Source organism: Pseudomonas sp. EA_65y_Pfl1_P113, assembly GCF_963970525.1.
Taxonomy (GTDB): domain Bacteria; phylum Pseudomonadota; class Gammaproteobacteria; order Pseudomonadales; family Pseudomonadaceae; genus Aquipseudomonas; species Aquipseudomonas tritici.
On the sequence record NZ_CAXAQM010000002.1, the window covers coordinates 342,341 to 389,469 of the forward strand.

42 protein-coding genes and 2 pseudogenes (1 of these 44 cut by a window edge) are annotated in these 47,129 nt (G+C 59.5%); 18 read left to right on the forward strand and 26 right to left on the reverse strand.

Features of this window, described 5'->3' with window-relative positions; all coding sequences use genetic code 11:
- The 5 genes in view from xylB to AACY52_RS03660 are tightly spaced (at most 34 nt apart) and all read right to left on the reverse strand, a layout consistent with a single transcriptional unit that may run on beyond the window.
- Positions 1–675: the beginning of a xylulokinase gene (gene xylB / locus AACY52_RS03640; RefSeq protein ID WP_339560252.1), read on the reverse strand. It extends 786 nt beyond the left edge of the window; 675 of the gene's 1,461 nt are visible here — the first part of the coding sequence; its start codon is at positions 673–675; its stop codon lies beyond the left edge, outside the window.
- 14 nt (positions 676–689) lie between these two features.
- Entirely contained in the window at positions 690–1,682 is a 993-nt protein-coding gene (locus tag AACY52_RS03645; protein ID WP_339420215.1) for a LacI family DNA-binding transcriptional regulator, read from the reverse strand.
- A gap of 21 nt (positions 1,683–1,703) precedes the next feature.
- The gene (locus AACY52_RS03650; protein ID WP_339420214.1) at positions 1,704–2,636 is read right to left on the reverse strand and encodes an ABC transporter substrate-binding protein; all 933 of its coding nucleotides are present in this window, start codon (positions 2,634–2,636) and stop codon (positions 1,704–1,706) included.
- Between the two features lie 34 nt (positions 2,637–2,670).
- Positions 2,671–3,648, reverse strand: a complete 978-nt coding sequence (locus tag AACY52_RS03655; RefSeq protein WP_339420213.1) for a ribose ABC transporter permease — start codon at positions 3,646–3,648, stop codon at positions 2,671–2,673.
- On the reverse strand, positions 3,641–5,173 hold the full coding sequence (locus AACY52_RS03660; RefSeq protein ID WP_339420212.1) for a sugar ABC transporter ATP-binding protein: 1,533 nt from the start codon (positions 5,171–5,173) through the stop codon (positions 3,641–3,643). Before AACY52_RS03660 ends, AACY52_RS03655 begins: the two co-directional genes overlap by 8 nt.
- A 322-nt stretch (positions 5,174–5,495) precedes the next feature.
- Between AACY52_RS03660 and AACY52_RS03665 the strand changes: the two genes are divergently transcribed.
- From AACY52_RS03665 to AACY52_RS03675, 3 genes are read left to right on the forward strand one after another with little or no spacing between them, the layout of a single operon-like run.
- Positions 5,496–6,836 carry an ATP-binding protein gene (locus AACY52_RS03665; protein WP_339420211.1) on the forward strand — a complete coding sequence of 447 codons (1,341 nt, stop codon included), beginning with the start codon at positions 5,496–5,498 and terminating at the stop codon, positions 6,834–6,836.
- A complete protein-coding gene (locus AACY52_RS03670) occupies positions 6,821–7,204 on the forward strand; it encodes a response regulator (RefSeq protein WP_339420210.1) in 384 nt (127 codons plus the stop codon). Before AACY52_RS03665 ends, AACY52_RS03670 begins: the two co-directional genes overlap by 16 nt.
- Before the next feature lie 9 nt (positions 7,205–7,213).
- A complete protein-coding gene (locus tag AACY52_RS03675) occupies positions 7,214–8,431 on the forward strand; it encodes an EAL domain-containing response regulator (RefSeq protein WP_339437242.1) in 1,218 nt (405 codons plus the stop codon).
- Positions 8,432–8,511: 80 nt separating this feature from the next.
- Here the strand turns inward: AACY52_RS03675 and AACY52_RS03680 are convergent, their stop codons facing one another.
- The 3 genes from AACY52_RS03680 to AACY52_RS03690 all read right to left on the reverse strand — a co-directional run bounded on the left by AACY52_RS03680 (position 8,512) and on the right by AACY52_RS03690 (position 9,501).
- Positions 8,512–8,646 carry a hypothetical protein gene (locus AACY52_RS03680; RefSeq protein ID WP_339420206.1) on the reverse strand — a complete coding sequence of 45 codons (135 nt, stop codon included), beginning with the start codon at positions 8,644–8,646 and terminating at the stop codon, positions 8,512–8,514.
- Positions 8,647–8,657: 11 nt separating this feature from the next.
- Positions 8,658–8,870: a hypothetical protein gene (locus AACY52_RS03685; RefSeq protein WP_339420205.1), complete on the reverse strand. Its 213-nt coding sequence runs from the start codon at positions 8,868–8,870 to the stop codon at positions 8,658–8,660.
- 85 nt (positions 8,871–8,955) lie between these two features.
- The gene (locus tag AACY52_RS03690; RefSeq protein WP_339420203.1) at positions 8,956–9,501 is read right to left on the reverse strand and encodes a hypothetical protein; all 546 of its coding nucleotides are present in this window, start codon (positions 9,499–9,501) and stop codon (positions 8,956–8,958) included.
- A 404-nt stretch (positions 9,502–9,905) separates the two neighbouring features.
- On the opposite strand from AACY52_RS03690, the gene AACY52_RS03695 reads away from it, so the two are divergent.
- On the forward strand, positions 9,906–11,315 hold the full coding sequence (locus tag AACY52_RS03695) for a circularly permuted type 2 ATP-grasp protein (RefSeq protein ID WP_339428449.1): 1,410 nt from the start codon (positions 9,906–9,908) through the stop codon (positions 11,313–11,315).
- Positions 11,316–11,317: 2 nt separating this feature from the next.
- A complete protein-coding gene (locus tag AACY52_RS03700) occupies positions 11,318–12,268 on the forward strand; it encodes an alpha-E domain-containing protein (RefSeq protein ID WP_339428448.1) in 951 nt (316 codons plus the stop codon).
- Positions 12,269–12,376: 108 nt separating this feature from the next.
- On the opposite strand, the gene AACY52_RS03705 is transcribed toward AACY52_RS03700, so the two are convergent.
- Complete coding sequence (locus AACY52_RS03705) at positions 12,377–13,318, reverse strand: alpha/beta hydrolase (RefSeq protein WP_339560253.1); 942 nt, start codon at positions 13,316–13,318, stop codon at positions 12,377–12,379.
- Positions 13,275–14,237, reverse strand: a complete 963-nt coding sequence (locus AACY52_RS03710; protein WP_339428447.1) for an AraC family transcriptional regulator — start codon at positions 14,235–14,237, stop codon at positions 13,275–13,277. Before AACY52_RS03710 ends, AACY52_RS03705 begins: the two co-directional genes overlap by 44 nt.
- Positions 14,238–14,339: 102 nt before the next feature.
- Here AACY52_RS03710 and AACY52_RS03715 point away from each other — a divergent pair, with 102 nt between their 5' ends.
- Positions 14,340–15,299 (forward strand): oxidoreductase, encoded by a 960-nt coding sequence (locus AACY52_RS03715; RefSeq protein ID WP_339420195.1) that lies wholly within the window; start codon positions 14,340–14,342, stop codon positions 15,297–15,299.
- On the opposite strand, the gene AACY52_RS03720 is transcribed toward AACY52_RS03715, so the two are convergent.
- Complete coding sequence (locus AACY52_RS03720) at positions 15,289–17,553, reverse strand: ATP-dependent DNA helicase (RefSeq protein WP_339439230.1); 2,265 nt, start codon at positions 17,551–17,553, stop codon at positions 15,289–15,291. The two genes, AACY52_RS03715 and AACY52_RS03720, sit on opposite strands and share 11 nt — an antisense overlap.
- Positions 17,550–19,196 (reverse strand): VRR-NUC domain-containing protein, encoded by a 1,647-nt coding sequence (locus tag AACY52_RS03725; RefSeq protein WP_339420192.1) that lies wholly within the window; start codon positions 19,194–19,196, stop codon positions 17,550–17,552. Before AACY52_RS03725 ends, AACY52_RS03720 begins: the two co-directional genes overlap by 4 nt.
- Before the next feature lie 186 nt (positions 19,197–19,382).
- On the opposite strand from AACY52_RS03725, the gene AACY52_RS03730 reads away from it, so the two are divergent.
- The gene (locus AACY52_RS03730) at positions 19,383–19,607 is read left to right on the forward strand and encodes a YgdI/YgdR family lipoprotein (RefSeq protein ID WP_049708369.1); all 225 of its coding nucleotides are present in this window, start codon (positions 19,383–19,385) and stop codon (positions 19,605–19,607) included.
- 157 nt (positions 19,608–19,764) lie between these two features.
- Here the strand turns inward: AACY52_RS03730 and AACY52_RS03735 are convergent, their stop codons facing one another.
- The 9 genes and pseudogenes from AACY52_RS03735 to AACY52_RS03775 all read right to left on the reverse strand — a co-directional run bounded on the left by AACY52_RS03735 (position 19,765) and on the right by AACY52_RS03775 (position 29,145).
- Complete coding sequence (locus tag AACY52_RS03735; protein ID WP_339439229.1) at positions 19,765–21,099, reverse strand: TolC family outer membrane protein; 1,335 nt, start codon at positions 21,097–21,099, stop codon at positions 19,765–19,767.
- A gap of 2 nt (positions 21,100–21,101) precedes the next feature.
- Positions 21,102–22,415 (reverse strand): HlyD family type I secretion periplasmic adaptor subunit, encoded by a 1,314-nt coding sequence (locus AACY52_RS03740; protein WP_339494567.1) that lies wholly within the window; start codon positions 22,413–22,415, stop codon positions 21,102–21,104.
- Positions 22,412–24,163, reverse strand: a complete 1,752-nt coding sequence (locus AACY52_RS03745) for a type I secretion system permease/ATPase (RefSeq protein WP_339560254.1) — start codon at positions 24,161–24,163, stop codon at positions 22,412–22,414. The genes AACY52_RS03740 and AACY52_RS03745 overlap by 4 nt, the downstream gene beginning before the upstream one ends.
- A 103-nt stretch (positions 24,164–24,266) precedes the next feature.
- Positions 24,267–24,635 (reverse strand): protease inhibitor Inh/omp19 family protein, encoded by a 369-nt coding sequence (locus AACY52_RS03750; RefSeq protein ID WP_339437247.1) that lies wholly within the window; start codon positions 24,633–24,635, stop codon positions 24,267–24,269.
- A 49-nt stretch (positions 24,636–24,684) separates the two neighbouring features.
- Entirely contained in the window at positions 24,685–26,118 is a 1,434-nt protein-coding gene (locus AACY52_RS03755; RefSeq protein WP_339494568.1) for a serralysin family metalloprotease, read from the reverse strand.
- 363 nt (positions 26,119–26,481) lie between these two features.
- Positions 26,482–26,832 carry a P1 family peptidase gene (locus tag AACY52_RS03760; RefSeq protein ID WP_370467913.1) on the reverse strand — a complete coding sequence of 117 codons (351 nt, stop codon included), beginning with the start codon at positions 26,830–26,832 and terminating at the stop codon, positions 26,482–26,484.
- Between the two features lie 4 nt (positions 26,833–26,836).
- Positions 26,837–26,940: pseudogene (locus tag AACY52_RS03765) on the reverse strand (spermidine/putrescine ABC transporter substrate-binding protein PotF); the annotation flags it as partial.
- A gap of 44 nt (positions 26,941–26,984) precedes the next feature.
- Positions 26,985–28,391, reverse strand: coding sequence for an FAD-dependent oxidoreductase (locus tag AACY52_RS03770; RefSeq protein WP_339497714.1), 1,407 nt, complete (start codon positions 28,389–28,391; stop codon positions 26,985–26,987).
- A gap of 49 nt (positions 28,392–28,440) precedes the next feature.
- The gene (locus AACY52_RS03775) at positions 28,441–29,145 is read right to left on the reverse strand and encodes a helix-turn-helix domain-containing protein (RefSeq protein ID WP_370468005.1); all 705 of its coding nucleotides are present in this window, start codon (positions 29,143–29,145) and stop codon (positions 28,441–28,443) included.
- A gap of 362 nt (positions 29,146–29,507) precedes the next feature.
- On the opposite strand from AACY52_RS03775, the gene AACY52_RS03780 reads away from it, so the two are divergent.
- Positions 29,508–29,780 carry a DUF1652 domain-containing protein gene (locus AACY52_RS03780; RefSeq protein WP_339420174.1) on the forward strand — a complete coding sequence of 91 codons (273 nt, stop codon included), beginning with the start codon at positions 29,508–29,510 and terminating at the stop codon, positions 29,778–29,780.
- Positions 29,781–29,803: 23 nt separating this feature from the next.
- On the opposite strand, the gene AACY52_RS03785 is transcribed toward AACY52_RS03780, so the two are convergent.
- Positions 29,804–32,266 carry a UvrD-helicase domain-containing protein gene (locus AACY52_RS03785; RefSeq protein ID WP_339560255.1) on the reverse strand — a complete coding sequence of 821 codons (2,463 nt, stop codon included), beginning with the start codon at positions 32,264–32,266 and terminating at the stop codon, positions 29,804–29,806.
- Positions 32,267–32,485: 219 nt separating this feature from the next.
- Here AACY52_RS03785 and AACY52_RS03790 point away from each other — a divergent pair, with 219 nt between their 5' ends.
- Positions 32,486–33,181: a pirin family protein gene (locus AACY52_RS03790; RefSeq protein ID WP_339420170.1), complete on the forward strand. Its 696-nt coding sequence runs from the start codon at positions 32,486–32,488 to the stop codon at positions 33,179–33,181.
- Positions 33,182–33,236: 55 nt separating this feature from the next.
- Here AACY52_RS03790 and pgm read toward each other — a convergent pair whose 3' ends face one another.
- The 4 genes from pgm to AACY52_RS03810 form a co-directional block, all read right to left on the reverse strand.
- Positions 33,237–34,880 carry a phosphoglucomutase (alpha-D-glucose-1,6-bisphosphate-dependent) gene (gene pgm / locus AACY52_RS03795; RefSeq protein WP_339428336.1) on the reverse strand — a complete coding sequence of 548 codons (1,644 nt, stop codon included), beginning with the start codon at positions 34,878–34,880 and terminating at the stop codon, positions 33,237–33,239.
- A 105-nt stretch (positions 34,881–34,985) separates the two neighbouring features.
- Positions 34,986–36,392, reverse strand: coding sequence for a PLP-dependent aminotransferase family protein (locus AACY52_RS03800; RefSeq protein ID WP_339420166.1), 1,407 nt, complete (start codon positions 36,390–36,392; stop codon positions 34,986–34,988).
- Entirely contained in the window at positions 36,389–37,813 is a 1,425-nt protein-coding gene (locus tag AACY52_RS03805) for a hypothetical protein (RefSeq protein ID WP_339530103.1), read from the reverse strand. The genes AACY52_RS03800 and AACY52_RS03805 overlap by 4 nt, the downstream gene beginning before the upstream one ends.
- A 704-nt stretch (positions 37,814–38,517) precedes the next feature.
- Positions 38,518–39,540, reverse strand: coding sequence for a zinc-dependent alcohol dehydrogenase family protein (locus tag AACY52_RS03810; protein WP_339560256.1), 1,023 nt, complete (start codon positions 39,538–39,540; stop codon positions 38,518–38,520).
- A gap of 247 nt (positions 39,541–39,787) precedes the next feature.
- Between AACY52_RS03810 and AACY52_RS03815 the strand changes: the two genes are divergently transcribed.
- The 9 genes and pseudogenes from AACY52_RS03815 to AACY52_RS03855 form a co-directional block, all read left to right on the forward strand.
- Positions 39,788–40,702, forward strand: coding sequence for a LysR family transcriptional regulator (locus AACY52_RS03815; protein WP_038850482.1), 915 nt, complete (start codon positions 39,788–39,790; stop codon positions 40,700–40,702).
- 153 nt (positions 40,703–40,855) lie between these two features.
- Positions 40,856–42,124 carry an integrase arm-type DNA-binding domain-containing protein gene (locus AACY52_RS03820; protein ID WP_339420251.1) on the forward strand — a complete coding sequence of 423 codons (1,269 nt, stop codon included), beginning with the start codon at positions 40,856–40,858 and terminating at the stop codon, positions 42,122–42,124.
- Positions 42,125–42,417: 293 nt separating this feature from the next.
- Positions 42,418–42,795: a hypothetical protein gene (locus AACY52_RS03825; RefSeq protein WP_339420162.1), complete on the forward strand. Its 378-nt coding sequence runs from the start codon at positions 42,418–42,420 to the stop codon at positions 42,793–42,795.
- Positions 42,796–42,928: 133 nt separating this feature from the next.
- Positions 42,929–43,025, forward strand: a pseudogene (locus tag AACY52_RS32180) (transposase); the annotation flags it as partial.
- Between the two features lie 196 nt (positions 43,026–43,221).
- Positions 43,222–43,566, forward strand: a complete 345-nt coding sequence (gene tnpB, locus AACY52_RS03835) for an IS66 family insertion sequence element accessory protein TnpB (RefSeq protein ID WP_029571618.1) — start codon at positions 43,222–43,224, stop codon at positions 43,564–43,566.
- A 37-nt stretch (positions 43,567–43,603) separates the two neighbouring features.
- Positions 43,604–45,109: an IS66 family transposase gene (locus AACY52_RS03840; RefSeq protein WP_339457481.1), complete on the forward strand. Its 1,506-nt coding sequence runs from the start codon at positions 43,604–43,606 to the stop codon at positions 45,107–45,109.
- Positions 45,110–45,112: 3 nt separating this feature from the next.
- Positions 45,113–45,691 (forward strand): plasmid pRiA4b ORF-3 family protein, encoded by a 579-nt coding sequence (locus AACY52_RS03845; RefSeq protein WP_137211883.1) that lies wholly within the window; start codon positions 45,113–45,115, stop codon positions 45,689–45,691.
- A 31-nt stretch (positions 45,692–45,722) separates the two neighbouring features.
- A complete protein-coding gene (locus AACY52_RS03850; protein ID WP_339560257.1) occupies positions 45,723–45,860 on the forward strand; it encodes a hypothetical protein in 138 nt (45 codons plus the stop codon).
- A 1,081-nt stretch (positions 45,861–46,941) separates the two neighbouring features.
- On the forward strand, positions 46,942–47,129 hold a 188-nt coding region (locus AACY52_RS03855; RefSeq protein ID WP_339560258.1), incomplete at its 3' end, for a hypothetical protein.

Below are 47,129 nucleotides of genomic sequence, written 5' to 3' on the forward strand. Positions count from 1 at the left end.
CACTACGTCAGTCGACAGCCCCAGCTCGGTCGCCGTCAAACCCGCACTCGCGGCGCCGCCTTCGACCAACCTGGGCATCTGTTCCGGCACAAGGCCCGTAGCGCGCAGCATCGGGGCGAACCACTCACGCTGTGCCACATCCAGCCACAACGTCCCGGCAGCGTCGGACATCTCGCTGATACGCTCGCCACTCAGGCGCAAACGCAGGTAGTCCTTGGGTGACAGCACACAGTCGATGGCCTTGAATACCGCAGGCTCATGCTGTTGCAACCACAGCAATTTCGGCGCCGTGAGCCCGGCCATGGGCAGGCTGCCCGTGACGTCGGCAAACCCCGCCCCCAACTGTTCAGCTTCAGTGATCGCGCGGGAATCGTCCCACAGGATTGCGGGATACAACACGCGGTTGTCATCCCCCAACAACACAGCACCGTGCATTTGCCCGGACAGGCCGATACACGCCACACGCGCAAACGCCTCGTGCGCACGCAGTTGCCCCAACGCCTTAACACACGCCTGCCACCAATCTTCCGGCGCTTGCTCGGACCAGCCGCAGTGGCGCCGCGACACACTCAAACGCACGCCAGCGTGGGCCAGCACCCTACCGTCAAGGTCCATCAGGATGGCCTTGAGTTCAGAGGTGCCGAGGTCTATTCCGAGGGAAACAGGCAGGTTCATACGTAATTGTCCAATCAACTACCGCCACATGAGTCACGCAATTGCAGGGTTGGCGCCAGGCGCACGCGCTGGGGCGGTGCCGTGGGCGAAGCCATGCGCTGCAACAACAGGCCGACAGCGCGAGCGCCGAGTGCCTTGACCGGTTGAGCGATCAAGGTCAGGCGCGGCACAAAAAAGTCCGCCCAGTCAAAATCATCAAAGCCGACCAAGGCCATCTGCCCCGGCACGGCGATATGTGCGTCACGCAGCGCGTGCATGGCACCAAGGGTCATCAGGTTGTTGCCGGCCATGATTGCCGTGGGCGGCGCGGCCAGGCCCAGCAACTGCGCCGTGGCCAGGCGTGCCGGCTCGGTGTTGGAGCCGCCATTGACCAACAGTTGTGGATCAAACGCCAGCCCCGCCACGTGCAACGCTGCGCGGTAACCGGCCACTCGCTCATCGGTGGTGCTGAACCCCTCGCGCCCGGCGATAAAGCCAATGCGGCGGTGACCATGGGCGATCAAATGTTCAATAAGGGCCTGGGTGGGCTCGGCGTTGTCCACCCCGACCTGGTCAAACTGCTCGCTCATCATGCGGTCCACCAGCACCGCTGGAATCTCGTTGGCCCGCAGGTATTCCAGCGCTTTTGAGCCGCTCGAGGGGGCCAGCACAATCCCGTCGACCCGCCGATGATGCAGCGCCGTGACCACCCGCAGCTCCTGCTCCGGGTCGTCGTGGGTGTCGACAAACAGCATCATGTAACCGTGCTTGGCGCATTCGGTTTCAATCGCGTGCACCGTTTCACTGAAGTAATGGTTGGACAGCGCCGAGATCGCCACGCCAATCGTGCTGGTACTTGACCGGGCCAGCGAACGCGCCAGGGTGTTGGGGATGTACCCCAGCGCCTGGATAGCCTGCTGCACCGCCTGCACCGTGGCCGGGCTGACCTTGCGGGTACCGTTCAACACATGGGACACCGTTGATGTCGACACCCCCGCCCTGCTTGCGACGTCATCCATGGTGACCACGGCGCTGTTCCTCTCACTGATTCAACGTTTACTCGACCAACCGCTGTACGTACCGATGTTGTCACGGGTGATCAGTTTTGGCGTGAGCAGGGTAACCGCTTCGGCTGGGGCTTTGTCGTTGAGAATGTCATTGCCCACGTCCACCGCTGTCTGCGCCATGGCCCAAGGGTCCTGGCTGGCGGACGCCTGGATTTGCGTGTCGGTCTTCAGCGCATTTTCGATATCCGGCGCGCCGTCCACCGAGGTAATAACGATGCCGCTGCGCTTGAGCTGCTTGGCCGCCAGGTCGCTGCCGATGGCTTGCGGGTCGTTGATCGCGAACAGACCGTCGATTTTCGGGAAGCGTGTCAGGTAACCCTGCATGGCGTTCAAGCCGCCTTCACGGGAGCCCTTGGCGTCCTGGTCATCGGACAGCACCTTGATCTGCGGCGCGCTGGCGAGTGCCGCCTTGCACCCTTTGACGCGGTCGGTCACGGCAGTGACTTGCGGGCCGTTCTGGATGATCACATTGCCCTTGCCGCTGAGCTTATCCACCAGGTACTGGCAGGCCAGCTTGCCGGCCTCGACGTTGTCGGTCTGCACGGTGGCGTTCACGCCCTTGGCGTCGACATCCACGGCGACCACGACAATGCCCGCGTCGCGGGCTTTTTTGATGGCCGAGGCCATGGCGGACGGGTCTACCGCGTTGATCAGGATCAGGTCGACCTTGGACGAGATAAAGTTGTCGATCTGCGAAAACTGCTTGCTCAAGTCATAGTCGGCCGACACCGAGGTCACCTTGACGTTGGGGTTTAACGCCTTGGCCCGCGCGGTGGCGCCATCGGCCAGGGTCACGAAATACGGGTTGCCCAGCGAGCCCATGCTGATGCCGAGGGCTTTGAGTTCGCGCGCTTCGACGGCTTGGGACATCAAGGCAGCCAAGGCAATAACGGGAAAGATACGTTTGACGTTCATGCGGGTCTCTCTTGTGATTGTTGTATGAGTGAAATCAGGTCCGAGCACCGGACTGGCGATAACGATCCAGCGCGACTGCGCCAATGATCACGATGCCCTTGATGATGTACTGCCAGATATCCGACACGCCCAGCAGCACCAGGCCGTTGGTGAGTACCGCGATAATCAGCGCACCAATCAGCGTGCCGCCGATGGTGCCGACGCCGCCGGTAAAGCTGGTGCCACCGAGGATCACCGCGGCAATCGCGTCCAGCTCATAGGATTGTCCCAGTTGCAGGCCGTTGGCCGCGAACAGACGCGAAGCGCTCATCACCGCGCCCAGCCCGGCCAACGCACCGGACATGGCGTAGACGAATAGCAGCACCTTCCACACCTTGATCCCCGACAATCGCGCCGCTTCCGGGTTACCGCCCACCGAGTAGATCTGCACGCCCATCACCGTCCGGCGCAGGATGAACCACGACAGCGCTACCACCGCGACGGCAATGATCACCAGCCAGGGCACGCCGAGCACCGAGTCATTGCCGATAAACGCAAACGGCAGGTCGGGGTTGAAAACGGTCTTGTCATCGGCCAGCAGGCGCGCCAAACCGCGCATGGCGGTGAGTGCGCCGAGGGTGACGATAAACGGCGGCAGGCGCATAAAGGCGATCAATCCGCCGTTGACCAGGCCCAGCAACAGCCCGAAGCCAATACCGGCAGCAATCCCGAACATGCCGAACTGCGGCGACATCGACGCTTGCAACGCCACCACCGCCGACGCGGCCAGGATCGCGCCCACCGACAGGTCGATACCCGCCGTGAGGATCACAAAGGTCATGCCGGCCGCCAGCACCACGTTCACTGAGGCCTGCTGAGAGATGATCGACAGGTTCTGCACTGTCAGGAAGTTCTCGCTGGCCAGGGCAAAGCCCACCAACAACAGGATCAGTACCGGCAACATGCCGACGGTGCGCATCAACTCGCGTGCGCGTTCAGCTTTACCTATCGTTGCAACGTTCAATTCAGCCATGGGCAACCACCTGATCGCCACCGGTGGCGAGGTCAATAATACGTTCTTGGGAAATAACCTGGCCCGACGCCCCGCCGACTTCAGCCACCAACTGGCCTTCGCGCATGATCAGCACGCGGTCGCAGGTGCCGATGATTTCCGGCAACTCGCTGGAAATCACCACAATGCCGACACCGGCTTGCGCCAGTTGATTGATGATGCGGTAGATCTCGGACTTGGAACCGATGTCCACGCCGCGTGTGGGTTCGTCGAGGATCAGCACATGCGGCTTGACCTCCAACAGCCGCGCCAGCAGCACCTTTTGCTGATTGCCGCCGGACAGCGCACCGACATTGACCTTGCCCGACGCCACGCGAATCGACAGTGACTTGATCGCGTCCCTGGCGCGCTGCGCCGCGTGGCCACGATCGAGCACACCACCGGCATGGGCATCCGGTACGCAGGCGCAGACATTGATGTTGTCGGCCACGCTCATGTCCAGGAACAGGCCCTGAGCCTTGCGGTCTTCGGTGAGGTAAACGACACCGGCGCGGATCGCATCCGCCGGGGTGCGCAGTTGGGTGATGGTTTTGCCGACCACTTCCAAGGTACCGGAGGTGCGTGGGTCGGCGGCAAAGATCAGCCGTGCCAGTTCGGTGCGCCCTGCCCCGACCAGGCCGGCAATCCCGAGCACTTCGCCGGCATGCAGGTCGAAACTACAGTTGCGCACGCGTTTGCCATCAGCCATGTCGCGCACGCGCATCACCACGTTGCCGGGGTTATACGCGGCGTGTTCCTTCTTGTAGAACCCCGACAGGTCGCGGCCCACCATCATTTTCACGAGCACGTCGGCCGACAGCGCCTCGCGGGTCAGCTCGCCGATGTATTGGCCGTCACGCAGCACCGAGACGCGGTCCGACAGCTCGTAGATCTCGGCCATGCGGTGGCTGATATAGATGATCGCCAAACCTTGGCTGCGCAACTGTTTGATCAGCGCGAACAAACGATCGGTCTCGCGGGACGACAAGGGTGTGGTGGGTTCGTCCATCACCAGGATCTTGGCGTGGCCATGCAAGGCGCGGGCGATTTCCACCAGTTGGCGCTCGGCAATCGACAGGCTGCTGACCCGCGTTGACGGGGTGAACTCCGCGCCAAGGCGTTGCAGCACTTCGATGCACCCGGCCTCCATGCCTTTGCGGTCGATGGTCCAGCCACGCCGCAGCTCGCGACCCAGGTAGATGTTCTCGGCCACGCTCAGGTTCGGGCACAGGCTCAGTTCCTGATAGATCACGGCGATGCCGAGGGCTTTGGCGGTGGCGGGGTCGAAGGTGGGGATGGGCTGGCCGGCAATGCGGATTTCACCGCCGGGGTCGGCTTGATAGGCGCCGGAAAGGATTTTCATCAAGGTGGATTTGCCGGCGCCGTTCTCCCCCATCAAGGCGTGGATTTCGCCGGGGTAGACCTTCAGGCCGACATTCTTGAGCACGCGCAGACCATTGAAGGTTTTGCTGATGCCCTGCATCTCAAGCAAGGGTTCAAGGCTCATGAATGAGCTCCTGGGATTATTATTTTTGTAATCGAGTGGGTCGACTCTAATGCAGATACATTTTCTTACGCAAGCGCTTGCGTTGACCGTTTGTCGACAGGTGAAACGTTTCATCACGCTTAAGTTCAGAAAGCGTCGGCTTTGGTGCAGAGGTATCCATTCGAAGGTATTTCCTCCTCAATCAGCCATCAAAACGCCACAATTCTGCTATTGTCCAAGGACCTCATCTCCTCCTCGTCGCCGCCAAGCGATCTGCTGTGAGCATGCACTGCGCCATCGCCGATTGACGATGGCGGGCCTGGACACCACGGAACGCCCTGCGATGGACACACCGCTCCCCGAACAGCCGCAATCGCGCGCCGAAAAAATCGTCGAGTTCAAACGCCAGAAAACCCTGCTCAAGACCGGCGCACTGCAAGACGCCATCTTCAACAGCGCCTATTTCTCGAGCATCGCCACCGATGAGAAAGGCGTGATCCAAATCTTCAATGTAGGCGCCGAACGCATGCTCGGCTATGCCGCCGCCGATGTGGTCAACCGCATCACCCCCGCCGATATCTCCGACCCCATCGAACTGGTCACCCGCGCTGCCGCGCTCAGCCAGGAACTGGATACGCCGATCACGCCGGGGTTCGAAGCGCTGGTGTTCAAGGCCTCCCGGGGTATAGAAGACATCTACGAGCTGACCTATATCCGCAAGGATGGCAGTCGCCTGTCGGCCATGGTGTCGGTGACCGCCTTGCGTAACCGGCATGACACGATCATCGGTTACCTGCTGATCGGCACCGACAACACCGCGCGCAAGCAGGAAGAAGCCGAACGCAAAGGCTTCGAGCGTGCCCTGGAAGAGAAGAACCTGGAGCTGGAGCACGCCAGCCACATGAAGTCCGAGTTCCTCGCCACCATGTCCCACGAACTGCGCACGCCGCTGAATGCCGTGATCGGTTTTTCCGAGGCGCTCAAGGACGGGCTGGTCGGGGAAATGAGCGAGACCCAGCGCGAGTACATCGGTGATATCTTCACCAGCGGCCAGCATTTGCTGTCATTGATCAACGACATTCTCGACCTGTCCAAGGTCGAGGCCGGCATGATGGAGCTGGAACTGGAGAGCGCGGAGCTTTCCAGCTTGTTGGCCAACAGCCTGTTGATCGTGCGGGAAAAGGCCGCGCTGCAACGTATTCAACTGAAGCTGGAAAGCCCTGAAGACTTCGGCTGTCTGGAACTGGACCTGCGCAAGACCAAGCAGATCGTCTACAACCTCCTGGCCAATGCGGTGAAGTTCAGCGAGCACGGCAGCTCAGTGACGCTGATGGTGCGCCAGGTGGCCCGCGAGCAGGTCGGGCAGATTCCCGGCGAATGGCCGGTGTACCGCTTCGACTTGCCCGACAGTGCGCATCAACAGTTCCTCGAGTTGAGCGTCAGCGATACCGGGATTGGTATAGCTGAAGGCGACATGGGCAAGCTGTTCAAGGCGTTCAGCCAGATCGACAGCAGCCTGGCGCGCAAATTCGAAGGCACCGGCCTGGGGCTGGCGATGGTCAAGCAGCTGACGGATTTGCACGGCGGCAGTGTAGCCGTGGCCAGCCGTGAAGGCTGTGGCGCGCGGTTTGTCGCGTGGTTGCCGCTGCATCGCACGCCGGAGGCAGCATGGCCGAGATCCTGATCATTGAAGACAATGAAGCCAATATGCGCCTGGCGCGCCTGTTGTTAGTGAATGCCAGCCACACGGTGCTGTGGGCACCCGATGCCGAAACCGGCCTGACCCTGGCCCGCGAACAACAGCCGGCGTTGATCCTGATGGACATCCAACTGCCCGGCATGGACGGCCTGGCGGCCACTGCGCTGCTCAAGCAAGACCCGCTGACCGCACACATCCCGGTGATCGCCTTGACGGCCATGGCGATGAAAGAAGACCGCGAAAAGACCCGGCTCGCCGGTTGTGACGCCTACATCACCAAGCCGTTGCGTTACAAAGAGCTGTACCAAGTGATCGACACCTTGCTGCAAACGCCCAACAGCCCCCTCACATGAGTCCGCTCCATGGCCAGCCAACCCGCGACGTTGTTGATCGTTGATGATGAACCCCAGGTGCGCAAACTCCTGGAAACCCTGCTGCAACACGAGGGCTACCAGACCCTGAGTGCAAGCAGCGGTGAAGAAGCCTTGCAGTTGGTGGCGCGGCAGCCCCCGGACCTGATCCTGCTCGACGTGATGATGCCGGGCATGGACGGCTATGAAGTCGCCAGCCAATTAAAGGGTGATGAAACCACCGCGGGTATCCCGATCATCATGTTATCCGCCCTCAGTGAGCAGAGCGCCCGTGTCAGTGGGCTGGAGGCCGGTGCCGAGGAGTTCATCAGCAAGCCGGTAGAACGTGTCGAGTTGTGGTTGCGAGTGCGCAACCTGCTGCGGCTCAAAGAGCGTGGTGACCTGGCAAGCCATTCGCGCGAACTGGGGCCACTGCAAACGGGGATAAACGTGCATGACCTGGCCCTTCAGGACCTCGAAAATGCCTTGCGCCAAGCCGTCGAGCGCGAAGACTTCACCGTGCATTACCAGCCCAAGGTCGATATCGCCAGCGGCCGCCTCTGCGCCCTCGAAGCGTTACTGCGCTGGGAGAGGCCCGACTACGGCGCTGTGTCCCCGGCCGTGTTTGTGCCGATATTGGAGCGCCTTGGGCTGATTGTACCTGTGGGACGCTGGGTGATAGAGCAGGTTTGCCAACAAATTGCCGAGTGGCAACGTGGCGCCATTGGTGCGGTGGAGGTGTCGGTGAACGTCTCCGGCCATCAACTGATCGAAGGCGACCTGATTGCCGATATCGCGCGCACCCTGGCGCAAACAGGTGTCGAGCCGCATTGGCTCGAAGTGGAGCTGACCGAAGGCTCCTTGATGGAAAACACCCAGCACACCATCGCCAGCCTGCAGCGCCTGCACGCGATGGGCGTGAAGATTTCCATCGATGACTTCGGCACCGGCTATTCGAGCCTGGCGTATCTGCGGCGTTTTCCTATCCATACGTTGAAGATCGACATTGCGTTTATCCGCGAAGTCACCACCAACCCGCAAGACGCGGCGATCACCCGCACCATCATTGAACTGGCCCACAGCCTCAACCTGCGGGTGGTGGCTGAAGGCGTGGAAACCCAGGCGCAGTTGGCGTTCTTGAAGGAGGCCGGTTGTGATCAGATCCAAGGCTACCTGTTCAGCCGGCCGTTACCCGTGGAAACCTTGGAGCGCTTGTTGCTGGAGCGTTGAGAGGTCCCTCTGACTGCATGTGCATGGATGCCGGAGGACGCTACGGATCCGACACGCCGCCGCAAGCGCCAGGTGAGCACTCAGTCCAGATTCTCGGTATTGCCCACATCCGCCGCTTCATCCAGATCGTTGAGCGGCACTTCTGCGTCATCCATCAACGAGCCAGGGTCTTCATTGCCTGGGTCGTTGAGTTCGTCATCAAGTTCTTTTGACATCACCGTCTCCACTAGCCGCCTTGGGTATCGATATCGGCATCGGTTTCAGCCTTGGGCTCCGGCTCCGGCTCGAAGTCTGGACTGTAGTCGTTTTCTTCAGCCTTGGGTTCTTTGGCCGGTGCCGGATCTTTTGGCGCGTCGGCGCCAGTACCTGGCGCGGGTTCGCCGCCGTCGATGGCCGGGTCGTTGCGCCCGCTGACTTGGGGATCGTCGTGTGTGTTCATGGGTCACCTCTTCTGTTCGCAGTATTGGGAAAATGCAGCCTGCGTAAAGGTAAGGTCACGCCCTGGGCAATGAAGTTCAAATTGCCTAAGAGCCTGGGTTATCTACCTGAATGTAGAACGCATAAGCCGCGAGCAGCACCCAGAACACCATGAACAGCCACGGGGCGCGCATGGAGAACAACAACGACTTGCGATAGCCCTTGTGGGACGACTCCATTTCGGAAAACAGCGGCGACTCGTCGTAGGCCATGCCCATCACTGGCTCGCTGCGCAGCAGTTCGCTTTGCTTGAAGTGCCAGTGGTCAATGATGTCATACGCCGCGCGTATGCCGGGCCAGGCGTTGAGTGAGCTGAGAATGCCCAGGAGCGCCAGGAACAGCGGCACCAACAGTGTGAACAATTTTCCCCATTCCGGGTTGAGGTTGCCCATGCCAGAGACAAAGGCGATCACCAGGAACGACTGCGCCGTGAGGTAGGCGTCGGTGCGGTTGGCCAGGATCGAGGTTTCGTATTGTATCTCGCGCCGATAGAAGTCGAGGCGGTCTTTGGGTGAGCCGAAGATCTTGGCGTTGTGTTCACTGTGATCTGTCAGGGTCGATTCTGGGGATTGGGGGGAGATGATTCTGGGCACATGCGTGCTCCGTTTTGGATCGAGTCTGTTTAGAAGGAAGGGGCGCTGGCGAAGTTCAAGTTAGTTTGCGCACCAATCTGGCGCATTTTGTAGTGAGCGGGCTTGCCCCGCGCAGGCGTGCGTAGCGCTCCCGTTTTTTTTGGGCCGCTGCGCAGCCCAGCGCGGGGCAAGCCCGCTTACGGCAATAGGGTTATTGGTGGTTTCGGCACACGCATTGCTTAACCCTTTCATCACTCACCTGCCTTGCCCGCTTACAGGAGCATTCGTTACCCACCGACCCAGAGCCGACCCCATAAGAAAGTAAGGACCAGGCCGGTTGGCACCTTCAGCCACGGCCTTATAAAAATGCGTTTTTTGAAGCGGCAGTGCCACTTGGCTATCCTCGGCACTGACAAGGTACTGGAATGGCTCGATCTTTCTTCGATGAAATGAATGACGCAAACGGCGCGTGCCGTGCGCATTATCAAGACTTCTCCCGCTGGCTGGCGAATACGCCGCCGGAACTGCTGGCCCAGCGTCGCCGTGAAGCCGACTTGCTGTTCCACCGCGCCGGGATTACGTTCACGCTGTATGGCGACGAGCAAGACACCGAGCGCCTGATCCCCTTCGACATCATCCCCCGCAGCATCCCCGCCAGTGAATGGAGCCTGATCGAACGCGGTTGTATCCAGCGCGTCAACGCGCTGAACATGTTCCTTGCCGACATCTACCACGACCAGCGCATTATCAAGGCCGGGATCATTCCGGCGGAACAGGTGCTGGGCAACGAGGGTTATCAGAAGGCGATGGTCGGCCTGGACCTGCACCGCGACATCTACTCGCATATTTCCGGTGTCGACCTGGTGCGCGATGGCGACGGCACCTACTACGTGCTCGAAGACAACCTGCGCACCCCCAGCGGCGTGAGCTACATGCTCGAAGACCGCAAAATGATGATGCGCCTGTTCCCCGAGGTGTTCGCCAAGCAGCGTATCGCGCCGGTGGACCATTACCCCAACCTGCTGCTCAAGACCCTGAAAAGCGCCAGCCGCCTGGACAACCCCAACGTGGTGGTGCTAACGCCAGGGCGCTTTAACAGTGCATTCTTCGAACATGCGTTCCTGGCCCGGGAAATGGGCGTGGAACTGGTGGAAGGCGCCGACTTGTTCGTACAGGACCTCAAGGTGTTCATGCGCACCACCGACGGCCCCAAGCCGGTCGACGTGATTTACCGGCGTATCGACGACGCCTTCCTCGACCCCAAGGCCTTCAACCCCGATTCGATGCTTGGCGTGCCCGGCCTGGTGGCCGCCTATTGCGCCGGCAACGTGGTGCTGGCCAATGCCATCGGCACCGGCGTGGCTGATGACAAGTCGATCTACCCCTACGTGCCCGAGATGATCCGCTTCTACCTGGATGAAGAACCGGTGCTGCAAAACGTGCCGACCTTCCAGTGCCGCAAACCCGATGAACTGTCCCACGTTCTGGCCAACCTGCCGCAACTGGTGGTCAAGGAAACCCAAGGCTCCGGCGGCTACGGCATGCTGGTCGGCCCGGCCTCCAGCGCCGCCGAGATCGAAGACTTCCGTCAACGCATCAAGGCCCGACCCCACGCGTATATCGCCCAACCCACACTGAGCCTGTCCACCTGCCCCACCTTTGTCGAGAACGGCATTGCTCCGCGCCATATCGACCTGCGGCCCTTTGTGCTGTCGGGCAAGGAAACCCGCCTGGTACCGGGTGGTCTTACCCGTGTTGCGCTGAAGGAAGGCTCACTGATCGTCAACTCGTCGCAAGGCGGCGGAACCAAGGACACCTGGGTGGTGGAGGACTGAGTATGTTGAGTAGAACCGCCGCAGACCTGTACTGGATGTCCCGTTACCTGGAGCGCGCCGAGAACCTGGCGCGGATGCTCGAGGTCAGCTACTCCCTGTCGTTGATGCCCCAGGCCGGGCATAGTGATGGCCTGGATGAACTGGCCATGTCGCTGCTCAGCAGCGGCACCCTGGACAATTACCTTGAGCGGCATACACAGCTGGATGCCGAGCGCATGTTGCACTTCTTTGCCCTCGACGAAGAGAACCCCGCCAGCATCTATAACTGCCTGCGCGCGGCGCGTGGCAATGCCCATGCGGTACGCGGGCGGATCACCGCCGACATGTGGGAAAACCTCAACGCCACCTGGCTGGAAATGCGCAGCATCGCCGCGGGCGGCCTGGCGCGGCATGGCATCAACCACTTTTGTGATTGGGTCAAGCAGCGTTCGCACCTTTTCCGGGGGGCCACCTCCGGGACGATCATGCGCAATGACGCCTATCGGTTTATCCGCCTGGGCACCTTCGTAGAGCGTGCGGATAACACCTTGCGCCTGCTGGATGCACGCTATGAGATGTTTGGCGAGGAGTCGGAGGAAGTCAGTGACTTGTCGGCACGCGGTTATTACCAATGGAGCGCCCTGCTCCGCGCGTTGTCGTCGTTCGAGGCGTACACCGAGTTGTATCCGAATGCGTTGAATGCTCGCTCGGTCTCAGAGTTGCTGTTGTTGCGCAGCGATGTGCCGCGTTCGTTGCATGCATGTATCGAGGAGTTGAGTCATATCCTGGCGGACTTGCCCGGCAGTTACGGGCGCACGGCGCAGCGGTTGGCCGCGGAGTTTGAGGCGCGGCTCAGGTATACGGGGATTGATGAGATTCTTGAGGATGGGTTGCATAGCCGCTTGACGGAATTTATTGACACGGTTCGGGAGTTGGCACAGGCGATTCATAGTTCGTATTTGGAAGTTGTTTGAAGCGGTGGGAGCGCGATTGCTCGCGGTGCGGTGGGTCAGTCAACGGTTGAGTGGCTGACCCGACGCATTCGCGGGCAAGCCCGCTCCCACATTTGGAGGGGGTTGGGGTTACGGTTTTCGTAGGAACGCGAGCATCAGCGTGTTGACCTGCTGGCTTTGTTCGTTCTGGATCCAGTGGCCGCAGTTGGGCAGCACGTGTTGTTCAAGGTGAGGCACTGAATCGGGCATGCGTTTGAGTGTGTGCGCCTCGAACACACCGACCGGGTCTCGGTCACCGATCAGGAATAGCGTGGGTTGCAACACCTGCTGGCCAGCCAGGCACTCGGTGTGTTGCCAGTTGCGTTCAAAGTTGCGGTACCAGTTCAGCGGGCCACGAAAACCGTGGTTGGCGAAGGTGTTTACGTAGACGTCCAGGTCTGCCTGGGAACACCATTGCGGCAATGCGCCGGGCGCGGGAACGCCCTCAAGTAACCTGGCGCTCGGCGGTTTCTTTTGCAAAAACACATCCTGATCCTGCATGAACAGGCGCAACGTGCGCTCGATGTCAGCGTTCAGCTCCTGCTCGGCAACGCCAGGCTCCTGGAAATACAGGATGTAGTTGAAGCGATCCGCGTACAGCTCACGCATGATTTCGATCACCGGCCGCCGCGCGCGCCCAGCGAATGGCACGGACATCGTGATCAAGTGCGTGACACGCTCGGGTTCGAGCAGCGCCAGGTGCCAGGCCACCACTGCCCCCCAGTCATGGCCGACCATCACCACCTGCGCATGGCCAAAATGGTCCATGGCCTGCTGGATATCCCCGCACAGGGTCAGCAGATCATAATCGGCGATCGCAGCGGGCGAACTGGTCTGGCCGTAGCCGCGCATTTCCGGGGCGAACACTCGGTAACCCGCAGCCGCCAATGCGCGAATCTGCTCGCGCCAGGAGTGCCAGCATTCCGGGAAACCGTGGAGCAGCCAGATCGGCGGGCCTTCGTCTGCCCCCGTGACCTGCACACTTAACTCAATGCCGTTGACCTGGATCCTGTGCTGCCGGGTAGCGTTCATCAGAGGCGTCCTTGTGTAGTTTGCGCTCGCGGTACTCTCGCGGTGAGCAATTCATCAAACGTTTGAAAGCACTGCTGAATGCGCTGTCCGACTGATAACCCAATGCCTGGCCGATGCTGGACACACTGCTGCTGGAAGTGTTCAACGCCTGCACCGCCAAATGCATACGCCAGCGGGTCAGATATGCCTGAGGTGCCATGCCAACACGTTGCTTGAAATGCAGGGCGAAGGTCGAGCGAGACTGATTGGCCGTGCCTGCCATTTCGCTCAATGTCCAACGCCGTGCCGGTTCGGCGTGCACTTGCGCCAGCACCGGCGCCAACCTCGGATCGGTCAACGCCGCGAGCCAACCGGTGGTACTGGCGCCTAGGGAAGCTTGATAGAGGCGCAGGATTTGCACCAGCATCATTTGCGCCAAATGCTCGGTCATCAACGCCGCACCCAGCTTCGGGCTGGCGTATTCAAGAGACAAGCGCTCCAGGCACCAACGCAACACACTGGCCTGATCGGAGCGAGCGCTGATGCGCACCACCGGGGGCAATCCCTCCAGCAAGAGGCGGGCTTCATCACCGTAGTAAAACAGCCCGCCAATCAGAAACAGATCAGCCGTCTCACCCAGGCTGGCGATACCGCCCACGGCCTTGCTGTAGACCTCCCGAGCATCCACCCCCTCCAGTGCCAGGTGGCTGGATAATTTCCACGGTCGATTTTGCGTCAATAGAAAGCAATCACCTTCATACAGCCGGACGGGCACGATCATCCCTTCCACTTCCAGCCAACACTCCCCCTCCACCACCGCGTTGAACTTGATGCCACCCGGTGGTGGAAAATCCAGCGCCCAGTCGCCGCCCGCCTTCAAACCTGCAAAATACGAGTGGTGACTGCGTAACAACGCCACCACATCAGACAGGGTATCCATAAATAAAAAAGCTCCGGACGATCGCGACAGAAATACAGACTTTAGGCTATTCCGCGTCCGGCCCCAAAAAAACACTATAGGTCCTCCTGAGTGGAGAGCCTTATGACCAGCAAGCAAACCCCTATTAACAGCGGATTCGACGGTGCGACGACAGCCACACAAGCATTGGCGGGTAAAGATTTACACGGTATGACCGCTATCGTTACCGGTGGCTATTCCGGCATTGGCCTGGAGGCCGTGCGGACATTGGCAGGCGCAGGCGCGCAGGTGATCGTTCCTGCACGCGACGCGCTTAAAGCCGAGCGCAACCTACGCGGGATCCGCGGCGTTGAATTGGCCAGCCTGGATTTGCTCGACGCGGCCTCTATTGACCGCTTCGCCCAGGACTTCCTGGCGTCTGGAAGGGCGTTACATCTTCTGATCAACAGCGCGGGGATCATGGCTACCCCACTACAAAGAAACGCCAACGGCCTGGAAGCGCAGTTCGCCACCAACCACCTGGGGCACTTTCAGCTGACCGCCCGCCTGTGGCCGGCCTTGCGTAAAACAAGCGGAGCGCGGGTGGTGGCGGTGTCGTCCCTCGGGCATCGTTTGAGCCCCCTGCACTTCGAAGATGCCCAATTTGAACGCCGCGCCTATGACAAGTGGCTGGCGTACGGTCAGTCAAAAACCGCCAACGCGCTGTTCGCCGTGGCACTGGACCAGCGTGGCCAGGCATGCGATGTGCGCGCTTTTTCGGTACATCCCGGTGAAATCCTCACTGACCTGCTCCGTTACCTGGACAAAGACGACCTGGCATTCGTCGGCGCCCTGGATGAACACGGGAATATTCGCCCGGCCAGTCATTACAAGCACCCTGAACAAGGCGCCGCGACGATGGTGTGGTGTGGCGTCAGTCCCAAACTTGAGGGGCTCGGCGGCCTGTACTGCGAAGATTGCGATGTAGCCGCCCCCGCTCACGATGAAAGCAGGCGCTCCGGCGTCTATCCCTGGGCCGTCGACCCGGAGCACGCCGAGCGGTTATGGGCATTGAGCGAGCGACTGTGTGGCGTCACGCTCTGATCGTCGGTGCCCACCAGCGCGGCAACAATTGGCGCACCCGCGCCTCGCCGAACCGGTCATCGATCAACATCACCACGCCCCGGTCCTGCTGGCTACGGATCACCCTGCCCGCCGCCTGCACCACTTTCTGAATGCCGGGGTACAGGTAGGTGTAGTCGTAACCCGCGCCGAAGATCGCGCCCATGCGCAGTTTCATCTGTTCGTTGACCGGGTTCAGTTGGGGCAGCCCGAGGGTGGCAATAAAAGCACCGATCAAGCGCGCACCGGGCAAGTCAATGCCCTCGCCGAATGCGCCACCCAGTACGGCAAAACCGATGCCCTGGCTGTGCTCGGTGAACTGGTCAAGAAAGGCCTGGCGCTCGGCCTCCGCCATGCCGCGTGACTGCTGCCCGAGCGCGATCTGCGGGTGTCGCTCGCCGAGCAACTGCGCCACCTGCTGCAGGTAATCAAAGCTTGAGAAAAACGCCAGGTAGTTGCCAGGCTGCTGGGTGTACTGGTGGGCGATCAGCTCAACGATGGGTTCCAGCGAGGCGTTGCGATGCACGAAGCGTGTGGAGATTGCATCGACGATGCGCACCTGCAATTGCTCGGCCTTGAACGGTGACTCCACGTCGATCCACGCGGTATCCGCCGGCAGGCCCAGCAAGTCGGCGTAGTAATGACGAGGGCTGAGGGTGGCGGAAAACAGCACACTGCTGCGGGCCGCGGTCAATCGCGGGCGGATGAACTCGGCGGGCACCACGTTGCGCAGGCACAGGGTAGAGCTGCTGCGTTTGCCACTGAACTGGCGCTTGCTGATATCGAAAATAAAGTGCTCGTTGAACAGCTCGGCAACCTTGGCAAATTGCAGCACCTCGAAATAAAACGCTTGCAGGTCGCCACTGAGTGACTCGGGGTGCGCGTTGAAATAGTCGCCCATGGCGCTGGCACACAGGGTCAGGGCCTGTATCAGTTTTTCGGGTCGGGCGACATAAGCCTGGTACGGCGCGAGCTGGTCCTTGTGCAGCGCGTTCCACTCACGGTTGAGGCGCTGCAAGGGTTTCTTCAACGCTTCTGGCGCGGTGTCGCGCAGGGTCTTGAGGCTGTACTGGTCAAGGCTGGCGCTGTACATCGAACGGGCACGTTCGACCAGGTTGTGCGCCTCGTCCACCAACACGGCGGCGCGCCACTGATTGAGCTGGGCCAGGCCAAACAGCATGGCGCCAAAGTCGAAGTAGTAGTTGTAGTCGGCGACCACCAGGTCGGCCCAGCGCGCCATTTCCTGGCTCAGGTAGTAAGGGCAAACGTCATGGGCCAGGGCGACGTCGCGCAGGTTGCGCTGATCGAGCAGGCGCACCTTGGACGCGGCAATGCGCGCGGCGGGCAAGCGGTCGTAGAAGCCCTTGGCCAAGGGGCAGGAATCGCCGTGGCAGGCTTTGTCCAAGTGTTCACAGGCTTTGTCCCGCGCCACCAGCTCCAGCACGCGCAATGGCAGGCCGGGGCTGCTGGCGTATAGCACTTGGGCAGCATCCAGGGCGAGCTTGCGGCCGGGGGTCTTGGCGGTGAGGAAGAACAGCTTGTCCAGTTGCTGGGGCGCCAGGGCCTTGAGCAAAGGGAAAATCGTGCCGATGGTCTTACCGATACCCGTGGGCGCTTGGGCCATCAGGCAACGCCCGGTGCTGACGGCCTTGTACACCGACTCGGCCAGCGAACGCTGGCCAGGACGAAAACCGGCATGGGGGAATACCAGGGTTTGCGCGGCGCTGTTGCGCGCTTCGCGATGCTGCATTTCCTGCTGGGCCCAACCGAGGAACAGCGCGCATTGCTGATTGAAGAACGCCTCCAGTTCAGTTGCCTGAACGCGTTGGTTCAGCACCGTCTCGCCTTCGCCGACGATATCGAAGTACACCAGTGCCAGGTCAATGTCAGAAAGGCCGAGTTTTTGGCACATCAACCAGCCGTAGACTTTGACCTGGGCCCAATGTAGTTGGCGATGGTTGGCGGGCTGGGCATCGAGGTCGCCGCGATAGGTTTTGACTTCTTCCAGGCGGTTGGCGTCCGGGTCATAGCCGTCCGCCCTGCCCCGTACCTTGAGTTGTTGGTAGTCGCCTTCAAGCGCGACTTCATTCTGGTAGTGCTTGCTGCGCCGTGACGCGACGGTGCGGTGGCCGAGAATGCCTTCCTGGGCGCTGGGGGATGGCGTAAAGCGCAGGTCCAGGTCACCGACCTTGGCCGTGAACTCACACAATGCACGCACGGCAACGCTGTAACTCAAGCGGGCTCTGCCCAGCGCACATAGCAGACCGTCACTGGCATCTGGTATTCGCCGCAGAACTCGAGCCAGCGCAGTTGGTTGTCTTGCAGGCGATCGCCAGGGCCCTTGACCTCGATCATGCGGTAGGTCTTTTGCTCGGGCCAGAACTGGATCAGGTCGGGCATGCCAGCGCGGTTGGCGCGGATGTCCAGCAGCAGCCGTTCAAACCAGTAATGCAGATGCTCGGCGGGCAGGCAGGCCAATGCCTGTTCCAGCAGATCTTGGCTAAGCAGGTTCCAGAACACAAACGGCGACTGGATTCCCCACTTTTCGCTATAACGCTGGCGGATGGTGGTTTTATAGCGCTCGTCCTGCAACTGCTCGAAACACCCGGCGAACAGCGGCGCGCGGCGCTGGTGGAAGTCTTCGCTGTGCAAATCTGCGGGGCCGCGCTGGAACGGGTGGAAAAACGAACCTGGCAGCGGCGCAAAGATCACGTCCCAGCACAGCAGGCCGAACAGCGAATTGATCAGTCCGTTTTCAACGTAATGCACCGGGCCATCGGGCTCGCTGAGGTGAGCCTGCACGCAGTACTCCACCGACATCAACGGCTCGGGCAGCGCCAGGGCCAGATCCAGTCGCGTGACCGGCCGGGGCTTGGTTTTGGGCAACGCCGGTTCGCCCAATTTGCGCCGCAGGCGTGGCAACACACGCAACACGTGTTGCTGCTCGGCGGCGCTTTCCGGTGTTTGTTGAGCGGCGTAAGCCAGGGCAATGGCCTGGGTGTAATCCTCCTGGCGCTCCAGCACGCGGATCAATCGCGCGCGGGCACCTGGGTAGGCACACGCGCGGTAAATCTGCTCTGCCAAGCCCAGTTCCGCATTGCGTTCACAGTACTGGCCCACTTGGAACAATAGCTTGGCCCGGCGTTTTTCCAGCCAGGGGTTATCGGTGTTCAGGGTAGCGATCCGCACGAGCACTTCTTCCAGCGCCTGGCCCGTTTCAAAGGCCTGCTGGCACTGGTGCAGGAACAAAAATCCGTGCACGTCGTCTCGGCTGCGCAAACCGCGGGACTCGGCACAGAATTCGACTTTTTCATAGGTATAGATGCCAAGGTCGGCCAGCACGAATTCTGACCAGTCCTGATGCAGGTTGCCAAAGAACATCAGACGCAGGCGGTCGCACAATTCCATCACAGTGAGGCTGTACAGCGTGTCAGAAAGTGCGGGGCACCAGGTGGCGAAACTGCGGCTGTCGGCAAATTGCGCCGCCAGCCCTTCCAGCCAGTCGGTTTTCCTCGCTTTGGGTTGGTCGATCCAAGGCTTGAACGTCGCGAGAAGTTCGCCTTTTTGCAACAAGGCGAACAGCTCTTCAAAGCCCAGCAGGCTTTGATTATCTACCCAGCCCAGTGCCAACAACGGCTCGGCAGCGGCGTGCGGGCAACCGATCTCGAGGTAATTGAGCTTGCCCGCACGAAAATGCACACCCTTGCGCATCACCATGCGCACCAACAGCGCCTGAGACGCTTGCGGCAACCTGTCAAATTGCTGAATGAAATGCTGTTCGTCCGGATCAAGCAAATCCGCATAGCGCTGCTCCAGCCAGTGCAGGACCTGACGGAAGTTATGCAGGTAATAGAGCGGGTCTTCGAGGGGATTGGCCATGGCGCACAGTGATCAAGTACTGGTTATGCATACAGAGTGCCGCCGCAGATGCCAGGTTGCAATCGGTAATAGATAAATGGCGCCTGCAACTTTTTACGTAAAAGTGATCAGATGGGTGAGTCGATGGCGTAACATTTGTGGCCCGCGGCCTCTGGCGTGGGACTTTTCAGGGTTAAGGTAAGGGTTATGAACATGAAGAATTTGGGTCTGCCACTGGTTGCACTCACTTTTCTGGTATTGGCCGGTTGCGCGACGCAAACCGTGGTAACGCTGCAAAATGGCACACAGTATTTGACCAAGGACACCCCAAAAACCAAGACTGCCGACGGCTTCTACGAATTCACCGACATCGCCGGCAAACGCATCCGTGTCAAAGCCGACGACGTAGCCACCGTGCGCAAGGAAGATTAGGCAACGCAGGTCAAATGTGGGAGCTGGCTTGCCTGCGATAGCGGTATCTCAGGTACATAGCCGCTGCATGACACTCCGCCATCGCGGGCAAGCCCGCTCCCACAGTGAATTGCATTCCAGCCCCGGCTGATGTCCATCTCCCCCCAAAAAACCACCGCTACAATCGCGGCCCAAACGCCTCATCCACCTTCGCCAAATCAGTATCCCGCAGATTCCCCGCGTAATAATGCAACTTGGTCCAAGCCATCAAATAGTCATACCGCGCCTGCGCCAGGTCACGCCGGGTGCTGTACAGCTGCTGCTCAGCGTTCAGCGCATCAAGGTTGACCCGCTCCCCCCCGAGGATGCTTTGCTTGGTCGACACCACCAGCGCTTCGGCTGACACCAACGCCTTCTGGTACGCCCGCAACTTGCTCACCCCCGACAGACACGCACTGAACTGGCGACGCAACTCGATCAGGGTTTCGCGGGTCTTGCCCTCCAGCTCGTACTCGGCCTGCTCCATGGCGCGGCTGGCCTGGCGGGTGGACGCCGAGATACCGCCACCGGCATACAGCGGCAGGCTGACTTCGACGCCGATGGTGTTGGTGTCATAGCGTTGGTTGTAGGTATTGCCGCTGTCGGACTCCTGCTGGCGCGAACTGGCGTACGCCGTGACCTTGGGCAAATGCCCGGCGCGGTTGCGCTCCACCTCATAACGCGCCACTTCCAGGGCCTGGCGCTGGGACGCCAGCGTGGGGTTGTTGCTGATCGCCAGTTCATGCCAGGTGTCATAGTTGGCCGGGGTCAAGGTGAACGCGACAAACCCCTGGTTCAAAGGGGCCAGGTCATTGATGTTGACGCTTTGCACGCCGATCAATGCACCCAGCTCGCGCAAGGACGCGTCCTGTTCATCCATCGCCTGGATTTCTTCGGCGGTGGCCAGTTCGTAGCGCGACTCGGCTTCCAGAATGTCCGTGCGAGTACCCTCGCCCTGCTGGAACAGGTGCTGGTTTTGCTGGAACTGCTGCTCGAAGGCCCTCTTCTTGGCGCGGGCGATGTCGATCTGGTCCTGGGCAAACAACGCCTCGGTGTAATACGTCAGCACGCGCACCAGCAGCGCCTGGCTCTTGTCGCGAAAGCTTTCATCGGCGAACAGCGCCTGGGCCACGCCTTTGCGGTAGTTGGCGTAGGCCTCGTAGTCGAGCAGCGGCTGTTGCAGGCTGAAGGTAGAACCGTAGCTGTTGTAGTTGCGGTCGTCGTGATAACTGCCGCCGCGCCCGTCCGGCAAGGTGGCCTGGGAGTTATTGCGACCCTTGTTGTAGTTGTACGACAGTTTGGGCAACAAGCCCGCACGGCCAATGGCGCGATTCTCCAGGCCGGCGTCACGCTCCTTGATAGCGCCGAGGAACACCGGGTCGTTACGCAAGGCCTGCTCGTACACATCGAACGGGCCCATGGCGGCCTGGGCGTTGGCGCAGGTCAACAGCAAGGTGATAAACACAGCTTTCATGTCTATTCCTCGGTCAACGCGGAGCCGGCGCGGTCGAGCAGCGGCTTGAACAGGTAATTGAGCAACGAGCGCTCGCCGGTACGCACGAACATCTCGGCGGGCATGCCTGGCTTGATCACCAACCCGTGGAGTTTTTCCAGTGCCGCGTCGCTGACTGTGGAGCGCAGCACGTAATACGGCACGCCAGTTTTTTCATCGAGCATCTGGTCGGCCGAAATCAGGCTGACCTCGCCCGGAACACGCGGTGTGCGGCTCTGGTTGAAGGCGGTGAAAAGGATGTCGACCGGCAGGTGCGTACCCACTTTGTCCACCAGGTGCACCGGCAAGTGCCCTTCCACTTCCAGGCGCGTGTCCTGGGGCACGATCTCCAGCAAGGTCTCGCCGGCGCGCACCACGGCACCGACGGTGTGCACGCTGAGGTTGACCGCGATGCCATCCGCCGGTGCATTGATTTCGCTGTGTTGCAGGTCGAACCCGGCCGAGGTGAGTTGCTGCTCCAGGGTCAGGCTGCGCAGTTGTGCGTCGGCCAATTGGCTGCGCACTTCCTTCTGGTATTCCTCGCTGTGCTGCTGCAATTTCAAGCGCGATTCAAGGATGCCCTGCTCCACGCGTCCACTTTCGCCGGTGTTCTGCGCCAAGTCCTGTTGGACTTGGGACAACTGCCGCTGGTACTCCATCAGCCGGTTGCGCGGGATGTAACCGTTGTCGGCCAACGGTTGCAGGTTGCCGAGTTGCTCGCGCAAGGATTGGGCCTGCGCCGTCAGGTCGCTGCGGGCACGGCGCATGCCGTTCAGTTGCGCAGTGGCACCTTCAATATTGGCGCGGATACCGGCCTGTTCGCGGGCAAACGCTTCGCGACGGCTGCTGAAGAGTTGGCGCTGGCCTTCCAGCACCAGCGCCAGGGCTGGGTCGGGATTGGTGCCCAGCTCGGCAGGAAAGGTAATGCGGGTTTGGTTGTCACGCTCGCTCTGCCAACGCGCCACGCTGGCCCAGGCCATGCGGTACTGGGCTTGCAGTGACTGCACGTCGGCCTGGTGCTGGGTCTGGTCGAGGCGAAACAGCGGTTGGCCTTGTTTAACCGTTTCGCCCTCCTTCACCAGAATCTGGCTGACCACACCAGGGCTGAGGGTTTGCACAGCTTTGCGCTTGCCGGATACCACCACCGTGCCCTGTACAGGAATGCCCTGGTCCAACGGGGCCAGGCTGGCCCACAGGAAAAATCCGCCGGCACCGACTACCGTCAGCAACCAGCCCATTCGGGCGAAGAACCCGGCGTCGCGCTCTTTGAAACGCGGTTCAAAAGTGATGCTGCTCATGCGCCTGGATTCCTTCCGGCCTGGTACTGACGACTGAAACTGACGCCGGTTTTTTCCTTCGGTGCTTCCTGCTGACCCGACAACGCCCGCAGCACCTCCTGGCTCGGCCCGAACGCCTGCAAATGCCCTTCACTGAGCACCAGCAGCTTATCGGCCTGGGCCAGCGCCGAAGAGCGATGGGTCACCAGCACCACGCTGCTGCCCTGGGCTTTCATCTGCACGATGGCGCTGGCCAGGGCGGCTTCGCCGACGGTGTCGAGGTTGGAGTTGGGCTCATCCAGCACGATCAGACGCGGGCCGCCATACAATGCGCGGGCCAGCGCCACCCGTTGTTTCTGGCCGCCGGACAGGCAACCGCCGTTGTCGCCCAAAACGGTGTCGTAGCCCTGGGGCAACCGCAGGATCAGTTCATGCACGCCCGCCTGCTGCGCGGCGCGCACCACTGATTCGGGATCAGCTTCGCGAAAGCGCGCGATGTTGTCGGCGATGCTGCCGCTGAACAGTTCGATGTCCTGGGGCAAGTAGCCGATGTGCGGCCCCAGGTCGTTGCGGTCCCAGCGATGAATATCCGCGCCATCCAGGCGCACGGTGCCGGCCAGCGTCGGCCATATCCCCACCAACACACGCGCCAGGGTGGATTTGCCAGAGCCCGATGCGCCGAGCACACCGAGCACTTCACCGGCGCCCAAGTTGAAGCTGACCTGCTGCAAGGTCGCCACACGCTTTCCGGGCGGGCCCGCACTGACCTGTTCGAAACTGATTTGGCCGAGCGGCGTCGGCAATTTCATCTGCTCCACTTGCGGAGGAAACTCGCGAAGCAACTCATCCAGCCGCTGGTAGGCCAGCTTGGCCGAACTCCACTGCTTCCACACCGCAATCAACTGGTCGATGGGGCTGAGCACCCGGCCCATCAGGATCGAACCGGCAATCATCATCCCGGCGGTCATATCGCCTCTGATCACCAGTAAAGCGCCAAGCCCCAGCACCAGCGATTGCAGGCACAGGCGCAGGGACTTGCTCAATGACGTGACCACCGAACCGGTATCACTGGCCTTGTTCTGCAGGCCAAGGAACCGCGAATGCACCGCAAACCAGCGTTTGCGCAGCGCGCCGAGCATGCCCATGGCCTGAATGGTCTCGGCATTGTGCAAGTGGCTGGTGGCCAATTGCGTGGATTGCTGGGAGTAACCGCTGGCCTCCCCCAACGGCTTTTTGGTCAGGTATTCATTCAGGCATGCCAAGCCGATCAGCAGCGCGGCACCGGCGGTGGCCAGCACGCCAAGCCACACGTTGAACAGGAAGATCACGAACAGATAGATGGGAAACCACGGCGCATCGAAAAATGCGAACAACGCAGGGCCCGTGATGAACTGACGAATATGGGTCAAGTCGCCCAAGGATTGCCCGGCATGCCCCTGGCCACGTTGCAGGTTGCGTTCAAACGCGGCCTTGTAGACGCGCAAGTTGAAACGCCGCTCCAGTTGGCTACCGATCCGGATCACGATAAAACTGCGGATCACCTCAAGCAGGCCGATAAACGCAAAAAAACCTACGACCATCAGCGTCAACATCACCAGGGTGGTTTCATTCTGGGAGGACAGCACACGGTCATACACTTGCAGCATGTAAATCGACGGCACCAGCATCAACAGGTTAATCAATGCAGTGAAACAGCCAACACTGATCAAGATGCTCTTGTATTCACCCAGCGCCTTGAATAACGGCGCGACGGCATGGGACTTAGCCATGGTGTCTGATCTTCCCTGAACCAAATTGCGCGCGATAGTTGCCCTTGCCCCGACGCACAGGGCGGCCAACTAATAAAATCAAGTTATAAACGTATAACAATAACTAAGGTGTGCGTTGCAAGACAACTTCCAGCCCACTGGGCGTGCGACCTTTATATCCGCCCTCTGTCTGGCGGTTCAGGTGGGTAATCCCGCTGCCCTCGGCATTCATCAGCCAAATTCCGTCCGGTGTTGGCGACCAGCTCAGGGGCTTGTCGCCCAGCCACTGCTCGACACACGCCACGTCGCCGCCCAAGGCATTGGCCTGCTCCAGCAGGTCCAGCGCGCACACCCGATCCTGCTGGTGCAACTGCCAATGGCCGGCCAACTGGGCGGTGGTAGGTAATACAAGACTGCTCGCCATTGCGTGGGCTCCTGCCGACACGAACATCACCTGCAACACGCAGGCGATCAATTTGAAAAAACGCTGCATCGCTATGCTCCATCCGTAAAGCGCGACGCCGAGGCGCCGCGCCCGTGCATCACGCTACGATGTCGCTGACCGCAGCCTGGCCGACGGTGGTGACGAGGAAGTCCGCCACGCCGTGCCCGGAGAAGTCCACTGCCAAGGTGCCCAGGTTGGTACCTGCGGCGTAGGTCAGCACAGCATCGCCGGCATGCCCGGTGAAGGCATTGACGAAGGTCAGGCCTGCACCTTTGGTAATGCCGGACAGGTCGATCTTGTCCGAACCCGAGGCAAAGTCAAAGATCTTGTCCACAGCCCCTGGCTTGGAGTCGGAACTGGCACCGAACACAAAGGTGTCGTTGCCGGCGCCGCCCCACAGCTGGTCCGCACCGCCGCCACCGTAGATGAGGTCGTTGCCGGCCCCGCCCTTGATTACGTTGGCGGCGTTGTTACCGATGATCAGGTCGTTGCCCGCGCCACCGAACGCGTTCTCGAGGGTCACGCCCTTGGCGATGGACACGTTGCCCACCAAGCCACCCACGTCCGAGAACGAAGCCTCATTGAGGTTGATCTTTTGGTTCTGAGTGAAACCGGAGAAGTCCAGGGTGTCATTGCCACCACCGTCCCACACCGAGAACACCAGCTTGTCGGCATTGGACGAAGCGCTGAGGAAATCACGCCCGGTGTTGGAGTTGAAACCGTAGGTGGTGTCGCCGGCACGGGTGTTGTAGTTGGCGCCGTAGAGCTTCTGGATCGCGGCAATGTCGTCGATCAACGGCCCGGACGCGTAAGCCTCGACGCCGCCTTTGCTGAAGTTCTGGTTAGTGTTGCTCTCGCTCCAGTAGCTCATCAGGCTGTAGCCGCGCGTGTCCTGTCCATAGGTCGCGTCGTTGTAGGTCGGGTTGCCATTCCCGGCGTTGTAGTCGCCAGGGTGAGCCAGGCCCAGGGTGTGGCCGATTTCGTGGGTCAGGGTTTGCCGGCCGTAGTTGTTCAGGTCCGGGGTCTTGTTGGGCGTGTAGCTGTTGTTGGTCAGGTACCACGAGGTGCCGTCGTAGCCTGCGCCGGTGCCGGGCAAGTAGGCGAAGGCCGCCGCGCCGTCCTGGCCGCTGCTGTAGTTGCCGAAGGTCATGTGGCCGTCACCGCCGGTGGCTTTCTCGGTGAAGGTGACGTTGGCCACGTCCGCCCAGGATTGCATGGCCAGTGCGGCCTGTGCTTTCTGCTGGGTGTTGAACTGACTGAAACCCGAGATGCCATGTTTGTTCATGGTGCTCGAAGAGGCCGAGGTGAGGAAGGTGTAGGTCAGGTCGATCTTGCCGTTGCCGTCAACGTCCCGGTACGCGGCGCCGTCGCGCAACAGCTGGGTGGCTGCCTGGTCAACGGTGTAGGAGGGTTTGCCATTGACCGTGAGGTTGCCGCCACGGTCGTACAAATGGCTAAAGCTATCGATTTGCGAGTAAGCGGTACTGGCTTGGGCCGCCGACACGATAGCCTTGTCTTTTACTTTTGACATAAACGTACTTCCTTGTTTGCAAGTGCATCAGTCTTTGATCGATAGGAACCCCGCGGGCGAGATCGTCCTATCACTCGCCTCTTTTGAAGGCGTCACGAAACTGACACAACTTGAAATCTTTCGTCTAGCTCTTTTCCAGCGTTAAAAATCAGCCTGCCTTCAACCCAACTAAGTTCAGTGCCGTGTTTATTGGACAGCCTTGGTTTTGTCCGACAAAAAACAGCGCGCAGTTATTTAAATATTAAATATCGCTAACGCCGCACACGTTGAGCGACGCTGTTAATTAAAGGATCCACTATATTGCCAGGGTGTCATTGGCAACATTAAACAGCCATTACTTGTATTAATAACGTCGCGTGTCCCCTATTGCCGGGACATACTCCACCCCGTCTTGCGTAGTACTGCCAGCAATGTATCGCCACTCAGGCCAGGCACCAGGACGCCGTCATCAGTCACCATGTCCTCGCCTGCCAGGATCGCATTGATGATCGCCTCTGCCGCCGCGCTGAACAGCGGCGAAATATGGTCATTGTTGACCCTGTGCAGCGTGCTGCTGAACGGCAGGCCTTTGCGCCCGTAATCCGCCCCTGGTAAATCCCGGTTACCCTTGGAAAACGCCAGGAACAGGTCACCGCTGGAATCCTCGGTGCCGCCGCCGGTACGCGCGATGCCGATGGACGCGCGCTGCGCCAGTCGCTGCCATTGGTGCGGCAACAGCGGCGAAGCCGACCGCCACGCAGATATCGCCGTTGGCCAGGTCGGCGGTGTATTTCGAGGAGGGAAGTAGGCCACATAAGGTCGCACGTTCATCAGCAGCGCTTTGAATTGAGTGATGCTCATGGGTTTTCCCATGTGAGTGAAACGACTTAGTGCATGAAACCCTCCATGAAACCGGCCACGCCGGTGGCCAGCTTGCGGCGCCAAGGGGCGGTATTGGGGTTGGCCAGCACCTGGTCTTCATGGACGAAACTGCGAATGATCGCGTTATAGCCCAACCAGCGGCAGGGCTCGGGCTCCCAGGGTTTGAGCGCATCCAGGCCGCGTTCGCGGATCACCCAGGGTTGGTGGACCAACGGAGTGTCCCGGCCCAGGATCAGGTCTGCCAGCGTGCGGCCACCCAGGTTGGTAGCGCCGACGCCCTCCCCGCCATAACCACCGGACAGCGCGATGCCGGTCTTGGGGTCACAGAGCATGTGCGGACGAAAGTTGCGCGACATACCCAGGTTTCCGCCCCAGGAATGGGTAATCCTTACGTTCTTGAGCTGTGGGAAAAGCTCACCAAACAGATAGCGACGCAGCGCCACTTCGCTGTCGGTCAAATCAAAGTCATGCCGCAGTTTGCCGGCGAACTGATAACCGCCCCGCGCGCCGAACACCAAGCGGTTATCCGCCGTGCGCTGTCCGTAGGTGACTTGGCGGCTGCTTTCGCCAAAGGCCTGGCCATGGCGCAGGCCGATTTCGTCCCAGGTACTGGCCGGCAATGGTTCGGTGGCGACGATCAGGCTTTGCACCGGCAATTGGTAACGGCCCAGTGGCGGCAAGGTCGTGGCATAACCTTCTACCGCTGGCACCACCCAGGCAGCCCGAACAGCCGCTTTAGCGGTGCGCAGGCTGCCGGACTGCCAGTGGGTGACCGGGCTGTTTTCGTAGACCGTCACGCCCATGCTTTCAACCACCCGCGCCAGACTGCGCACCAGCTTCGCGGGGTTGATGGTCGCGACGTGAGGTGCATAGATACCGCCATAGGGCTTGGCGATGCGGATCTGTTCGGCCAGTTGTTGCGGGCTGAGCCAGCGGTAGTCGGCTTCGGTCAGGCCCTGGGCGTGGAGTTTGTCTAGATAGCGGCGCAGGCTGCCTTCCTGCTCCGGGTAACGCCCAGCGCAGTACAGGGCGCCGCCCTTGCGGTAATCGCAGTCGATACCTTCACGCGCCAGCACCTGGGCCACTTCATCCGGGATGGCGTGTAACAGGTCAAAGGAGGCACGGCGCTGTTCGGGAGCGAGGCTGGCCAACAAACGGTCCTCACCCAGCAGGTTGCCCATCAGCCAACCGCCATTGCGACCGGAGGCGCCGAACCCGGCGGTTTGCGCCTCGATGATGGCGATGTTCAGCTCGGGCGCCTGGCGTTTCAGGTAATACGCGGTCCACAACCCGGTGTAACCGGCGCCGATAATGGCCACGTTGACGTCCAGGTCATGGGCCAGCGCCGGCCGCGCTTGCAGCGGGTCGTCCAACGGGTCCATCCATAAGCTGATAGTGCGCCATGCCGGCATGCCAGGTTCCCCTACCTCGTTTCGATAGGGTGGATACTAGAGCGCGCCGTTATGGGCTGTCTTGCGTGCGTGCACGCAGGGAAATTTGTTTGACGTAGGCTTTGGGCGACTGGCCCGTGTGCTGGCGGAACGCGCTGTAGAACGCCGACAGTGAGTTGAAACCGGCGGCAAATGCCAGGTCGTCGACCTTGATCGGCGGTACGGTGTTATCCAGCGCGGCCAGCAAATGCTGGAGCCTGGCCTGGTTGACGTAGCGGTAGAAGCTCTGCCCCAGCACTTGGTTCAGCAGGTAGGAAATCTGATTGCGGCTATAGCCACACTCCTTGGAAACCCGCTGCAGGTCCAACTCCGGGTCCAGGTAGGGTTGCTTGCGCTCAAAATAGTGCTGCAGGTCATTGGCCATGTGCCCCAATTGCTGCGGCGACAGGCCCAGACGGCTGACCGAAGGCCGCGCGGCTTGGGCCGGCTGCTCATGCACCAGGGACGCGTACTCGTTGACCCGCCAGATCAACCCATCCCGCACGGTGATGGCCTCGCTGGTGCGAAACGACACCAGCCCCTGGCCGCCGCGCAGGGTGATGCGGTACTGGATGAACGCGGTGTCACCCTCGGCACGAATACGGTCGGTATGCTCAATCGCCTCGTCAGCCTCGCGGGGCATGCTGGCTTGCAGGTATTCGCGTAACTCAGCAAAACCGACGACACGGTTCTGGAAAAAATCGTGGTACTGGATGTCCGGGTGGTAGTAGGACATCACGCCCTAAAGATCCCGATGGCGCCAACACAGGTGGTGGCGCATCACCCGTTCACGTGTGACCTGTGATTGCGGGGCGTCATCGTCTGCAGCGATGTCTGGCATGGCAGGCTCGGCGGCGGGTAAACCGTGGAGAGTGCCGAATTTCGCGGGGGCCTTCAATGGTCAATTGGAACGTCTGACTAGTGGCCTTTCGCCTACTTTCAAGTAGGACATGACACACATCAAACTAATGGAAAACAACTGCCGAACGGGGCCAAAAAAGTCACCTTGTGGTTGCGAACGAATGCTATTTTTAATGCTTCGACGCCATGACCAGTGAAGGTCCTGGCCCCCTTGCCGCGAGCTAAAGGAAGCGCTCAATGAACACGGTAGGCAACATGAACAAAGTGACGTTCCCCAACGCCTGCCAGCTGATGCGCTGGCATTTTCATCCGATGGGTTTCGAGGGCAGCATGGACGCGCCCGGCAGCATGATCGTCCGCCTGTTCGACCGCACCAGCGGCGAGACGCTGATTGCCATCGCCGGCATCCCCTGTGCAACGGTGATGAATGCGGCGGATGTGGAGCGGATTATTGAAGCGGTGGAGGATGAGCTGGAGTCGTTTGTGCCGCCGCAGTCATTGCGGGCCTAAGGCACATTGGGTCCTGTGTGTCTTTAGTTGCGTTGATCGTCAAAAAACGCTTTCTTGCCATCCACCCGCTCCGATGCCTTAGGCATATTCACCGCCTTTCCTTCGGGCTTTTCCACATACCAATAGCAGTGGCTCACAGCCCGGGTAATGCCCACGTAGGCCAAGCGCAGCACCTCATCTTTTTGCGCATTGTCATACGGCTCGCTATCACCCTCCTTACCCAGGCCCGCCATGCGGTACACCTGGTTCTTGTAAGGCGAGCTCGTGACATGCTGGCAATCCCCAAGCAGAAATACCACATCAGCCTGCAAGCCTTTGGCACTGTGATAGGTCAGTTGCTTCAACCTGCGCATCGACGGCGGCAAGCTAGAATCCACATTAACTACAGGCTGAATATACTCTTGAATCAAGAGCTTATCGCTGCTTTTTCGATACAACATCAACACTGAATCACCCTTCTGGTAGTGCTCCAGCAACAGCCGCCCCAATGCCGCGTCGTCCCGTTCCAGCACCTTGACCGGCTGCAACGCCTTGGGCGCGCCACTGGCCTTGGCCTTCTTGCCGGGGATCGCCGGCGCGGCACGCACAATATGCTCGGCCGCGTCGATGATGTGTTGATGACTGCGGTAGTTCTCGCCCAGCATCACGCGGGTGGTGGCCGGTGAAGGGAATTCGTTGTTGAACGCCATAAAGTATTTGGGCGAACTCCCGCGCCAACCGTAGATTGACTGCCAGTCGTCCCCCACGCACAGCAGCGATGATCGCTGGGCGCCGCGACCGACGTGCATGGCCGGGCCACGGCTGCGGATCTCGCGCAGGCTGGCGCGGATCCACGAGACAATTTGCGGCGAAACGTCCTGGAACTCATCGATCATTAAATGCGACAGGGGCCGCAACAGCGTGTCGCTGAGCAGCTTGAGGTTTTCCGGCGTATTTTCGCCAAACAGCGAGAACATGCGGTTGTAGGTCATGATCGGTGGCGACTGGTCCAGCAGGTGATCTTCCAGGGCTTTCCAGAAGATGCTCAGGGCTTCGAAGAAAAAGCGGTCCGGGTCATCCTTGGCGAAGCTCATCTTCCCAACCGCAGTCGGTACGTCCAGGCCCAGGTTCTCGATGAACCCGGCAGCCATCACGAAACTGTCCAGCAACGGCGCCGAAGCCAATTCGCCTTTAACCTTGTAATCAAAGCCTGGCCCGGCATTGGCATCACCGGCGAAGCTGCATAAAAGCCGCTTTGATGATTCATAACTATCGAGCCATATCAGAGGCTTACGGCAGAAAGCTTGAAACAGTGTGCGCTTAACGGCCCATTCTGCGCGCAGTGACAACTTTGCGTTGGGCCGGCTGAGCTGGGCGTTTTCCCGTGAATCAAAGCCCAGTACCACCCAAGCGTCTAGCTCGCGGATATAGCCATGGCAGTGAAATTGCGCACCATTGATTTCCACAGTCTGCCGATTGGGCTCAATGCCTTTGATCGGCCAGGCGCCCGCACGGAACCACAGGTCCTCGATCGCATCGCAGAGTTCTTCATCGCGCTTGGCCGCCAACTCGGTCACGGCCATGCGCTTTTGCACATCCGGATGATCTCGTTCCAACTCTTTGAGCTGCAGCCCGTGGCGCGCGAGCGGCGCAATCAGCTCACGAAAACGCGCGTGCTGCCCATGCAGCCGGTGATAGCAGGCATTCATCTGCTGGCGCTGGGCTTCGTTGATACGCAGGTCGAAGGGGTTGCTGTCAGCGTCTTCAACGCCCGAGTTCAGGTTCTCGAACGCTTGCAGGCGCTCAAAGCCCGGCAAGCTGCGCACCATCGGCAGGATGCGCGAGTGAAAGGTGCGCACCACGGCTTGAGCTTCTTTAATAACAAGGGGTTGGCCCCACAGACTAAAAACTTCCATGAGCTTGTTGATGAAGTCTTTGCGCGACTCACGGGTGAAGGTCACCACCGTCATTGAGCTCAGCTCGAAGCCCAGGTAATGGGTGAGCAGCAAAATACGCAGTACCAAGGAGGTTGATTTGCCGGCACCGGCACCGGCAATCACCGAGGTAGACGGTGTATCGCTGAAAATCATCTTCCATTGCGCCGCGCTGGGCTGGACGTGAGCCGGCAACAATCGCGCAACATCAGCTTTGATGCGCTTTTTCAACTCGGCGGTGAGCGGCAGGCGCCAGTCATCAAACAGACTGTCATCAAACAGACTGTCATCAACTCCCGGCGCACGGTGCTCGTCCGGGCGGAAGTCGCGAATCAGCAGCACTTGCCGACCTTCCTCGAGGCCATCAGCCTTGCCCTCGCGATAGCCATATTCCACACCCGCTTCATGTCCGCTGCGAAAACCGTCGGCCTGACCGTGCAGCCATGAAAACCGGTGCTGGGCGCGCAAGCGAGTCAGACCATGGCCAAACAGGCGCGCGGCCAGGCGCTTAAACCAAGGCATTTCAGCCAGGGGACGCAGTTCGGGGGGCAAATCAGGCGGTTGTTGCGACACGCGGACTCCTGCGGTGAACAAGGTGTTTACATAAGGCCCCATGGTCGCCGGAATCGACGCTCAGTTCCAGCCAATTGCTTTGCAGTCATGCAGTTAGGCGATGAACTGAAAGTCAAAACGCCACTAAGCAATCAAGTAAATCGATAGGAATCAGGCATTTTTTACGCTTTTTATCGATCATGAGCTGCAGGATCATAAGCGCATCCACAGGAGACGATCATGCTTGAACTTCGACCTTTCACTTCCTTGGGCGGCGCCCACCACGGCTGGCTCGACGCTCATCACCACTTTTCATTTGCCGAGTACCACGACCCCAACCGCATGCACTGGGGCAACCTGCGGGTGTGGAACGACGACATCATCGCGCCGGGGACCGGGTTCCCGCAGCACCCACACCGCGATATGGAAATCATCACCTATGTGCGTGAAGGTGCGATCAGCCATGCCGACAACCTCGGCAACAAAGGCCGCACCGAAGCGGGTGATGTACAGGTCATGAGTGCAGGCACCGGGATCGCTCACAGCGAGTACAACCTGGAAGATACGCCGACCAAGATTTTCCAGATCTGGATTATCCCGAATGAAGCCGGATTGCCGCCTTCCTGGGGAGCCAAGCCGTTTCCGAAAGGTGATCGCGAAGGATTTGTAACGCTGGCCAGTGGCAAGGCAGGTGATAGCGAAAGCCTGCGTATTCGGGCGGATGCGCGGCTCGTTGCGGCGAATCTGAAGGCTGGGGAAAGTGCTGAATACCGGTTGGACAGCGGTCGACGCGCTTATCTGGTGCCTGCGACCGGAGTGATTGAGGTCAATGGCTTGCGTGCGCACGCTCGTGACGGCATTGCGGTAGAGGATGAGCAGGTGTTACGTGTTGTCGCCATCGAAGACAGTGAAATTGTCTTGGTCGACCTGGCCTGACGCTGTCCCAATGTGGGAGCGGGCCTGCTCGCTCCCACATTGGGTTTTGTAAGTGTTACTCGGAGATGGCGCCGTCTACCAATACCTGCGCTTCTTCCACCAACTGTTTGAGGTGATCTTCGCCAATAAAGCTCTCGGCGTAGATCTTGTAAATGTCCTCAGTCCCCGATGGCCGTGCAGCAAACCAGCCGTTTTCGGTCATCACCTTCAAGCCGCCGATCGCCTGGTTGTTACCCGGTGCGTGGCTAAGGATCTGCTGAATGTGTTCCCCGGCCAATTCAGTCGACATCACTTGGTCCGGTGACAGCTTGCCGAGCAAGGCTTTCTGCGCCGGCGTGGCCTTGGCATCCACACGAATCGCAAACGGCTCGCCCAGGGCGTCGGTCAGGCCGCGGTAGATCTGGCTTGGGTCCTGGCCTTTGCGCGAGGTCATCTCCGCGGCCAGCAGCGCCGGGATCAAACCGTCCTTGTCAGTGCTCCATACGCTGCCATCCTTGCGCAGGAACGAAGCGCCAGCGCTTTCTTCGCCGCCAAAGCCCAACGAACCGTCGAACAGTCCATCAGCAAACCACTTGAAGCCGACCGGCACTTCGTACAGGCGACGGCCAATACGTGCAGCCACGCGATCAATCAGGCCGCTGCTGACCACGGTCTTGCCCACGGCTGCGTCAGCGCGCCAGTCAGGACGGTTCTGGAACAGGTAATCGATGGACACTGCCAGGTAATTGTTCGGTGCCAACAGGCCACCGGACGGCGTGACGATGCCGTGGCGGTCGTGGTCCGGGTCGCAGGCGAAGGCCACATCAAAGCGATCCTTGAGACCGATCAGACCTTGCATCGCGTAGCTGGAGGACGGGTCCATGCGGATCTGACCGTCCCAGTCGACGCTCATGAAGCGGAAAGTCGAGTCGACTTCAGTGTTCACCACGTCCAGGTTCAGGCGGTAGTGCTCGGCAATGGCCGACCAGTAGCGCACCCCTGCTCCGCCCAGCGGGTCCACACCCAGGCGCAGATCGGCGCTGCGGATGGCGTCCATGTCGATCACATTGACCAGGTCAGCCACATAGCTGTTGAGGTAGTCATGGCGATGGGTGGTGTCGGCTTTGAGCGCCTGTGCATGGGTGATGCGCTTGACCCCGGCCAGTTTGTTGGCCAACAGTTCATTGGCCTTGGCTTCGATCCACTTGGTGACGTGCGTATCAGCCGGACCGCCGTTGGGCGGGTTGTACTTATAGCCGCCGCTCTGCGGCGGATTGTGCGACGGCGTGATGACGATGCCGTCGGCCAGGCCGCTGGTGCGGCCACGGTTGTAGCAGATGATCGCGTGGGAGATTGCTGGGGTCGGCGTGTACTCATCGCCTTCGGCCAGCATCACGTGCACGCCATTGGCAGCCAGCACTTCCAGCGCGCTGGCACCGGCGGGCGTCGACAGCGCGTGGGTGTCGAGGCCGACAAACAATGGGCCGTTGATACCCTGGGCTTCACGATAGAGGCAGATGGCTTGGCTGATGGCGAGCACATGCCATTCGTTGAAGCTCAATTCGAATGAGCTGCCCCGGTGCCCGGAGGTTCCGAAAGCCACACGTTGGGTGGAGATTGCTGCATCAGGCTGGCCGGTGTAGTAGGCCGTCACCAGTCGCGGGATATCCACCAGCAACTGGGCTGGCGCCGGCTTGCCCGCAAAAGGACTGATTGTCATGCATAAACCTCGGAAAGAAGGATTTGGAAAAAATGGCAGTTTACTGAGAGTTGGACTGCTGCGCGACGCTATCGATCCTACAACAGTAAGAGAAACTTCACGCAATCAACCGTTCTGTGCCTGCTGCAGTGCTTCGCTTATAGCAGCCAGGGCGATATCCAGGTCGGGTTGCCCGTGAAAGGCGTAGCTCAAGCGCAGGTTCTGTTGATGCAGGCCACTGACACTAAACAACTCGCCGGGCGCAATCACTACCTGCTGGGCGAGCAGGCGCTGGAACACCTGGCGCATATCCACAGGCTTTGTGGAGCCCAACCAAAACGTCGCCCCGGCAGTTGGCGCGCGGTAGGCCACTTGGTCCCCCAGATGCTGCTCCAGGCGATGACGCATTTCCTCTGCCTGCTGGCGCAACTGCAGGTGCAGTGTGCGCAGGTGCTGGTCGATGCGACCGCTTTGATAAAGACGGGCAATCGCGCGCTGGCGAATCGACGACAACCGAAAGGAACGCAGCAGGAACTGTCGCTGCAATTCACTGCTCATGCGCCGAGACAGCAGATAACCATAAGGGGCTTCCGACCCAAGGACTTTCTCGAAAGAGGAAAACACCATCAGTCGCTCGGGGTTCACCAGTTCGCGCAAGGCTGCCTGCGGTTCTGTAAACCCCAATTCGCCATAGGTGTCGTTTTCCAACAGCCAGCAACCGTACTGATCGAGCATTTGCGCAACGGCCAGGCGGTCCTGGGTCGGCATAGCCACACCTGCCGGCAGGCTGACTGCCGAAGACAGCAACACCAGGTGCACCGGCTCATCGCACAACAATTGGTCAAGAGTCACCAGGTCCAGACGCCCCTGCAGCGTCCAGGGCAACTCGATAATACGTACCCCGGCATCCTGGAGAAGGCGCAAGACCAGCCAGTCGCAGGGTGATTCCACAATTACCGTCGTCCCCCTCAGGCCCAAGACTTCGACGAGGATGTCCAGTACACCGCGCAGGTCGGCACCGATGTAGACGTCATCGGCATGCCAACAGCGAGTGGGCGAAGAGGTATAACGCGCCGCCAGCGCTGCGCGCAGTTCCCAGACACCGCAGGGCTGGGCCCAGGGTTGCAGATGTTGCGGGTATTGGCGTACCAACTCCCGCTCCAGGCGCAACAGGTTGCTATCCAGCGACACCAGCAACGCAGGTTCATCGCCACTGAGCACCACCATGCCCGGGCGGCGCGCCGCTGCGTAAAGCCGATCGAGCAGGTCGCCAGCGACCCACGCCAGCGGGTTTGCCGACATAGGCCAGGCGTAATAGCCCGACTTGGCCACCGAATAGACCCTGCCCTCCTTCTCAAGCAGCGAGTAGGCGTACTGGACGGTCGAGATCGACACGTTCAGGCGCCCCGCCAATTGCCGCAGGGACGGCAGCTTTACCCGCGCGTCGGTACTGATGTCGTTAATCAGGTTGATCATGTAGCGGTAAACCGCCTGATACGCGAAATCCGCCCGCCGTTCGCCGCGCAGTATCATTGCCCGGACAATTGACAGGCCTGCGCGCTGTCATAGGCCGTGGCACCCGCGCTGCGCAATTTGCCGCCCGCGTTGACCAACGGACGTTTGCGATAGAGGTGCTGCAGCAAGGGCATTGGCAAGCCGCTGGTGTCGGTGACCCATTGCTGCAACATCTCAGCGCACGGCTTGCCCTGCAGGACCTTGTGCAGCTCGGGCAAAGCAACCAGCATGCCGGGATGGCACTGGCGCAAATAGCCTTCCAAGCGTTCGCCATGATGGATAAACGGCGAAAACAGCAGGCAAATCAATTGAGTCTCGTCCAGGCCGAAGAACTGCTGGGCGTGAGTGCTCGACTGGCTGCGCCCTTCACGCGTCCCCGCCTGCGTGAGTAACGCGTCGGGCATGTTCATGCGACTCAAGAAGTGTGCTGCCTGTTGGATAAAGCTTTGCACCCCTTCTTCATAGCTCATATCTCGCAAGCATTGAGCCTGCAACCCACGCAGATGGGCCATCAGCAGCGGGATGGAATAGCTTGGATGGCTGAAATGAAACCCCAGCGGATCAGGGGCAAAGGCCATGAAGTCGGTGAGCATGGGCGAGGATGGGAGGTCTACGTTGTCCAGCAAATCGGCAATGCCGATGTAGGACAGGTTCCGGTGGCCGGTCTTGCTGGGGTTGTCACTGGCGACATAATGCTCCCCGTATGCATCACGGTAATAACCGGTACTCCATTCGTCCATACGTGCGAACAGCCCGGTCAGCGACGACGGCCAGGCCTCAGGCATGGCTATGCCAGAGCCCACTGCCGTGTTCTTGAGCCATGCAAGAAACTGTCTCTGCTTGCGCGGGGAGTCTGCGCTGACCAGTGCGTGCACCCCGCCATTCCAAGCGGTAACGCGCTGGTAAAAATCCCCCAATGCCAGGTAGGTGTCACTGCACACCGTAGCGCGGCAATCACCGGAACTCAGATGGCCGACAATCAACCTGTTGCGTTGGCTGCTTTCTCGCCCAACGACAGAGGCGGGTCGCAGGTGGTTGAAGAGCAATACTTCCTGGTTATCCACCATCAGTAACTCAACCCTTGGATCATCGTGCAGAAACAGGCGGCCATAGCCTTGATCGAGGCTGTCGAGCCTGCCCTCGGTCATGCCCGCATGCCGCAATGTCGCCACCCTCAAGTGAAAGGTACGCGGGGCGCGGCCAGCGATGGTCAACTGCGCGGCACGCAACAACGCCAAGGTGTAGCTGCTCACTTCGCCACCACCATGCGCCACCAGCACCTTGTAACCGCCCACTTGCTCCATGCCGCCGGCTGCCACGACGATTCGCTGGACCAGCAATTGGAGTGCCGTGCGTTCTGCGCGAGTAAAGTGCCCGATCAACCGCTGCAGAACTTGTTGGTAAACATAGTTCATAGCTTGTTCGTGAATAGTGCTCATCGTTTTACTACCTGAGTTGAAATATTAGTTTCAAGCAACTGCTGACAGTGTTTGCTCGACCGATTGCGTCTGTAGGAAATTCGCGTACAGCTTTGTACGCCGATGACTAGACACTAGCACCGTGCAACACAACGACACGAGTATCCGAGGGCAAAGCCCAAGACCTGCAAGCGCGTAAACCTCTGGATCTATTGGGCCAAAACAACTCCGATCACAGTCCTAGGAACTTTCCGACAGGCTCTTACACGCCGTTAACCGACTATTAAAAGAACTTTCCGACACGCGCGCCAACCAACTTCCCCACTCATGGGCACGAAACTTTTCATGAGTGCACCTATTTCCCTCAAGCCATGTGAACGCCGCGACATTAGTTTCAGGCGCTCGCAACCGTAGTGTCAGATATTCAATCATTGCTCAGTCCTTGAGATGAAAGTGAAGACGCAATTATCAGTGCTGGAATAATGATTAATAGATACAGAACCCTGGCGAAAACCAGTGCAGATGAGCAACCGCCAGCCCAAACTCACGCGCACACAAAGACGCCGCACTGGAATTCAGGGCGGCGTCAGCGAAAAAGTCAGGATTCAGGGGTTAAAGTGCCAGCAGGCACCTGAAGGGGGGGATACAGTTTAAGCCCTGTCAAATGGCGCATTTGCCCCATGCGCCAAGTGCTAGGAAGACGCGTTTGAGAACCTTCCTACGTACTAAACAGCTTCGACCTGCAACGCAACACGCTCGCGGCACGGGCATTCGTCCATGTATCGGTGCGCTTCCACGAACTGATTGAACGGGAACACGGTCGTTTTCAACGGCACCAGCACGCGGTCGGCTGTCAGTTGGTTGATATCGCGCAACGCCCGTTGCAAGGCTACGTGGTCCTGAATGATGCCCAGCTCCGGTTTGCCAGTGAAGTTACCGATGCAGTGCACAAAAAACTGAATGTTCTTCTGGAACGCCGCGCACGCCGGGAAGGGCGTCTGGTTACCGCCCTGCAACCCATACAGCACCAGGCTGCCACGGGGTGCCAGTACGTCACCGAGCAAGGACATCTGCGGGCCACCCAAACCGTCGAACACCACGTCGACACCGCGGTTGTCGGTGAACTTGTTGATTTGCATCAGCAGGTCTTGCTCTTCGGTGACGATGACCTTTTCCGCACCGAGCGACAGCAGATACTCACGCTCCGCGCTGTCCTTGGTAGCGGCAATCACCCGCACCCCAAGGGCCTTGCCCAGCTGTACAAAGGACGGACCGGCGCAGTGGCTGGCGTCAGTCACCAAGGCAAATTGCCCGGGCTTGACCCGTGCCAAGTCCACGTAGGCGAAGTAGGCGATCAACAGCGGCGTGTAGTGCACGCTCGCTTCAATAGGGCTCAAGAGATCCGGGTACCGGGTCAGGGCCGAACGGGGCAGGACGATCTGCTCACCATAGACCGGGTAGTCATTGGGGCTCTCGGCCGGAAAACTGGCGACTTTATCGCCCACTGCGAAGTCATCCACGCAATCGCCTACGGCGACCACCACCCCGGCCATTTCATGGCCAAGACCGGACGGTAATCTTGCATGGGAAGACGCCAGGTTCTGGCGCCACAAAATGTCATACCAACTGATGCCAATCGCTTCGACACGCACCTGCACTTCGCCCGGTGCGGGCTGCGCGGCTGCATGCTCTTCGCATTTGAGCACCTCGGCCGGACCAAACTTGTGAAAACGGATCGTGCGGGACATCGCAAACCTCGTCAAAGTAACCTCTAATGCCATGAACTCTATCTGGGCTTTACGGGTAAGGCCACCGGTCGCCATTAATAGTCGACATGTCTGTCATTGATTCAGCGTCTGAGGAATAGACCTCAGCTCTTGTAAGAAAACTCAATTTTCCTGTGCAGAATAACAGCCTTTCCCCGTAAGATTCGTGCTGGCCATTGTTGTTATATGCCCGCTCTCGTCAAGTCAGCTGACTCTTCCAGGACACAAGATGAACCGTAACGACCTGCGTCGTGTCGACCTTAACCTCTTGATCGTATTCGAAACCTTGATGCATGAGCGCAGTGTGACCCGCGCCGCCGAGAAACTGTTCCTCGGCCAGCCAGCCATCAGCGCGGCGTTGTCACGCCTGCGCGGGCTGTTTGATGACCCGCTGTTCGTGCGCACCGGACGCAGCATGGAACCGTCGGCCCGAGCGGTAGAAATCTTCGCCCTGCTCTCCCCGGCCCTGGACTCCATTTCCACCGCGGTCAGCCGCGCCGCTGAATTCGACCCGGCCACCAGCACCGCAGTGTTCCGCATCGGCCTGTCCGACGACGTCGAGTTCGCCCTGCTGCCTCAACTGCTTAAACGCTTGCGCGCGGAGTCACCCGGCATCGTGCTGGTCGTGCGTCGCGTCAATTACATCCTGATGCCCGGCCTGCTGGCCTCCGGCGAAATCTCCATCGGCGTCAGCTACACCGCCGACTTGCCGGCTAACGCCAAGCGCAAAGTATTGCGCCGCAGCCTGCCGAAACTGCTGCGCGCCGACAGCGTACCGGGTTCGCTGAGCCTGGACGACTTCTGCGCCCGCCCCCACGCGCTGGTGTCATTTGCCGGTGACTTGAGCGGGTTCATTGATGAAGAACTGGAAAAACTCGACCGCAAGCGCCACGTGGTATTGGCGGTGCCGCAATTCAACGGCCTGGGCACCTTGCTCGCGGGCACGGACATCCTCGCGACCGTGCCGGACTACGCGGCCGAGGCGTTGACCTCGGCGGGAGGGTTGCGTGCGGAAGACCCGCCATTGCCGGTGCGTAGCTTTGAGTTGCATATGGCGTGGCGTGGATCACAGGATAATGACCCGGGCGAGCGCTGGTTGCGGTCGCGGATTCAGATGTTTTTTGGGGACCCCGATAGCCTGTAATGGGATTCCACTGGATTCCATAAAGTCCTTTTATAACAACTGCTTATTGATATTTTTAGTCCACTGCCGCCTGTCTAAATCCAATGGATTCCACGACTCATGGGGGCATAATTGGGGGCAAATTTCGGTTCCTTAAAAAGGATGCCCCCATCGATGCCCCCAGATAATGTGGTTGTTTTCAAACGAAAACTCAGCGATGCCTTGATCCGCTCTCTGACCGAACCAGGTAAACACGCCGATGGCGAAGTTCCTGGCCTCTACTTGGAGGTCAGGGCGTCGAGCAAGGTCGGCAAATCCCCTTCCAAGGTTTGGCGATTGAAGTATCGGCTGCATGGGAAGGAAAACCGCTTCTCCATCGGCGCTTACCCCGACATTAGCCTCAAGGAGGCGCGCGACATTGCCCGCGGCGCACGCCGCGACGTGGCTAACCACACCGCTCCGCTCAAGGCCAAGACCGCCAAGATCGAGGCACAGTTGCTCAATGAAGAGCGCACCTTCGCTTACGTGGCCGAGCAATGGTTGGCATTCAAGTCTGCCGAACTGGTGACAAAATCCATCTCGGGCTTTACCGGAGCACTGAACAACCACATCTTGCCAGCCATTGGCAAAAAACCGATCAGCGAGATCAAGTTGGAGCACATCACTACGATCATCACTGAGTTGCGCCGCCAGCGCACCATGGCCATGGCCCGGCGCGTGCGCACTATCATACGTGCCGTTCTGGGCTTTGCCGAAGGTCGCGGCTGGGTGGAGCGCAATGTGGCGCTCAGTAATATCGAGGAGTTGAAGATTCGCCACATCGTGACCAGCAACCCGGCGATCGAAAGGCCATCCGACCTGGGCAGGTTTCTTCTACGCCTTGATGACTGCAACGAGGGCAGCGTTGCCACAGCAATGCGTCTGCTGGTCATGTTGCCGGTCCGACCAGGCGAACTGGTGCAGATGCGCTGGGAAGATGTCGACTTGGTGGGCGCCGATTGGCGTTATGTGGTGAGCAAGACCAAGCATCTGGACAAGAGCAAACACATCGTGCCGTTGCCTGAACAAGCCTTGGTTCTGTTACGCGAGCTACATAAAACCCGCGTGGTGGATGAGGAAGGCAAAGGCTGGGTGTTCGTCTCGCCGGTCTATCCTGGACGTCCCATAAACCCGACCTCCATGCTCAAGTCCTTTCAGCGTATTTGGCCGGAGTACGACATCACTGCTCACGGCTTTCGCGCGACCTACAGAACCATCGCACACGAGCACTTGGGCATCGATCCAATTGTGCTCGAACTATCGTTATCCCACAGAATGCCAGGTGCACTAGGGGCTGTTTATGCGCGTGCGCAACTGCTAGCGCAACGCCGGGAAGCGGCTCAACGATGGGCTGACTATTTAGATCATCTACGGCAAAACGCTTGGCGAGTGACGACAGATTGACGATATACGAAAATCAGTAGATTGGAGCACGAAACGAGACTCGCATCTAGCGTCCGACCCATTGAAATCTAAGAGGTTTATTTTATTCCTTAAGTAAGAATGGACTCAATTCTGGACTTGCTTTTTGGATATCTCAATTGGAATTAATCCAATACAACCTACTGGGTTCTACCAATAGCCAATCGGAGCATTGCCATCAAGCTGACGGTCTCCATTGCTGGATAATCTCGAAATGAGTCCCCACCAACAAGACGTCCCGCCCTCTCCCGCACGCGCGAGGATAATCTGGAGTTGTGCTGGCTTTGGCGTCCTGTGCCATTTGGTTTCTTTGCCGGAAAGATGAGGGGCGAAATCCACTGCCCTTATGTCGGCGCCAACGCGCCCAGCTGGATCGTCAAGCCGAAAGCCAGGATGCCTATGTCATACCGACCCTGATCCTCAGCGACCTTGAGCAGTGCGCCAATTTTGCCCAACAGATCGAGCACGCCGGGTTGCGCGCGCTGGAACTGAACATTGGCGCACCTGATGGCGAAGAGGCTGCCAAGGGCGCCAACGTGCTGGAGCGCGACACCGACCGGATTGAGCAGATCGTGCGACGGATACGCCAGGCGACGACATTACCGTTATGGATCAAGTTGACCGGTAACCGTCCGCCCTGCACCCTCTCCTGACAACCCTCCAAATTAGCCAAGATAGTGGACACCATTTTTAGTGGACACTATCTTGGATACAGTTGCCCCAGCCCGTCGAACCGGTCGCCGCCCCAACTTCCCGCTCGACTTTAAACGCCGAGTCGTCGAAGCCACCTTCCAGCCCGGCGCCTCCGTGTCGTTGATCGCTCGCGAACATGACGTCAATGCCAACCTGGTATTTCGCTGGCGGCAACAGTACCAGGAGGGGTTATTCGGCCCGGTTAGCCAGGGTGTAACGCTCTTGCCAGTTCAGATGATCGAGGCGCCAATCGATCTGCCACAGGTCGTCCAGCCACAGGCGGAGTGTCATTCCGAGATCGCAGTTGAGGTCGGAAAAGCCAAGCTGCGTATCACGGGCGCGCCCGATCCGCAGACGCTGCAATTCGTCTTGCAGCAGTTATTGCGATGATTGCCCCGCCCGCTGGAACCCGTATCTGGATCGCCGCAGGCGTCACCGACATGCGTCGTGGCTTCGATGGTTTAGCGGCACTGGTGCAGACACAGCTGGAAGCCGACCCGTTCTCCGGTCAGATCTTCGCCTTTCGCGGACGGCGCGGTGACCGGATCAAGTTGTTGTGGTGGGATGGCGACGGTTTGTGCCTGTTCTGCAAGCGACTTGAACAGGGACGCTTTGTCTGGCCGCAAGCAACCAGCGGCAGCGTGTCGCTGACGACCGCGCAGTTGTCGATGCTGTTGGAAGGCATTGATTGGCGCAGGCCAATTCGTACAGCACCCGTCCTCGCGGTCTGACTTGCCACGCTGAAAAAATCCCAAGTAACATTCGGTCATGACTCTTGCGACCGACTCCTTGCCTAACGATCTTCAACCCTTGAAGGCTCTGGTCTCTGCCCAACGGGCAGAGATTGAACGGTTGAAAATGATGATCGCCAAGCTGCGTCGTATGCAGTTCGGTCGCAGCTCCGAACAACTGGACGCGATGATCGATCAGCTCCAACTGAGTCTTGAAGAGTTGCAAGTCAGCCAGACTGAACTGACGCCGCCAACCGAACCGCCACCTCGCCCTGTCTCTCGGCGCAAGCCGTTACCTGAACACCTGCCTCGCGAAACTTACGTCCATCAGCCTGAGTCGCAATGCACCGGCTGCGGTGGGAAGCTTCGCCATTTGGGTGAGGATGTGTCCGAAGTCCTGGAGTACGTTCCGGCACGTTTCAAAGTGATCCGCCATGTTCGCCCGAAGCTGGTTTGCCGCTGCTGCGAGCACATCGATCAGGTGCCGGCACCGAGTCGCCCGATAGCCCGAGGCCTTGCAGGCCCTGGGCTACTGGCCCACGTGCTGGTCTCCAAGTTTGTTGACCATTTGCCACTTTATCGGCAGTCCGAAATCTACGCCCGTGAGGGCGTGGAACTGGAGCGCTCAACCCTGGCCGACTGGGTGGGCCAGAGCAGCCAATTGCTCAGGCCACTGGTCAACGCGCTTGAGCACCACGTCATGAGCGGTCACAAAGTCCATGCCGACGACACGCCGATTGGCGTACTCGCGCCGGGCAACGGCAAGACCAAAACGGCTCGCCTGTGGACATACGTGCGCGACGACCGACCTGCGGGTGACTCGACACCGGCGGCGGTCTGGTTTGCCTACTCGCCGGATCGCAAGGGGCAACATCCGCGCGCTCATCTCAAGAGTTTCAGCGGGATCTTGCAGGCTGACGGCTACGCCGGTTTTGCTCAACTGTATGCGACAGGCACTATTGAGGAAGCCGCCTGCTGGGCTCATGCCCGACGCAAGTTTTACGATGTCTACAAAGACCAGGCTTCACCCCTTGCCGCCGAGGCGCTGCAACGGATTGCGGCCCTGTATGCCATCGAGAGCGAAATTCGAGGGCAACCGCCCGACCAACGCAAAGCGATTCGGCAAAGCCGGGCCAGTCCGCTGCTGGAACACCTGCACGCATGGCTCAATCAGACGCTGACTCAATTGTCGAAAAAGTCGGCATTGGGCGGTGCAATCCTCTATGCCCTCAACCGGTGGCAGGCCTTAATGCGCTACTGCGATGACGGCCGAATCGAAATCGACAACAACGCTGCCGAACGGGCGCTACGCGCCGTCGCGCTGGGCCGCAAAAACTACCTGTTTGCCGGTTCCGATGCCGGCGGAGAACGAGCCGCAGCGATTTACAGCCTGGTGGGTACTGCCAAGCTAAACGGGTTAAACCCACAGGCCTATCTGACCTCCGTGCTTGAACACATTGCCGAGCACCCGATCAATCGGGTGAGCGAGTTGCTACCCTGGAACATATCCTTGAACCACACTGAACACTGTGAGGCCGCCTGATTCATGGTTAAAACTGTCCGTTTACCCAAACCCGCGCCCGACCTGTTGCTGCTGCACATCGAGCTGAAGTGGATCACTCCGAAGATTTGGCGTCGGTTCGCGGTGCCTGAAAACATCACCTTGGGAAAATTGCACCATGTCATCCAGGTCGTGATGGGCTGGAGTGATAGCCATCTGCATGAGTTTGAAATTGCCGGTGAGAATTACGGCATGCCCGACCCTGATGGCTGGGGGCCGACGGTAAACCCGGAAGCCCGTAAAACGCTGATCAAGGCGCTGAACGGAAAGCGGACATTTAATTATCTCTACGACTTTGGTGACAGTTGGCATCACAGTATCAAGGTCGAAAAAACGCTACCCGCTATTGCCTGTCCTCAGGTGCCGTATTGCATCGACGGCGCCAATGCTTGCCCACCGGAAGACGTGGGTGGCGGGCCTGGTTACGAGGAGTTTCTGGAGGCGATGGGCAACCCCAATCATCCAGAGCATGACGCCATGGTTGAATGGCATGGCGATGTTTTTGATCCTGCGGCATTTGAGTGCGAGCGCGTGAACCAGTGGTTGAAACGGATTAAGGTTTGAGTTGTAAGGCGGTGTAGCTCGGACGCTTACGTTGACCGGGCAGAGCGAAAACGTCGTCGGCCTGGCCGAAGCTGCCCGCCGGAGCAGCGCCGACAGCGTGGTGATGATGGGGCGCTTCATGGGATTTCTGCCCGACCTGGAAACAGAACGCCCGCTACTCGGTACGTAGGCGGCAATTTGCGGCGGTTGGGCCCTGCCGCTGACCGCCCGCTGGCTGATAGTGACCCGTAAGAAGCTCGGTGCGGACTTGCGGAACAGCACGCACATTGCCCCCAATTTTTTCTGGCCAAGACCTCCTCGCTGATCCCTTTAGCAGTCATAGTGATGAACAAAAAACTTACCCACTCTTCAAGGCATAGCTGGACCGCCTTCTGGCAATAACCGCAATCCTTTCGGCCGTAAATCGCATAATCAGGCGTATCTATTCAGTGCCTCAACTCACCACTGAATTTTTTCGTAGTCACGAACTCTTCAGCCAACGTGGGATGTATCCCTACCGTCGAATCCAACTAAGTCTTCCTCACTCCCATTTTGACTCCCACGGCAAGTCCCTGAATTATTTCCGCCATCTCTGGCCCAACAGATGGGGCCGGAATACCGTATTCATGGCGTTTTCGACAATCAGCTTCATAAAGCTCCGCTCGGCATTACCGGGCAAGATGTACTTGAGGGATCTGAATTACGACTAAAACACACTGACTGCAGCGCCACCGTGTCTTGCTGAATCTTCGATCAATCCGACACCTGTCGCATTGAGAAGAGTGAATATTGCTGTGGCGATATTCCAGTAGTCCAGGCCGCCCTCGCCTCCCGCATAAAGGTGCTCAACTACGGCAACTGCTTCATTGATAGCAATTGGAGTCGAGGCAGTCCGATGGATCACGTCAACGACTGCATAAATATTGCTTGGCCACTCCAAAACTGTTCATAAACTACTTCATCGCTGTCTTGCGTCGCAACTTGCGCGCATTATAGTCCAAGACTTTATAATATTGGGGCGTCGCCTTGTTGCGTAAGGGACGACATCAAAGTTGTTCATCATACCGTCCTCCAAAAGCACACACTTCTCTTGGGCTCCGTACTCATAACGTTCAAGACACTGCAATCAAACTTGAAAAAGCAGCACCTTTCTTTGCTATTTTAGAAACGATAAATTTTCTAATATTTTCATCGCGGCCCCTCAGAGGAAGATCCCGCGATTGGCTGGAGTTTTCTGACTGACTAGGCCGTCAAAAATCGATGAAAACTCCATGGTGATGCAACCACCACCGACAATGAGAGTCCGCATCAGGATGCTTCTCGAGATCAAACGTAAGCGATCCACCAAGCACACCTACAATCAGGTACGGTTTCCGTTTACCGTGGCATTTCCGGTGAGCAGTTCCACGGTAACAACGCTTCGTAGTCTTCTGCCGTGGATGCATGCGGCAACCGCTCA

Bases quoted from the DNA above. Each gene is read 5' to 3' on its own strand.
- AACY52_RS03845 (WP_137211883.1), top strand. From the start codon at position 45,113: ATGGTTAAAACTGTCCGTTTACCCAAACCCGCGCCCGACCTGTTGCTG.
- AACY52_RS03755 (WP_339494568.1), bottom strand. From the start codon at position 26,118: ATGTCAAAAGTAAAAGACAAGGCTATCGTGTCGGCGGCCCAAGCCAGT.
- AACY52_RS03745 (WP_339560254.1), bottom strand. From the start codon at position 24,163: ATGGCTAAGTCCCATGCCGTCGCGCCGTTATTCAAGGCGCTGGGTGAA.
- AACY52_RS03680 (WP_339420206.1), bottom strand. From the start codon at position 8,646: ATGTCAAAAGAACTTGATGACGAACTCAACGACCCAGGCAATGAAGAC.
- AACY52_RS03660 (WP_339420212.1), bottom strand. From the start codon at position 5,173: ATGAGCCTTGAACCCTTGCTTGAGATGCAGGGCATCAGCAAAACCTTC.
- AACY52_RS03775 (WP_370468005.1), bottom strand. From the start codon at position 29,145: ATGTCCTACTACCACCCGGACATCCAGTACCACGATTTTTTCCAGAAC.
- AACY52_RS03695 (WP_339428449.1), top strand. From the start codon at position 9,906: ATGGCTCGATCTTTCTTCGATGAAATGAATGACGCAAACGGCGCGTGC.
- AACY52_RS03710 (WP_339428447.1), bottom strand. From the start codon at position 14,237: ATGGATACCCTGTCTGATGTGGTGGCGTTGTTACGCAGTCACCACTCG.
- AACY52_RS03705 (WP_339560253.1), bottom strand. From the start codon at position 13,318: ATGAACGCTACCCGGCAGCACAGGATCCAGGTCAACGGCATTGAGTTA.
- AACY52_RS03685 (WP_339420205.1), bottom strand. From the start codon at position 8,870: ATGAACACACACGACGATCCCCAAGTCAGCGGGCGCAACGACCCGGCC.
- AACY52_RS03840 (WP_339457481.1), top strand. From the start codon at position 43,604: ATGACTCTTGCGACCGACTCCTTGCCTAACGATCTTCAACCCTTGAAG.
- AACY52_RS03715 (WP_339420195.1), top strand. From the start codon at position 14,340: ATGACCAGCAAGCAAACCCCTATTAACAGCGGATTCGACGGTGCGACG.
- AACY52_RS03665 (WP_339420211.1), top strand. From the start codon at position 5,496: ATGGACACACCGCTCCCCGAACAGCCGCAATCGCGCGCCGAAAAAATC.
- AACY52_RS03790 (WP_339420170.1), top strand. From the start codon at position 32,486: ATGCTTGAACTTCGACCTTTCACTTCCTTGGGCGGCGCCCACCACGGC.
- AACY52_RS03655 (WP_339420213.1), bottom strand. From the start codon at position 3,648: ATGGCTGAATTGAACGTTGCAACGATAGGTAAAGCTGAACGCGCACGC.
- AACY52_RS03805 (WP_339530103.1), bottom strand. From the start codon at position 37,813: ATGAGCACTATTCACGAACAAGCTATGAACTATGTTTACCAACAAGTT.
- AACY52_RS03725 (WP_339420192.1), bottom strand. From the start codon at position 19,196: ATGGCCAATCCCCTCGAAGACCCGCTCTATTACCTGCATAACTTCCGT.
- AACY52_RS03735 (WP_339439229.1), bottom strand. From the start codon at position 21,099: ATGAAAGCTGTGTTTATCACCTTGCTGTTGACCTGCGCCAACGCCCAG.
- AACY52_RS03670 (WP_339420210.1), top strand. From the start codon at position 6,821: ATGGCCGAGATCCTGATCATTGAAGACAATGAAGCCAATATGCGCCTG.
- AACY52_RS03740 (WP_339494567.1), bottom strand. From the start codon at position 22,415: ATGAGCAGCATCACTTTTGAACCGCGTTTCAAAGAGCGCGACGCCGGG.
- AACY52_RS03780 (WP_339420174.1), top strand. From the start codon at position 29,508: ATGAACACGGTAGGCAACATGAACAAAGTGACGTTCCCCAACGCCTGC.
- AACY52_RS03815 (WP_038850482.1), top strand. From the start codon at position 39,788: ATGAACCGTAACGACCTGCGTCGTGTCGACCTTAACCTCTTGATCGTA.
- AACY52_RS03810 (WP_339560256.1), bottom strand. From the start codon at position 39,540: ATGTCCCGCACGATCCGTTTTCACAAGTTTGGTCCGGCCGAGGTGCTC.
- AACY52_RS03730 (WP_049708369.1), top strand. From the start codon at position 19,383: ATGAACATGAAGAATTTGGGTCTGCCACTGGTTGCACTCACTTTTCTG.
- tnpB (WP_029571618.1), top strand. From the start codon at position 43,222: ATGATTGCCCCGCCCGCTGGAACCCGTATCTGGATCGCCGCAGGCGTC.
- AACY52_RS03770 (WP_339497714.1), bottom strand. From the start codon at position 28,391: ATGCCGGCATGGCGCACTATCAGCTTATGGATGGACCCGTTGGACGAC.
- AACY52_RS03650 (WP_339420214.1), bottom strand. From the start codon at position 2,636: ATGAACGTCAAACGTATCTTTCCCGTTATTGCCTTGGCTGCCTTGATG.
- AACY52_RS03750 (WP_339437247.1), bottom strand. From the start codon at position 24,635: ATGCAGCGTTTTTTCAAATTGATCGCCTGCGTGTTGCAGGTGATGTTC.
- AACY52_RS03700 (WP_339428448.1), top strand. From the start codon at position 11,318: ATGTTGAGTAGAACCGCCGCAGACCTGTACTGGATGTCCCGTTACCTG.
- AACY52_RS03675 (WP_339437242.1), top strand. From the start codon at position 7,214: ATGGCCAGCCAACCCGCGACGTTGTTGATCGTTGATGATGAACCCCAG.
- AACY52_RS03820 (WP_339420251.1), top strand. From the start codon at position 40,856: ATGCCCCCAGATAATGTGGTTGTTTTCAAACGAAAACTCAGCGATGCC.
- pgm (WP_339428336.1), bottom strand. From the start codon at position 34,880: ATGACAATCAGTCCTTTTGCGGGCAAGCCGGCGCCAGCCCAGTTGCTG.
- AACY52_RS03800 (WP_339420166.1), bottom strand. From the start codon at position 36,392: ATGATACTGCGCGGCGAACGGCGGGCGGATTTCGCGTATCAGGCGGTT.